Annotated in this window: 45 protein-coding genes, 4 pseudogenes and 1 riboswitch; of the genes and pseudogenes, 9 read left to right on the forward strand and 40 right to left on the reverse strand. The window is 36.1% G+C overall.

What is annotated here, in order from left to right:
• Window positions 1-389: 389 nt before the first annotated feature.
• The gene (locus EKM01_RS12910) at window positions 390-1,625 is read right to left on the reverse strand and encodes an ABC transporter permease (RefSeq protein ID WP_126768609.1); all 1,236 of its coding nucleotides are present in this window, start codon (window positions 1,623-1,625) and stop codon (window positions 390-392) included.
• A 78-nt stretch (window positions 1,626-1,703) separates the two neighbouring features.
• Here EKM01_RS12910 and EKM01_RS12915 point away from each other — a divergent pair, with 78 nt between their 5' ends.
• Window positions 1,704-2,939, forward strand: a complete 1,236-nt coding sequence (locus EKM01_RS12915; RefSeq protein WP_199734645.1) for an exo-beta-N-acetylmuramidase NamZ domain-containing protein — start codon at window positions 1,704-1,706, stop codon at window positions 2,937-2,939.
• A 74-nt stretch (window positions 2,940-3,013) separates the two neighbouring features.
• Here the strand turns inward: EKM01_RS12915 and EKM01_RS12920 are convergent, their stop codons facing one another.
• Window positions 3,014-3,508: a YkgJ family cysteine cluster protein gene (locus tag EKM01_RS12920; protein WP_126453140.1), complete on the reverse strand. Its 495-nt coding sequence runs from the start codon at window positions 3,506-3,508 to the stop codon at window positions 3,014-3,016.
• Between the two features lie 74 nt (window positions 3,509-3,582).
• On the opposite strand from EKM01_RS12920, the gene EKM01_RS12925 reads away from it, so the two are divergent.
• Window positions 3,583-4,290: a bifunctional 2-polyprenyl-6-hydroxyphenol methylase/3-demethylubiquinol 3-O-methyltransferase UbiG gene (locus EKM01_RS12925; protein WP_126457402.1), complete on the forward strand. Its 708-nt coding sequence runs from the start codon at window positions 3,583-3,585 to the stop codon at window positions 4,288-4,290.
• A 22-nt stretch (window positions 4,291-4,312) separates the two neighbouring features.
• Complete coding sequence (locus EKM01_RS12930; protein ID WP_126768610.1) at window positions 4,313-4,855, forward strand: YfiT family bacillithiol transferase; 543 nt, start codon at window positions 4,313-4,315, stop codon at window positions 4,853-4,855.
• Between the two features lie 185 nt (window positions 4,856-5,040).
• On the opposite strand, the gene EKM01_RS12935 is transcribed toward EKM01_RS12930, so the two are convergent.
• From EKM01_RS12935 to EKM01_RS12970, 7 genes are all read right to left on the reverse strand, one after another.
• Window positions 5,041-5,673, reverse strand: a complete 633-nt coding sequence (locus EKM01_RS12935) for a 7-carboxy-7-deazaguanine synthase QueE (RefSeq protein ID WP_126457404.1) — start codon at window positions 5,671-5,673, stop codon at window positions 5,041-5,043.
• Between the two features lie 210 nt (window positions 5,674-5,883).
• Entirely contained in the window at window positions 5,884-7,590 is a 1,707-nt protein-coding gene (locus EKM01_RS12940) for a tetratricopeptide repeat protein (protein ID WP_370274336.1), read from the reverse strand.
• Window positions 7,577-8,503: a PstS family phosphate ABC transporter substrate-binding protein gene (locus EKM01_RS12945; RefSeq protein WP_126457405.1), complete on the reverse strand. Its 927-nt coding sequence runs from the start codon at window positions 8,501-8,503 to the stop codon at window positions 7,577-7,579. Before EKM01_RS12945 ends, EKM01_RS12940 begins: the two co-directional genes overlap by 14 nt.
• A 230-nt stretch (window positions 8,504-8,733) precedes the next feature.
• Window positions 8,734-9,531, reverse strand: a complete 798-nt coding sequence (locus EKM01_RS12955; RefSeq protein ID WP_126457406.1) for an energy transducer TonB — start codon at window positions 9,529-9,531, stop codon at window positions 8,734-8,736.
• Between the two features lie 41 nt (window positions 9,532-9,572).
• Window positions 9,573-10,121 carry a biopolymer transporter ExbD gene (locus tag EKM01_RS12960; protein ID WP_126453123.1) on the reverse strand — a complete coding sequence of 183 codons (549 nt, stop codon included), beginning with the start codon at window positions 10,119-10,121 and terminating at the stop codon, window positions 9,573-9,575.
• A gap of 19 nt (window positions 10,122-10,140) precedes the next feature.
• Window positions 10,141-10,752: a biopolymer transporter ExbD gene (locus EKM01_RS12965; RefSeq protein WP_126457407.1), complete on the reverse strand. Its 612-nt coding sequence runs from the start codon at window positions 10,750-10,752 to the stop codon at window positions 10,141-10,143.
• Between the two features lie 47 nt (window positions 10,753-10,799).
• Window positions 10,800-11,621 (reverse strand): MotA/TolQ/ExbB proton channel family protein, encoded by an 822-nt coding sequence (locus EKM01_RS12970; protein ID WP_126453117.1) that lies wholly within the window; start codon window positions 11,619-11,621, stop codon window positions 10,800-10,802.
• A gap of 373 nt (window positions 11,622-11,994) precedes the next feature.
• Between EKM01_RS12970 and EKM01_RS12975 the strand changes: the two are divergent.
• The 3 genes and pseudogenes from EKM01_RS12975 to EKM01_RS12980 all read left to right on the forward strand — a co-directional run.
• Window positions 11,995-12,275 (forward strand): annotated as a pseudogene (locus EKM01_RS12975) (helicase HerA-like domain-containing protein); the annotation flags it as partial.
• 6 nt (window positions 12,276-12,281) lie between these two features.
• A pseudogene (locus EKM01_RS15015) lies at window positions 12,282-12,449 on the forward strand (cupin); the annotation flags it as partial.
• 42 nt (window positions 12,450-12,491) lie between these two features.
• Window positions 12,492-13,751 carry an NAD(P)/FAD-dependent oxidoreductase gene (locus EKM01_RS12980; RefSeq protein WP_126768611.1) on the forward strand — a complete coding sequence of 420 codons (1,260 nt, stop codon included), beginning with the start codon at window positions 12,492-12,494 and terminating at the stop codon, window positions 13,749-13,751.
• Window positions 13,752-13,783: 32 nt separating this feature from the next.
• On the opposite strand, the gene EKM01_RS12985 is transcribed toward EKM01_RS12980, so the two are convergent.
• The 4 genes from EKM01_RS12985 to kynU all read right to left on the reverse strand — a co-directional run bounded on the left by EKM01_RS12985 (window position 13,784) and on the right by kynU (window position 19,512).
• Window positions 13,784-15,121, reverse strand: coding sequence for an NAD(P)/FAD-dependent oxidoreductase (locus tag EKM01_RS12985; protein ID WP_126457409.1), 1,338 nt, complete (start codon window positions 15,119-15,121; stop codon window positions 13,784-13,786).
• Window positions 15,122-15,184: 63 nt separating this feature from the next.
• Window positions 15,185-17,575, reverse strand: coding sequence for a penicillin acylase family protein (locus EKM01_RS12990; RefSeq protein ID WP_126768612.1), 2,391 nt, complete (start codon window positions 17,573-17,575; stop codon window positions 15,185-15,187).
• 141 nt (window positions 17,576-17,716) lie between these two features.
• Window positions 17,717-18,124: a glycine zipper family protein gene (locus EKM01_RS12995; protein WP_126453100.1), complete on the reverse strand. Its 408-nt coding sequence runs from the start codon at window positions 18,122-18,124 to the stop codon at window positions 17,717-17,719.
• Window positions 18,125-18,225: 101 nt separating this feature from the next.
• Window positions 18,226-19,512 (reverse strand): kynureninase, encoded by a 1,287-nt coding sequence (gene kynU, locus EKM01_RS13000; RefSeq protein WP_126568695.1) that lies wholly within the window; start codon window positions 19,510-19,512, stop codon window positions 18,226-18,228.
• Between the two features lie 67 nt (window positions 19,513-19,579).
• On the opposite strand from kynU, the gene EKM01_RS13005 reads away from it, so the two are divergent.
• A complete protein-coding gene (locus EKM01_RS13005) occupies window positions 19,580-19,792 on the forward strand; it encodes a hypothetical protein (RefSeq protein ID WP_126457414.1) in 213 nt (70 codons plus the stop codon).
• Between the two features lie 451 nt (window positions 19,793-20,243).
• On the opposite strand, the gene EKM01_RS13010 is transcribed toward EKM01_RS13005, so the two are convergent.
• The 13 genes from EKM01_RS13010 to EKM01_RS13075 all read right to left on the reverse strand — a co-directional run bounded on the left by EKM01_RS13010 (window position 20,244) and on the right by EKM01_RS13075 (window position 33,489).
• Entirely contained in the window at window positions 20,244-21,533 is a 1,290-nt protein-coding gene (locus EKM01_RS13010; protein WP_158614870.1) for an IS4 family transposase, read from the reverse strand.
• A gap of 253 nt (window positions 21,534-21,786) precedes the next feature.
• Entirely contained in the window at window positions 21,787-22,836 is a 1,050-nt protein-coding gene (queA, locus tag EKM01_RS13015) for a tRNA preQ1(34) S-adenosylmethionine ribosyltransferase-isomerase QueA (RefSeq protein WP_126453091.1), read from the reverse strand.
• A gap of 199 nt (window positions 22,837-23,035) precedes the next feature.
• On the reverse strand, window positions 23,036-24,253 hold the full coding sequence (aroA, locus tag EKM01_RS13020; RefSeq protein WP_126555011.1) for a 3-phosphoshikimate 1-carboxyvinyltransferase: 1,218 nt from the start codon (window positions 24,251-24,253) through the stop codon (window positions 23,036-23,038).
• A 120-nt stretch (window positions 24,254-24,373) separates the two neighbouring features.
• Window positions 24,374-24,700 carry a nucleotide pyrophosphohydrolase gene (locus EKM01_RS13025; RefSeq protein ID WP_126453086.1) on the reverse strand — a complete coding sequence of 109 codons (327 nt, stop codon included), beginning with the start codon at window positions 24,698-24,700 and terminating at the stop codon, window positions 24,374-24,376.
• Window positions 24,697-25,686, reverse strand: coding sequence for a virulence RhuM family protein (locus tag EKM01_RS13030; RefSeq protein WP_126768613.1), 990 nt, complete (start codon window positions 25,684-25,686; stop codon window positions 24,697-24,699). The genes EKM01_RS13025 and EKM01_RS13030 overlap by 4 nt, the downstream gene beginning before the upstream one ends.
• 7 nt (window positions 25,687-25,693) lie before the next feature.
• Complete coding sequence (locus EKM01_RS13035; RefSeq protein ID WP_233589332.1) at window positions 25,694-25,858, reverse strand: type ISP restriction/modification enzyme; 165 nt, start codon at window positions 25,856-25,858, stop codon at window positions 25,694-25,696.
• A gap of 275 nt (window positions 25,859-26,133) precedes the next feature.
• Window positions 26,134-26,586 (reverse strand): D-aminoacyl-tRNA deacylase, encoded by a 453-nt coding sequence (gene dtd / locus EKM01_RS13045; RefSeq protein ID WP_126768614.1) that lies wholly within the window; start codon window positions 26,584-26,586, stop codon window positions 26,134-26,136.
• 45 nt (window positions 26,587-26,631) lie between these two features.
• Window positions 26,632-27,609 carry a ribosome small subunit-dependent GTPase A gene (rsgA, locus tag EKM01_RS13050; protein ID WP_126564338.1) on the reverse strand — a complete coding sequence of 326 codons (978 nt, stop codon included), beginning with the start codon at window positions 27,607-27,609 and terminating at the stop codon, window positions 26,632-26,634.
• Between the two features lie 201 nt (window positions 27,610-27,810).
• Complete coding sequence (locus EKM01_RS13055; protein WP_126457419.1) at window positions 27,811-28,893, reverse strand: bifunctional 3-deoxy-7-phosphoheptulonate synthase/chorismate mutase type II; 1,083 nt, start codon at window positions 28,891-28,893, stop codon at window positions 27,811-27,813.
• A gap of 59 nt (window positions 28,894-28,952) precedes the next feature.
• Window positions 28,953-29,810 (reverse strand): prephenate dehydrogenase, encoded by an 858-nt coding sequence (locus EKM01_RS13060; RefSeq protein ID WP_126768615.1) that lies wholly within the window; start codon window positions 29,808-29,810, stop codon window positions 28,953-28,955.
• Between the two features lie 3 nt (window positions 29,811-29,813).
• Window positions 29,814-30,959, reverse strand: coding sequence for a pyridoxal phosphate-dependent aminotransferase (locus tag EKM01_RS13065; RefSeq protein ID WP_126768616.1), 1,146 nt, complete (start codon window positions 30,957-30,959; stop codon window positions 29,814-29,816).
• A gap of 75 nt (window positions 30,960-31,034) precedes the next feature.
• Window positions 31,035-31,862 (reverse strand): prephenate dehydratase, encoded by an 828-nt coding sequence (locus tag EKM01_RS13070; protein WP_126555003.1) that lies wholly within the window; start codon window positions 31,860-31,862, stop codon window positions 31,035-31,037.
• A gap of 373 nt (window positions 31,863-32,235) precedes the next feature.
• Window positions 32,236-33,489 carry a dicarboxylate/amino acid:cation symporter gene (locus EKM01_RS13075; protein WP_126516157.1) on the reverse strand — a complete coding sequence of 418 codons (1,254 nt, stop codon included), beginning with the start codon at window positions 33,487-33,489 and terminating at the stop codon, window positions 32,236-32,238.
• A gap of 145 nt (window positions 33,490-33,634) precedes the next feature.
• Between EKM01_RS13075 and gldA the strand changes: the two genes are divergently transcribed.
• Window positions 33,635-34,534, forward strand: a complete 900-nt coding sequence (gldA, locus tag EKM01_RS13080) for a gliding motility-associated ABC transporter ATP-binding subunit GldA (protein ID WP_126768617.1) — start codon at window positions 33,635-33,637, stop codon at window positions 34,532-34,534.
• A gap of 261 nt (window positions 34,535-34,795) precedes the next feature.
• Here gldA and metF read toward each other — a convergent pair whose 3' ends face one another.
• Both metF and metH read right to left on the reverse strand, forming a co-directional pair.
• On the reverse strand, window positions 34,796-35,752 hold the full coding sequence (gene metF / locus EKM01_RS13085) for a methylenetetrahydrofolate reductase [NAD(P)H] (protein ID WP_126768618.1): 957 nt from the start codon (window positions 35,750-35,752) through the stop codon (window positions 34,796-34,798).
• A 110-nt stretch (window positions 35,753-35,862) separates the two neighbouring features.
• Window positions 35,863-38,544 (reverse strand): methionine synthase, encoded by a 2,682-nt coding sequence (metH, locus tag EKM01_RS13090; protein WP_126768619.1) that lies wholly within the window; start codon window positions 38,542-38,544, stop codon window positions 35,863-35,865.
• A 256-nt stretch (window positions 38,545-38,800) separates the two neighbouring features.
• Between metH and EKM01_RS14945 the strand changes: the two genes are divergently transcribed.
• Entirely contained in the window at window positions 38,801-38,926 is a 126-nt protein-coding gene (locus tag EKM01_RS14945; protein WP_255416337.1) for a hypothetical protein, read from the forward strand.
• Between the two features lie 319 nt (window positions 38,927-39,245).
• Here the strand turns inward: EKM01_RS14945 and EKM01_RS13095 are convergent, their stop codons facing one another.
• The 12 genes and pseudogenes from EKM01_RS13095 to EKM01_RS13150 form a co-directional block, all read right to left on the reverse strand.
• Window positions 39,246-40,247 (reverse strand): homocysteine S-methyltransferase family protein, encoded by a 1,002-nt coding sequence (locus EKM01_RS13095; RefSeq protein ID WP_126554994.1) that lies wholly within the window; start codon window positions 40,245-40,247, stop codon window positions 39,246-39,248.
• Between the two features lie 265 nt (window positions 40,248-40,512).
• Window positions 40,513-40,632, reverse strand: a riboswitch (SAM riboswitch).
• 92 nt (window positions 40,633-40,724) lie between these two features.
• Window positions 40,725-41,777: an NAD(P)/FAD-dependent oxidoreductase gene (locus tag EKM01_RS13100; RefSeq protein WP_091204228.1), complete on the reverse strand. Its 1,053-nt coding sequence runs from the start codon at window positions 41,775-41,777 to the stop codon at window positions 40,725-40,727.
• Between the two features lie 107 nt (window positions 41,778-41,884).
• Window positions 41,885-42,466 carry a bifunctional precorrin-2 dehydrogenase/sirohydrochlorin ferrochelatase gene (locus EKM01_RS13105; protein ID WP_126554992.1) on the reverse strand — a complete coding sequence of 194 codons (582 nt, stop codon included), beginning with the start codon at window positions 42,464-42,466 and terminating at the stop codon, window positions 41,885-41,887.
• Between the two features lie 74 nt (window positions 42,467-42,540).
• A complete protein-coding gene (cobA, locus tag EKM01_RS13110) occupies window positions 42,541-43,314 on the reverse strand; it encodes a uroporphyrinogen-III C-methyltransferase (protein WP_126768620.1) in 774 nt (257 codons plus the stop codon).
• A complete protein-coding gene (locus EKM01_RS13115; protein ID WP_126768621.1) occupies window positions 43,307-45,397 on the reverse strand; it encodes a HEPN domain-containing protein in 2,091 nt (696 codons plus the stop codon). Before EKM01_RS13115 ends, cobA begins: the two co-directional genes overlap by 8 nt.
• A gap of 186 nt (window positions 45,398-45,583) precedes the next feature.
• A complete protein-coding gene (locus EKM01_RS13120) occupies window positions 45,584-46,828 on the reverse strand; it encodes a sulfate adenylyltransferase subunit 1 (RefSeq protein WP_126743505.1) in 1,245 nt (414 codons plus the stop codon).
• A gap of 87 nt (window positions 46,829-46,915) precedes the next feature.
• Complete coding sequence (gene cysD / locus EKM01_RS13125) at window positions 46,916-47,815, reverse strand: sulfate adenylyltransferase subunit CysD (RefSeq protein ID WP_126453028.1); 900 nt, start codon at window positions 47,813-47,815, stop codon at window positions 46,916-46,918.
• 65 nt (window positions 47,816-47,880) lie between these two features.
• On the reverse strand, window positions 47,881-48,582 hold the full coding sequence (locus EKM01_RS13130; protein ID WP_126768622.1) for a phosphoadenylyl-sulfate reductase: 702 nt from the start codon (window positions 48,580-48,582) through the stop codon (window positions 47,881-47,883).
• 15 nt (window positions 48,583-48,597) lie between these two features.
• Window positions 48,598-49,503 carry a sulfite exporter TauE/SafE family protein gene (locus EKM01_RS13135; protein ID WP_231507414.1) on the reverse strand — a complete coding sequence of 302 codons (906 nt, stop codon included), beginning with the start codon at window positions 49,501-49,503 and terminating at the stop codon, window positions 48,598-48,600.
• Window positions 49,504-49,618: 115 nt separating this feature from the next.
• Complete coding sequence (locus EKM01_RS13140; RefSeq protein WP_126516147.1) at window positions 49,619-50,029, reverse strand: Rrf2 family transcriptional regulator; 411 nt, start codon at window positions 50,027-50,029, stop codon at window positions 49,619-49,621.
• Window positions 50,030-50,198: 169 nt separating this feature from the next.
• Window positions 50,199-50,300, reverse strand: a pseudogene (locus tag EKM01_RS13145) (PLP-dependent transferase); the annotation flags it as partial.
• Between the two features lie 276 nt (window positions 50,301-50,576).
• Window positions 50,577-50,678 (reverse strand): annotated as a pseudogene (locus tag EKM01_RS13150) (PLP-dependent transferase); the annotation flags it as partial.
• Window positions 50,679-50,965 lie beyond the last annotated feature (287 nt).

The raw sequence follows: 50,965 nt of genomic DNA on the forward strand, positions 1-50,965 counted from the left end.
TTGAAACCTATCCAAATCACGCTTTATTACACTTTTTATGCGCTTCCTTCTTTTTCATTTACTGAAAATTAACGCCACCATACACTATCCTAACAAAAAATCGCAACACAGTAAACGATTTTATACTATACCATATATAATGACTGAACAGCTCTTTGCTTTACTATAACTCATACAAGCTACAATTACTTGCGGCAAAACAACAAAATATTCTGGTTTCCAAATCTTCGCGTTAGGGATAGTAGTGGAAAGCCCGCAAGAAAGTGGAGTAAAACACAACTTTATGAGGACTTGTAGCGGATAGCCCGACCGTTTATAAAAAAGAGAGGCTACTATCGATATTGATAACAGCCTCTCTTTTTTATAAATGGGAACGCACTAATGATAATCTAATCGAAACGTATGGCTTTGACTGGAGAAATTTTAGTTATTATATAGGACGGAATTAATAATACAAAAAAACAAACGGTCACAGTAAGTAGGTTTAGCACTAGGATATATCCCCAATTTAAATAAACTGGTGCTTGGTTTACATAATAGTTTTCTGGATTCAACTGGATCACGCCAAATTGTTGCTGGAGTAACAATAGTGCTATTCCGATTAAGTTTCCCCAGAAAAGCCCTCTTACGATAAGATAGAAGGCATTATATAGAAATATTTTCCGGACGGACCAATTATTGGCTCCCAACGCTTTTAGGATTCCTATCATTTGGGTTCGTTCGAGAATTAATACTAATAGTGCAACCACCATGTTAATTGTGGCCACAAGAATCATGACAACTAATATAACGATGATATTAAAATCGAATAGCTGAAGCCATTCAAATATATAGCTGTATTTTTCTAGTATGGTTTTACTATCTAATGTAGAGGTTGTTTGTGCATAGACTTGTTCTCCGGTAGCTTCGATAGTATTAAAATCGTCAACAAAAACTTCGAAAGCACCAATTTGATCTGGAGTCCATTTATTGATACGCTGCATGTGACGAATATCTCCTATTATATAGGTTGCATCGAATTCCTGAAAACCGGAATTGAAGATTCCTGTAATTTTAAATCTCCGAATATTGGGCAACTGATTTTGATTTTCTTTGATGAAGAATGTATTGAACAGATCTCCTACTTTCAAATTCAACCTATTGGCAAGGAATTGAGACAATAACACTTCTTGATTCACATTTTTTGAATAATCAGGTAATTTGCCTGAAACCAGATACTCTTTTATATTATCCCATTTGTAATCATTCCCCACTCCCTTGAAAATAATTCCTTCGAAAGCGGTTTCGGTTCTAATAATTCCTGCTTTACTGGCAATGGCTTGAATATGCTCCACTTCAGGAACAGCAGTAAATTTTGGATAAAAATCTTGTTTTTTAGAAATTGGAACTACCGTGACTTCGGATTGATTGTTGTCATAATTGGAAATAACGATGTGTCCGTTGAAAGCCGCAACCTTCTCTCGAATTTTTTGTTGCAGTCCAATTCCTGTCGCTACCGAAATAATCATCATAATCATACCAATTGCAATTGCTGAAATAGCAATTTTTATAATTGGAGCAGATATGCTACTTTTATAATCTTTAGCAGTTATGAGTCTTTTGGCTATGAAATATTCTAAATTCAAAATTTATAGTTTGCAACAAAGATACATAAAGTTTTTTGCCACAGATTAAACAGATTTAAACAGATCAAAAATAGTACTATGAAATATTTTAGCTATACTTACCTCTTATTATTGACATTAGTTGTACAATCCTCTTGTGGAAGTTCTACAAAAAACAATCAGTATAGCAGCAGTATGGATAGCTTGCCAAAAATCCATTTCCAACCATTTTTTAGACCACATCAAATACCAATATTTAAAACGGGAGCCGATAATTACGAAAAATATATTTCTCTGTTAGAAAATAAAACAACAGGAATTGTAACCAATCAAACGGGAATTCTATCTGACAAAACCCATTTTGTTGATTTTTTACTTTCCAAAAATATCAATGTGCAAACTATTTTTGCTCCAGAACATGGTTTTCGTGGCACTGCTGATGCGGGAGAACATGTGGTTGATGGAAAAGATTCTAAAACCGGGCTGCCAATTATTTCTCTATACGGTGATAATAAAAAACCAAAACAAGAACACCTCGCTGGAATCGATATCATGATTTTCGACTTGCAAGATGTAGGCGCACGGTTTTATACTTACATCTCCTCGTTACATTACATCATGGAAGCTTGCGCTGAAAACAACATTCCGCTTTTAGTTCTTGACAGACCAAATCCGAATGGAAGTATAGTCGACGGTCCAATTCTTGAGCCAGAATTTACCAGTTTTGTAGGCATGCATCCAATTCCTTTGTTTCATGGAATGACAATTGGCGAATATGCACAAATGATTAATGGGAAGAAATGGCTGAAAAATGGCATTCAATGCAAATTGACCGTTATTCCGTGTATTAATTACAACCGAAAAATGAATTATAGTTTACCTGTAAAACCGTCACCGAATCTTCCAAATGATCAAGCCGTGAATCTTTATGCAAGTTTGTGTCTGTTTGAAGGCACAAATGTAAGTGTGGGTCGTGGAACTGAAAAACAATTTCAGATTTATGGTTCTCCGTATCTACCAAAAAGTGATTTTAGTTTTATACCCAAACCAAATTTTGGCGCACAAAATCCAGTTTACAATGGCGTGAAATGTTATGGGGAAGATTTATCAACACATACAAAGGTCAGTAAACTAGAATTAAAATGGTTGATTCAAGCCTATCAAAGCACAACGGAAAAATCGAAATTCTTCAATCCTTTTTTTACCAAACTTGCAGGAACTAAAAAACTGCAACAGCAAATAGAAAATGGAATTTCCGAAAATGAAATCAGAAAAAGCTGGCAGAAAGGACTTATCGAGTTTAAAGCAATGAGAATGAAATATTTGATATACTAATTCTCACCCCCCTTCCGATCCCGAAGTTTCGGGACGGGACTCTACAAAGCAGAGGGAGACAAAATAGAAAATTTTTAAAGCGGCATTTTCTTTTTCATTTCCTCTACAATATTAAACGCTGCCGGGCATATCGCTACGTTTTTCAGGGTTAAGTCTGTAATTTGCTGGAATTTTTTTCGATCCGTATGCGGGAATTCTCTACACGCTTTTGGACGTACGTCATATATCATGCACGCATTTTCATTGTCGAGAAAAGTACAGGGTACACTTTGCAAAACATAATCTCGGTCTTCATCGATTTGAAGGTATTGCTGGATAAACTGTTGTGGCTTTTGGCGTAGGTATTTTGAAACACGCTCAATGTCGGCATCCGTAAATAATGGTCCCGTAGTTTTACAACAATTAGCACACTTTAAACAATCCGTTTTCTTGAATTCAGCATCATGCAAATCTTGCATCACGTAATCCAAATTCTTTGGTGTCTTTTTTTTCAGCTTATCAAAATACTTTTTGTTTTCGATATGCTTATCTTTGGCTTCCTTAGGGAGATTGTTTAAAATATGTTTCAAATTTAAAGTTTAAAGTTGGAACCACAAAAGTAACAAACTTGAATCCTTTAACCTTAAACTTTAAACAAAAAAAGATGAAAGACCTTTTTGGCAAAGCCATACTTGATTTTCAAACCAATAATTCACCCGAAGATTTAATTACGGAAACTACAATATCTGAAGAAGATGAAATGAGCGTTGCCTACTTGTTTCGTTCTTATGATGAAATGCCCCAAATGGAACAAAAAGCGTTACAACTTGCCAAAGGTAAAATCCTGGATGTTGGCTGTGGCGCAGGAAGCCATAGTTTATCTTTGCAAAACGAACGCAATCTAGACGTAACCTCTATTGATATTTCAGCAAATGCTATTCAAGCGTGTACCCTTCGCGGACTTAAAAAAGCGAAAGTTCAAGATGTACTGACATTAGAAAATGAAAAGTACGACACCATACTCCTATTGATGAATGGTGCGGGAATGTGCGGTAAACTTAAAAACATCCCGAATTTCCTTTTAAAACTAAAATCATTATTGAATCCCGGCGGACAAATTCTGTTGGACAGTTCTGATATAATTTATATGTTTGATGACGATGAAGATGGCGGAAAGTGGATTCCTTCCCAAAAGGAATATTATGGAGAAATCGTTTTTAATATCTCCTACAAAGGCGAGAAAGAAAAACCATTTGACTGGATGTTCATTGATTACAACACTTTGCAAAATGCAGCTTTAGATAATGGACTAAAATGCGAGTTAATTCTTGAAGGCGAACATTTCGACTATTTAGCAAAACTTTCCATTTAGAAAACACATAAAGCTACTTAGTATGAGAAATTCAGCGGTGGAAAAATTACGTTATCCTATTGGGAAATTTATCAGACCCGAGATCTATTCAAGTGAATATCTCCATAATAAAATAAAAGAAATCGCAAGTTTTCCAGAACGATTGAAAAACGAAGTCATTCATTTGACAGAGGAACAACTCGAGACACCATACCGTCAGGATGGCTGGACGATTCGTCAAGTCATTCACCATTGCGCCGATAGTCACATGAATTGTTTCGTTAGAATTAAATGGACATTAACTGAAAATAAACCGCTAATAAAAGCGTATCACGAAGATTGTTGGGCAGAATTACATGATAATTTAACGATGCCCATTCAACCCACACTTTCATTTCTTGACGGATTGCATTTTCGTTTGGCATATATAATGAACAGTCTTTCTGAAGCAGATCTTGAAAAATCTTTTATACATCCCGAACATAATACCGTTATTCAATTGAAGGAAATAATTGGAACCTATGCTTGGCATGGAAACCACCACTTAGCGCATATTACCGAATTGAAAAAAGAAAAAGGTTGGTAGTATAAGGAGCTATTTCCAGCTATTCGCTATATCTTTTTTTCTCATTAAAAAAATGAGAAAAAAAGGATGTCGCTACTATCTGGGCTAGGAAATCTGCTAACAAGAAGTAAGCCTTCCGAAAATTAATCAGTATCTGTTTTAATTCAAAACCCCAAACAGCACTTGTTGTTTGAGGTTTTTAAGTATTAAGGAATATTCAAATATTTATGTGTTTGCAACGAAACACGCCATTTTGGGTTGTTCATTACATAATCAACAATTAACGGAGTCATTTCTTCTTTTTTACTCCATTCCGGTTGAAGAAATAAAATAGCATTCTCATTTACCTTATCAGCTTGCTCTTCGGCAAAAATAAAATCATGTTTATTGTAAATAATCACTTTTAATTCCTGTGCGTTATCATACACCGTTTGAGTTGGTAATTTGTTTTTCTTTGGCGACAAACAAATCCAATCCCAAGTTCCCGTAAGCGGATAAGCCCCAGAAGTTTCTATGTGCACTTTTCTATCACTATCTTTTAGCTTTTGTGTTAGCAAGCTCATGTCCCACATCAGTGGTTCCCCACCAGTAACCACAACAGTTTCTGAATATTTACTTGCATTGGCAACAATTTGATCAATACTAGTTGGCGGGTGTAGCGCCGCATTCCAGCTTTCTTTAACATCACACCAATGACAACCTACATCACATCCGCCAATTCTAATAAAGTACGCAGCTGTTCCGGTATGGTATCCTTCCCCTTGAATGGTGTAAAATTCTTCCATTAAAGGAAGCATTGCACCTTTATTAACTTCTAACTGTATTTCTTTTGATAACATTCTTTAATTTTAAAGTGCAAAGATAGTTAATTAGAAAAGGAGTCCATTTGCAAACACAGACTAAAATGATAAACTTTCAATAAGCCAAAAAAGGCGTGTATTAAACCGTTTTAAAATAATTAATCCAACTCTGAATACAACGATCCTAAAATAGGAGCACAAAAAAACCGATAGCCAAAGACTATCGGTTTTTGATATTGAGACAAATTTTTATTGTTTCAAAATTTTTATTGACTCTGTCGCATAATTATTAGCAGGGTCTAATGCTAATGTTTTTTTAAAATATTCAATAGCTTTAGGCTTGTCTGTATTAGCAAAACTGGCTGCCATATTATTGTAACATTCAATAAACTTAGTTTTTACTGCAGGTTTTGCTATTTCCTCAGCACCTAATTCCATTGTTTTTAAAAGATAATCTTCATAATTTTTCACCATCAAGTCATCTTTTTCAAGTAATCTATTGGTTCTTGCTTTATACAAGTATGCTTCTAAATAAGTAGGAGAAGCAACTAATACTTTATCAAAAGCAGCATCTGCTTTTGATAAAGCAATTGCATCTACTTTTTCGCCTTCCTTTTTGTTAATATTGGCATAGTAATTCGCTAGACCAAAATAGACGTTGTCATCCAGATAATTAGTAGACTCAGGAGAACTGGCTCCAGATTCAAATACAGCTGCAGCTTCTTTGTATAGTTTTTGAGAAAATAATTTTTTACCAATATCACTCAAATCTTGAACCGCTAATGGCTCCATTTCGATTGCTTTTTTAAGACCTTTCATTCCTGAATCAAAAGCAACGGAGTCTATAGCTAATCCATCTTCGCTAGTCCCTTTTTTTATTTTAGTCAAACCTAAATACAAATAATCTTTAGCGATTACTTTATTAGTTGGGGAAGCGATAAAACTTTCCAATGATTTCAATGCTAAATCAACATTTCCATTTTCATAAGCCGCATATCCTAAATAACGATAGATTCTTGGATTAACTTTGTCCAATTCGATCATTTTGTTAGCTTCCGCTTCCAGTGCAACATAATCCTCTATCAAGATTAGAAAATCAGCTCGACGCATTCTAGAGTTAATCGAGTAATCGGTTAAAGCCATATATTTATCGTAATAGCCAATTGCTTTTTTATAATTCACAGCCGCTTGAGAAGGTTTATTACGTGCAATTTTATAATAAGTCTCCGCTAATTCTCTATACACTGGTCCATAGTTAGGATTAATAGCAATAACCTCTTCATAAGCTTTTAAAGCTTCGTCATACGATTTTGCTCCTTTAAGCAAAACACCCAGTTGCATTTTTGCTCTTAGCAAAGAATTATCTGCTTGAAAAGCACTTCTATAAGCTACATAAGCTTCATTTTGTTTGCTATCACCATAGTAAGCATCACCAAGGGCAAGCTGTAACTGTGCATCATCTGCATTTTTTATGGCAGCGCGATTCAAAATAGCGATTGCATTTTTATAATCGGGCTTTTCAGCATTCATATAGGCTCTTGCTTGGTAAACGTACTCTGCAAAATCCTTTCTTTTCATGTCTTTGGTGGCCAATACAAATTTTGCTTGAGCTGCCGCAACATCATTGTTATCTAAATCCATTTGACCTAAGCCAATGTAATTCAAATTAGCTTCATCAGAAGCTGTTAATCCTTTTTGGAAATAAATTTTGGCGGAATCTTCTACATTTTGAGTAAGATATACATTCCCTAAAGTAAAAAAAGCAGCTCCATTAGATGGATTCTCCTTAATAATTGATTTTAAAATTGCCTTCGCACTTTCGAACTGTTCTGCATCGATCGCTTTTTTTGCTTGATCAATATCTTGCGCTTGACTTGCAAATGCCGATGCTAATAATGCAACACTAAACGTTTTTAATTTATTCATTTTCATTGTAGTTAATTTAATTTTTATCATTGTATATTTTTTTTCTAACCTGAATTAATCTACTCGGTGTTCGTACCGGCAGTAAACCAGATTTAAGTATTATCCGCTGTCCTCTTTCACCTGCTACAAAAGAGGCAAAACCCATTCCTAATCCAGAAGAACCCTGACAATTTATTATATACAAATCACGTGCCAAAGGATAGGTTCCCTCTGCAATATTATTTTGCGATGGCGGATAATATTGATTTCCAGTAGTACTTTTAACGCTAAGCACCTTAATTTTTTTTACAATATCTTTCATAATTCCAGAAGGTTGATAAAGCCAGTTTAGCCCCACTATTCCAATCATTCCTTCATTTTCAGACACATACTTTATTACCTCTTCATTGGTTTTAAAAGAAAAAATCCCCTTTTTCGGAAGTTCTGACACACCCGCTAATTCATTCATATAACGAACAGTACTGGAATTTGGATTATCAAAAACCAATCCCTTTATTGCCGTTTGAGACTTCCCTTGCAGAAAGGCTATAATGTCATTTAAAGCGACTAAGGTATCCTTAATTTTCTCATTTGCGATTAAAGCAATCCCATCAGTAGCGAAAGGAGTCACTTTTGGAATAATTTTTTTACCCTCAAAAATCTTATTTTCCTCAGCATTTAATTTTCTGGATAAAATGGCAATACTTAATGAATCATTTAGCAATGATCGGAGCACTTCTTTTTCAGATTTAGCATTCAACGTTATTTTTGCAGGATACACACTTTCAAAAACCGCTATCTGATCCTCAATCACAGGTTGTAATGTTTCATCAACTAGTATCGTTGTAGAACCTTTTAAAATAGTTTCTTTATTTTCCTTAGATCCTTCCGTTTTTTTACATGCAAAAAGAAATGCAAACAAAGAAAGAAAAATAAAATACGGAATTATAGCTGTTTTTTTCATGATCTAGTTGGTATTATTAATAAGTCGGATGAATCTAAAAAAAGAATATACAATAAGAAGCAAACCAAATGCTATTCTATATCCAGTATCCATTACTATGGGAAATTCTTTCATAAAGATAATAAATAAACCCAAAACCAGATAAACTAAAAAAAACATAATTCCTAAAACGAGAAGAAATCGCTCTTTGAGCGATTTCTTCTGAATATTAATACGTATGCTCTTTAACATTAATTTGCCGTTTGAATTGTAATTGGTAAAGAATACAGCACTCTGACTTTTTTACCGTTTTGTTCACCCGGAGTCCATCTAGGAGACTTTTTCAAAACACGAATCGCCTCTTTCCCTGTACCATAACCAATATCTCTAATTACTTTAATATCGGTTAAAGAACCATCTTTCTCTACTACGAAAGTAACATATACTTTACCATTCAACCCGTCTTCTTCAGGAGTTTGATAATTATTACCCACATACTTGTAAAATTTCTCTATCCCACCTGGAAAATCAGGTTTAACCTCAATCCCAGCAGTGTTGTAAATTTGGTTATCTACTTCTTCTACTACCGCGGCAGTACCTGTACCTACAGGCTCTACAGTCAATACTGCATCTGGATCACCTTTTATGGTCACTGCACCTAATTTTTTGTCTTTAATTTCAACAATTTTGGGTGGTTCTTCTGTAACTTCTTCCGCTTTTGCTACAACAGGTTTCACAAATTTAACCTGATCCACTTTTGGAGGTGGAGGTGGTGGTGGCGGGATGTTTTCTTTAGGCTTTTCTTGCTTTGGCGGCAACTTTACTGCTGTAATTTTAATATCTCTATTTTCCTCTACATCAGATGTATCCGGAAGCAGACTAGCAATAAGAGGGGCACTAACGGCCAAACTAAAAAGAATACTTCCAACAATAAGCGCTCTCACTGAGGTCTTATTATTTTCTTTTCTTAGTTCATACGCTCCATAACTTTTATTTCGCCCTTCAAAAACGATATCCAGCCATTGGTTTTTAAATATATCTAATTTCATTTTTCTTAATTATTAGGTTATTAGGCTATTAGATTAAAATCTTATTTACCTTCTAACAATTTTGTTTCCTCAGGTGAAAAATCATTTACAATTGCATAAGTTGGAACGCCAACAATTGCCATTTCATCAAGTATATCAACTAAGTTACGATAATTAGATTTCTTACTTGGCTTGATGATCACAATAACTCCTTTGTCTTTGTTTCCAGTATGCTCCACTACTGATTTTTTTCTAGCCAATAATTCTTTACGAATTCCGTTTTTTCCATAGGCAATATCTTTTGGACCTGCAATTGGCGTAGCCAATAAACCCATGTAATATACCACCTTATTGTTCTCACCAAGCATAATTGTTAAAGTACGATTTTCATCTACTTTAATATCCTTATTTATTTTAGGATCGTCTTCTTTATCTGGCAACCCCAAATCCATTGATTGGGGTTTTGACAACGTAGTAGTCAGCATGAAAAATGTGATCAATAAGAATGCCAAATCCACCATAGCAGTTAAATCTACTTTTGAATTTTGTTTTTTACTTCTTACTTTACCACCTTTTCCGCCTCCACCGTCGCCGGTATTTAATTCAGCCATTGTAGTGTATGTTTTTTAATTAAAAATCTTCTCCTCTTAAACCAGTAACTAAATTAAAGCTATTGATTTTTTGATCTTGTAAAATATCCATCACCTTTTTAATTGCCTGATATTCTTCTTTTGCATCCCCTTTTATGGCTATTTGCAATTCTTTATCAGCAATTTCAATATTGGCAATACGAGCATTTTGTATCCAATCCGCTAATTGATTATCAAGTGAATCTTTTGGAATACCTGGTTGGTTTGCTTTTCCTCTGTCTGCAGCTTTCATCTCTATGATTTGCTTCAAACTTTGAATTGGCACACCAAAACCATCCATCAGTGCAAATTTATCAGCATCATCAGCTGAGAATTCAACACCATATTTTTGACCCATTAATTCTAACGTTTTTTTACGAACTTCTCTTCCTTTTAGATCAAAGAATACTTTTCCTTTTCCAATAGTAATTGTAGCCAAATCTGTCTCAGGCAATTTTGTCTGAACTGTAGAAGAAGGCGTGTCTACCGGCAATGCTTCTGGTACTTTAGCTGTAGCGGTCAAGATAAAGAACGTAAGCAAAAGAAACGCAACATCACACATCGCAGTCATGTCAATTGACGTTGACTTTTTTGACATTTTTAGTTTAGCCATTATCTTTTTTATATTTTATTTTGACGCACATGACGTCAAAAAAATTATTATTGTTTTAAGCTTCCTCTAAATCTTCTGTAAGTATTTACAATTGTAGTACCTGCTTCATCAATAGAATAGGTTAAATCATCAATTTTAGAAGTAAAGAAGTTATACGAAACGATTGCTAATACTGAAGTCGAAATTCCAGTTGCAGTGTTGATAAGTGCTTCAGAAATACCATTTGCAAGAGCCGCTTGATCAGGAGTACCTGCACTAGCTAATGCTCCAAACGCTTTAATCATCCCTGTTACCGTACCTAATAATCCTGCAAGAGTTCCTAAAGAAACCAAAGATGAAATAATAGTCATATTTTTCTCTAACATTGGCATTTCTAATGAAGTAGCCTCTTCGATTTCCTTGTGAATTGTTTCAGCAGCTTCTTCGCTATTGAATCCTTCTTTTTTAACATCTTGGTATTTGATCAAAGCTGATTTTATTGCATTTGCAACAGATCCTTTTTGTTTATCACACAAAGCGATAGCTCCATCAATATTCCCTTCTTTAATATCATCTTGTACTTTTTTCATAAACTGATCTAAGTTTCCTGATCCAGCTGCTTTTGAAATCACAAAATATCTTTCAAAAGAAAAAACAACAGTCATCAACAATAAACCCATCAAAACTGGTACAATTGGACCTCCTTTGTATACCATTGCCAAATAATTACCCGGTATTGGGTGTCCTGTATTTACTCCGCCTTCAAAATTGGCACCATCTCCCATTATAAAATTCCAAATCAACCATCCTACAAATACACATGCCACAATAATGATTCCTGAAATCATTCCTCCTCCGTTTGAACTCTTTTCTTTTTTAACGTTTGCCATTTTTTTTAATTTTAATAGTTTTAAATAATTTATTTTAGTTATAATAAACTTGTAGTGGAGCAAATTTATATTTTTAGTTCAAATAAAAAAACTTTTTTTAATTTTATTGTCATTAATTTTATTTCAAACAAACATTTAGCAATTTACTCATTGCATATATATCAAAATCTATAAGGAAATCATTCGTTTTACAAAAAAAAAAATACATTTTTAAGAAATATTAACATAAATTTTCAATAACCGTTTAAAAGCAGTCAAAAATATATTTTTTTATTATTAAGAGGCAAAAAGCAGGAAAACTGCATTATACCCCATAATTTCCTATTTTAGGATACTAATAGCAGCTTACAAATCCTTTTAATTCAAACTTATCATGACCAGAAAAGAAGATTTTATACAAGACATAACGCGTGGGTACCTTTCAAAAGGAGAGAGTATGACTTTGGAGGAGTACTATTAGGCGGAGAAGCTCTAGCAAATGCACCCATAAAAATTCCCTTAAAAACCTTAAACCGTCATGGGTTAATTGCCGGAGCTACTGGAACGGGGAAAACCAAAACGATCCAAGTTCTTTCATAACAACTATCCTCTTTTGGGATTCCTGTTTTAATGATGGACATAAAAGGCGATTTTAGTGGTATTGCTAAAGAAGGGAAATAAAAACAATTTATAATTGAAGGCGAGACCGTGGTTCTTACAGCAGGACAGTCCATAAAAATAGAGAAGAATACCCGTGTGCACTATTCCGATCCTTTTAATGAAGTCTGTGAATATTTAGCTATTTGCAAACCTTCATTTTCTTTAGAAAAAGTTAATAGAGCAGACTAACCCTTATATAATTTGTATCTTCATACTTTCAATAAAAAAAGTATGAAAGTTCAAAAAAAAATTATAATAGTTGGCGCTGGCTTTGCTGGATTGCGTTTGGCTCAAGATTTAGAAAATACAGATTTTGATGTTTTACTGATTGACAAAAACAACTACCATCAATTTCAACCCTTGATGTACCAGGTAGCCACAGCAAGGCTTGAACCTGCCAGTATCTCATTTCCGTTACGAAAAGTATTTCAGCATTCGAAAAATGTCCGCATTCGAATAGCTGATGTACTTCGTATTGATCCGGAGCACAAAATAGTACAAACCTCTATTGCTGATTTTGAGTACGACCATTTGATAATTGCCTTTGGATGCACGACTAATTATTTTGGAAATGCTGAAATAGAAAAATTTGCATTTCCCATGAAATCGGTACCGGAAGCGATCCAACTTCGCAACCAAATTCTACAAACTTTTGAAGATGCCTTAATTGCTTCACCAGAAGAGCTACAATCGCTAATGAACTTTGTGATTGTTGGCGGAGGCCCTACCGGAGTAGAACTTGCAGGAGCTTTGGCAGAAATGAAAAAAAATATTTTGCCAAAAGATTATCCGGACAAAGATTTTTCGAAACTCACCATTTATATTCTTGAAGGATCTCCGAACGTATTGAACCCAATGAGTGAAGATTCCCAAAAAACGTCTCGTAAATATCTGAAGGAACTAGGTGTCATTGTAAAAACGGATACTATTGTAAGCCATTACAACGGTAAGACCGTAAGCCTGCAAAACGGAGACACGATTGCATCCAGAAATGTGATCTGGGCAGCAGGAATTACAGGAAACACCCTGGAAGGCATTCCCAAAGAAAGTATTACCAGAGGAAATCGCTATCTTGTTGACCGATTTAATAAAATAGAAAATCTCGAAGACGTGTATGCCCTTGGTGATATTTCATTCATGGCTACTCCTAAATATCCCAATGGTCATCCGCAAGTAGCCAGTGTTGCTATAGAACAAGGAAAAGTATTAGCCACAAACTTCAAACTAAGTCTAAAAAACAAACCTCAAATCGAATACGAGTATCATGATAAGGGTTCTATGGCTACAGTAGGGAAACGAAAAGCGGTGGTCGATTTGCCAAAATTTAGTTTCCAAGGAAGATTGGCTTGGTTTACCTGGATGTTTATCCACCTTATGTTGATTTTGAGCGTCAAAAACAAACTTTCTATTTTTATCAATTGGACGTTCAGCTATTTCAATAATGACAGCACCTTACGAGTCCTACTGAAACCGGCAACAAAAGATAAATAACACCAAAAAGGACTCTGAATAGAGTCCTTTTTTTATTTTAATAATTCTAAAATGGTCTTTTCAACTACTTCTGAATCCCAGATTTCTTTGATATTTTCCATTTTTAAAATTTCTTCCATAATTGCATTTTGATAATCACCTATAGCCAACGCTTCTGTATAAGGCCGATCACTAAATGTTACACGACTGTATAGCGGAATCCATTTTTCAGGGTGCTTGTCTGAAAATGATTTTTCAATTTTCTTTTGCAAAAGGAAATTTTCATCTGCAGTCTTAGAGCTCATTTCTAAAAAATTTCGATAGGAAAGCTCTGCAATAGCATCGGCATTTTGTTTACGGGATTTTTGATATTCGGAAAAAATAGATTTCCAATCATCTCCGTACTTTTCAATCATTTCATACAGCACTGAAATATCTTCAAAACCGGCATTCATTCCTTGTCCGTAAAAAGGCACAATGGCATGACTCGCATCCCCAATCAAGGCAACCTTATCCTCATACGTCCAAGGAAAACACTTCATGGTTACTAATGTACTGGTTGGGTTCCGGAAAAAATCTTCTGCTAATTTTGGAATAACATCAACCGTATCCGGTAAATTTTTTTCAAAAAAAGCTTCTACTGACTTCCTGTCCTTTAAGGAATCAAAGGAATTTTCTCCTTCAAAGGGCATAAATAAAGTACAGGTAAAGCTTCCGTCTAAATTGGGCAAGGCAATCAACATATATTCTCCTCGTGGCCAGATATGAAACGAATTTTTATCCAATTTATGTGATCCATCCCCGTTTGCCGGAATATTTAATTCTTTATATCCAATAGGTAGAAATTCTTGCGAATAATCGAACATACTCTGGCGCTGCATGCGGTGACGAATTCTTGAAAAAGCACCATCAGCGCCAAAAACCATATCGTATTTTTTATCTTCCCATGCGCCTCTTTCGGTTTCGCCTATATGAAGCGTGGCATTTTCTAGAGTTACATCCCAAATTTTGTGCTCAAAAAAGAACTCTGCTCCTGCGGCTTCCGCCAAATCGATCATTTTTCGGTTTAAAATTCCTCTCGAAATTGAATCAATGGATTCGCCTTCCTGACCATAATTTTGAAAATTAAGCTTATCCACTAAATGAATTGCCCGTTTTTTCATGGGGATTGCGATCGCTCGAACAGCATCACCTACTCCAACTCCATCTAAGGCTTTCCAGCCGCGATTAGACATCGCTAAGTTGATAGAACGTCCTGAAAATTGTATCTTCCTGATATCTGGACTTCTATCGTAAATATGAACAGTATGACCTGCTTTACGAAGGTAAATAGCTAGTAAAGATCCGACTAGTCCAGAGCCTACAACTGCTATTTTTCGGGGAGTTTGCATTAATTTTTTATAAAAAGTTAGGCAAAATTACTGATTTAATGTTTTAATAACTTTAAAAAACAATCATTTTTTATAGGGAATAAACACCAATTTTGTAGAAGTCCTAACAATCTCCTTTTCGTTCAGTTTCATTCTTCTGAATTTTCCTGAATTATACAATTCCGCCTGATCGTTATAATGTGCACTGAATGGATTTCCGGATTGTCCCGTTGGCAAAATGGCCCAGCTATTTTCAATGTCTGAGAAATCAATAATTCTTCGTGTTGAAGGCCCGCCTTTTACTTGATACTGACCCGTTTCGGTATAATCAAAAAACAAATTATTAATCACTTCCGTTGAACCTGAAACTTCAAATGGACCAACATTAAATATAGTTCTTAAAGCTGCGATTTTACCCAACGGATGCTGATGTTCCAGAGTATGTACTTTGTTCCAGGTCCAAGCTGATACGGAATTGCCCAATTGTTTTTCTAAAGCAGCAATCGATTCCTTGAACGATAGCGACACGATTTCTCGCCTTGTTTCCGAATGGTTTTTTGTATTGATATTATCCCACCACAGTGAGTTTTTGTTTTCAAGTTGTCTGGCGATCATTTGCTTCATGATATGCGTGCCTAAAAACTGCTTGAAATTAGCAGCTCCCAGTTCGTCCTCAAAAGTATTTTTTAAATAATTAAAAATCCATTTATTATAGATTGTGGGTGCTACATCATCCAGATTATTAGAACCTTTCCATTTTTTCAAAACAGCAAAGGCTTCTTTTTCATTATTTGAAAGCGTAGTGTAATCCAGATTCGAAATTAAACGTGCTACAACGTCAGGCGCAACTGGTGATGTATTATCAAAAATCATGCTGCCCACAGTTGCCTTATTCCATTTTGTTTTTTTATTCAATAATTGCGTGATTCGTTTGGCTCTGTCTTCAGGAAGGTAATAGCCCGGATACAAAAATCCGTCTATTGCCTCTGGTTGATTATTGGCTGAATACACGTAATTCCATTTTGGATTCACCGCTGAAGGATTTTTGGAGAAATCCAAATATTCCTTGATATCGTCTTTCCCGCTCGCCCCATCCAAAATAAAATTCGGATTCACGCCTTCATTATGCTTGTATAATTTTCCTGTTGCCCACCATGCAATATTTCCTTTGGAGTCACCATACATAACATTCAGTCCCGGTGCGGCTATCAGAGCCACTCCTTTTAGAAAATCTTCCTTGCTTTCAGCGTGCGAAAGCCTATACACTGCGTCCAGAATTCGTATGGGTTGTTGGGTATAAATCCAAGACATTGCCACTGGTTTGTCCTTATCCAGCCCTACAATTAAGTCATTCATGATAGGCCCGTGACGACTCACTTTTACATTCAAAACCACATCAGTAGAATCTTTTATTTTTATAATTTTTCGGCGAATTTCATAATTCCTATACCCCGTTGGCGTTTTGTAAGCGGTCGCATTTCCAGGACTATTTTCTTCTTGGTACAAATCAATATCATCATTTTCAAACATGGTTAATCCGTACGCATAGTTACGGTTATGTCCCAATAATGGGAATGGAGTACCTGCTAAATAGCAACCGTACAATTCAAAATCCGGAGTTACTAAGTGCGCTTCATACCAAGTTCCGGGTTGCGAAAACCCAATATGTGGATCATTGGCAAAAATCACTTTTCCTTTTTTAGTTTTCTTTGGAGAAAGAACCCAGCTGTTGCTTCCTATAAAGGGTGGGATAGGGGATTGGTCTAAAAGTGAGGCTACTGATTTTGAAATAGCAGCATATTCCTGTGGCTTATGTTTTGCATTTTTTATTTTTGTGGTATTAAATGAACCGTCAATGCCAAAATCCTTGAGATAGTCCATTCCGTACTTGTTCCGAATATCCGTCAACAAAGGATCTGACTTATGGGCCATAGCAAAACTAAAAGACATGTATCCAAAAATATTGTAGACGTCTTTTATGGTAAACTTTTCTTTTTTGACACCAACTAAACTGAATTCTATTGGCGTAGTTCCCTCTGCCATATATTGGTTTATCCCCTCTAGATAGTCCATTGTCAATAGATAACTGGAACTTTTCTTATCTAAAGCTGCGATTGCTTTTGCGGAAGCTTCTTCGATTCCTAATCCGGCAAAAAACAGATCACTTTTCAATGCAACTGGTCCGAAAATTTCTGACAATCGTCCCGGAGCAATACGCCGCATCAATTCCATTTGCCACAATCGTTCTTGCGCATGTACGTAACCCAACACAACCATAGCGTCCCTTGAACTTGCCGCATAAATATGAGGCACTCCAAATTCATCAAAATAAACTGTGGTTTCCTTTCCAATATTTTTAAGTTTTAGTTCCCCTTCATAGGTTGGCTTTAAATAAAACCCATAAATCAGCACAACTATTGCTGAAAGAAACAATAAAGAAAGTAAAACCAGAAGGACTTTTTTAAGTGTTTGCATCTTTACATAAATTGGCAACAAATATATAAGATTTAGAAGTCAATTAGCAATACTTCGGTAGATTCACTAATAAACAGGTATTTATTAGTGAATCTACCGAAGTATTGACTTAAACACTCCAAGCTATATTGAAAAATCTATTTACTGTTTTTTACTATCTAAAATAGCGCCTGTACCTGCCCCTACTCCCGCACCGGCTAAACCACCTATTATAGCACCTTGTCCTTTTTTCTTACTGATGATTGCCCCTGTGGCGGCACCAACGCCGGCACCAATTACGGCTCCTTTTGCAGCACCACTCCAACCTTTATTTTTTGTAGTAGTCCCCGCTGTTTGTTGATCCACAACAACTACTTCTTTTTGAGTTTCTACTTTAGCTTCCTGGATTTTAACCATTTCTACCTGCATGGAGTCGATCACTCTTTGTTTTTCGATTTCAACTTTCATGGAGTCTACAGTAGCCTGTTTGGCTTTTTGAATGTCCATTTTTCCTTGATTTTGACAAGAAACAATACTTGCAGCTATTAGTATAAAATATAATGCTTTCATAATTTTAATTTTCATAATTAGTACGAATACAAAGAAAGGCTTAACCCTGTTAATTACGTTTATAAAATTAAAACTATTTTTTGTGTTATTTAATGCCCGTTTTAAGACTGAATTCCTGCTTTCAAAATTTGCCCAAATTGATATATATCCTCAAAAGAAGTATACAGAGGCACTGGCGCTAAGCGGATAACATTAGGTTCACGCCAATCCGTGATTACCCCATTTTGCATTAAATAATCAAACAAACTGCGGCCTTCCCCATGAAGCAATACGGACAATTGTGACGCTCTTTCTGTGGGATTTGACGGTGTTATAATTTCGAAACTACTATCCACTTCTTTGTCTATTTCGTGCAGAATGAATTCTAAATAAGAAGTGATCGCATCTCTTTTTTGGATCAAAGCATCCATCCCAATTTCATCAAACATGTCTACAGATGCTAAATAAGGCGCCAGAGAAAGTATTGGAAGATTACTAATTTGCCAGCCATCAGCGCCTTGAATAGGATCAAAGGTTTGTTCCATCTTAAAACGACGTTCTTTATTATGTCCCCACCATCCGGCAAATCTGGGTAACGCTGCATTGTTGTGGTGCTTTTTATGAATAAAACATCCAGAAGCATTTCCTGGCCCTGAATTCATGTATTTATAACTGCACCAAGCGGCAAAATCCGCATTCCAATCGTGCAATTCCAGCTTAATATTTCCTGCGGCGTGCGCTAAATCCCAGCCTACGTAGGCTCCCACTTTATGACCTGCAGCGGTAATAGTTTTCATATCAAATACCTGTCCTGTGTAATAATTGACTCCCCCAATTAAGACCAAAGCTAACTCATCACCTACTTCCCCAATTTTTGCCAACACATCTTCTAAGCGAATGTTGTGTTCGCCATCGCGACGCTTAATCTCAACAATTGCATCCTCGAGTTGTATCCCCAGGTTTTGGGAGTGAAAATCGACCTGACTTTGAAACATATATTGATCCGAAGGAAATGCTTTTTCTTCGCAAATAATTTTATATCTGGTTTGTGTAGGTTGGTAAAAGGAAACCATCAGTAAATGAAGATTTACCGTTAATGTATTCATCACGGTAACTTCGCTTGGTAAAGCACCAACAATTTTACTCAACGGATCTGCGAATCGTTCGTGGTAATCCCACCATGGTTTTTCACTGTAAAAATGTCCTTCAACAGCTAGATTTGCCCAATCATTCATGACTTCATCTACATACGCTTTGGTGCGTTTCGGCTGCAATCCTAAAGAATTTCCAGTAAAATAAATTACTTTTTTTCCTTGTACCTTCGGGAAAATAAATTCGTCTTGGTATTTGTGTAAAGGATCTTGTAAATCGAGGTGTTTTGCAAATTCAAGGGTGTTTTCGAAAATCATGATTTGTATTTTGTTTTGTAAAAGTAGTGAAAAAGCACCACTTTGAAAAAGGCCAACGTCGCATTGGATGAGGACAGAGAGAAAAGAAAAAAACTATTTATCCGGCAAAAGAGTTATTGCCTATGAAATGATATTCTCTGCGGGAAATTTCAATAAAGATTTTGAAACTACTTATAACAAAAACGGAACTACGAGACAGCAAATTTTTACTGGATTCACGTTAACTCAAAGTGTGAGTATCCAATCTAAGGAAGTAAACAAAATTGAAAAATTATCGTGACAATCCCGTGAATTGATTAATTCTGACGTGGAATATTAGTACATCAAACTGGCCGAACTAAAAATAAATGATTGCTCAGGCAACTAAAGATGCAAGTATACGAGCCACGAGTATTGCTGAGAATGCAGACTCTGACTTACGAAATCTAAAAAAAAGCAGGTATCGGTGTTTTCAAATTACAATTTAAGGCTTCAGAATATATATTAAGTCGAGCGCAGTCAAAACTCAACGCGGTATCTCGACTGCGCTCGACTTGACAAAAAAATAGCTGTAACAAATTTATTCAGACACAAAATTGAGATGCCGTTTTAAATTTCTTTTTACACAAAAAGTCCTCACATATTCCAAACGTTTTGTGTGAGGGATGGAAGCGGCATCCTTTATTTTCTTTCTTTAAGAAAATAAAGATACAGCGTACAGCGCGACCCCAATGTCATTAAGTTAAGGAATTTTATATTGCATCTTTTTGATTTTTAAGCACTAAAGGTCGAATTCGATTTCTATACTTGCCTACTTCCCGTTTATTATTCCTGCTTAACCGAATTGGAATTGTGTTTTGAAGAAACAGATTTTCTAATTCCTTGAATACTTCTTCCAAAGAAGCTTCTTTAAAAAGTAAATCTAGAATTCTGTTTTTCAAAAAACCATAAGATAAATTCGTGTTTATTTTATAATCTAGTTTCGTAGTTCTATTCTTTATGCTTAATTCTTCTTCTAAATCATTTACAATTACCGATTGCAAATTGCTAATAAATATTGCACAAAAAAAATCTTGTTGAATACTCATTAAAGAATAACCTGTAAAATATTCTACTTTCAATTTGTTTTTTAGCTCATCGTAAAACGTCTCAATTCCCCATCTTAAAAAGTATAATTCTTTGAATATACTTGTTGGATAAATTTGACTATCTAGCAATGATGTCATCAAAATTTCTATTTCTCCATTGGGTAAATCAACTCTGACTAAACGTACTTTTAAACCCGTGGTTTTGTCATAGTCTTTTCCTGCAAAAACGTGTTTTTCTTGCGGAAAAATATCAACAATTAAAGTTCTTTTTTTACTTACTATAAACGAACTTACTATCTTACTGTGTTTTTTTTGTACCCTTATTAAATAATCAATTCCAGCCTTAATATGTTCGTATTTAAAATCATAAGAAGGATATCCTCTATCATAAACAATCAAATCCTTCTGCCTCCAATGTGTTTTATGTTTTAAAGCTAACTCTCGTTCTCCAATTTTTATATTTTCTAAAACTGAATTCAGAACCAGCTTATTTAATACATCATATAATACGGACGACATCCCTTGAACTATTGATGTATTGGTCTGGTTTTTTGATTCGCCAAAAACCGATTTTAATTCTTGTGTAATAGGCAAAGTTATCTTTGAACCATCAACAGCTAAAATTCTAAAACCATTAAATAACTTAATATTACGATTACTTTTTATGTAATAATTATCTGTGATAATTGATGATAAATAATTAAAAACCTCTGGTTTTATTTTTTTTCTCTTTTGAACAAAGGCACTAGAGGTGAAATTTTGAACTTTCTGACAATCTAATTTTGAGTTGAGATGTTGTAGAAAATTATCAATTTCAATTACCATACTTTTCTTTAATAAATTCAGCATAAAAAGCAATACCCGGCCAAAAGGCTGCTTACGATTTCTGGTAAAATCTTGTTCCTTCATCCTATAATCTAATATTATTTCTTTGCTAAAAATTACTTCTCTCAATTGTTTAATGATTAAGATTGAGATCTTCGACATATGTTAAACTGTTATATTACAGCTTAAATATAAGAAATATACTATAAAAAACCTAATTTTAAATACAATAAATAGCTGTAAATCAAAACAATAAAACCTTAACTTAATGACATTGAGCGCGACCCTTGGGGCACACTCTTATAAAACTGTGCTCGGAATAAACCAAAAAATCTCGCCATTGCTGACGAGATCTTGTTATTTAGACTGAAATGAATTCAGATTAGATGATCATCATTGCATCACCGTAAGAATAGAATTTGTATTCTTTTTCGATTGCTTCTGCGTATGCTTTTTTCATTAAATCGTGGCCACAAAAAGCGGAAACCATCATTAATAAAGTTGATTTTGGCGTGTGAAAATTAGTAATCATACAGGTGGGAATCGTAAATTCATGAGGTGGAAACACAAATTTATTTGTCCATCCGTCAAAAGGATTCAGTGTATTATGTGACGAAACTGAACTTTCTACGGCACGCATAGATGTTGTTCCTACGGTACAGATTCTTTTTTTATGAACTTTTGCGTTATTTACAATATCACATGCTTCTTGAGTGATTTTTAATTCCTCGGAATCCATTTTGTGTTTTGATAAATCCTCAACCTCAACCGGATTAAAAGTTCCCAAACCTACGTGAAGGGTTACTTCGGCAAATTTGATTCCTTTGATTTCCAGTTTTTTCATTAAATGTTTAGAGAAATGCAATCCTGCAGTTGGCGCTGCAACAGATCCTTCTTCTTTGGCATAAATAGTTTGGTAACGTTCCGCATCTTCCGGAGTTACGTCTCTAGAAATGTATTTTGGGATTGGAGTTTCTCCAAGTTCCGTTAATTTATTTCTGAATTCTTCATAAGAACCGTCGTAAAGAAAACGCAATGTTCTTCCACGAGACGTAGTATTATCTATCACCTCAGCGACTAATGAATCATCATCTCCAAAATACAATTTGTTACCAATTCTGATTTTTCGGGCCGGATCTACTAAAACGTCCCAAAGTCTTTGCTCTGCATTTAATTCTCTAAGTAAAAAAACTTCGATTCTTGCGCCTGTTTTTTCCTTGTTACCATACAAACGTGCCGGAAAAACTTTAGTATTATTGAGAATTAAAACATCGCCTTCGTCAAAATAATCAATAACATCTTTGAACATTTTATGCTCTATAGTCCCTTTCTTACGATCTATAACCATTAGACGTGCTTCGTCTCTGTTTTCAGCTGGATATTCAGCAAGAAGTTCTTTTGGCAAATCGAATTGAAAATGTGATAGTTTCATCTTAAAAAGTTATAAGTTATGAATTATGAGTTATGTCCTTCGTCTGCGCTCAGGATGACAATCTTAATTCGAGTGTGCAAATATACGATTGTGAGATAGGCGTTGTCAAGTGTTTTGCAATTTATTTTTCCTCACACCAGCCCTCTCCAAAGGAGAGGGAAAAGGGAAACATCTTTTCGCCCAATGAATTGAGGGTTTTTTACGAAATTTCGAAACCTAAACTTTTTAAATCTTCCCAAAAATCCGGATATGATTTTGAAACGACTTCGGCATTTTCGATGATTATGGGTACTTTCAACGCTAATGGTGCAAATGCCATTGCCATTCTGTGGTCGTTGTAGGTTGCAATTTTAATGTTGTGATTGATTTCACTTGAAGCCAAAAGCGTCAAGCTATCATTGGTAACGGATATGCTCGCTCCGAGTTTTGTTAGCTCAATTCGTAGTGCTTCCAGTCGGTCTGTTTCTTTAATTTTCAAGGTATGTAAGCCTGTTAGATGGCAACCAATTCCTAATCCAAGGCAGGTAACTACGATCGTTTGGGCAATATCCGGCGTATTATTTAGTTCAAGATTTAGAGTTTGAGGAATAAAATTCCCTTGTTTGGTAAGCGTCATTTTATTTCCTTCAAAATGCGTTTCAACTCCCATTAGCTTATAGATTTCTACCAAAGCCGAATCGCCTTGTAAACTGGTTTCTGTATAACTGGTCAATGAAACAGTAGCATTTTCAGCCAAAGCAACCAAACTAAAAAAGTAGGAAGCCGAACTCCAATCGGATTCAACAGTCATTACTTTTGATGCTACTGCTTGTTTTGGATAAATAGTAATTACATTCCCTTCAAAACTGGTTTTAATGTCCAAATCATTCAACAAAGCCAGGGTCATTTTGATATAAGGAACTGAAGTGATTTCACCAACCAAAGTGATTTCAATACCGTTTTCCAGTTTTGGCGCCACTAATAATAAGGCCGATATGTATTGACTGCTCACATTGGCAGGAATGTTCACTTTAGAAGCTGTTATTTTTTGTCCTTTGATACGAATGGGCGGATATCCTGGTTCTTTCTCGTACGTTATTTTCGCACCTAATTGTTCCAAGGCTTCCACCAAAACTTTTATAGGGCGCTCCGTCATTCTTTGAGAACCAGTCAAAACTACTTCGCGGCTTTCGTTCACAGCAAAATAAGCGGTCAGGAAACGCATGGCTGTTCCTGCATGATGAATATCAACTATTTCCTCGTTTCCTAGCAATGCTTTTTGCATGACTTCACTATCATCAGAGTTCGAAGTATTGGCCAAAGTAATGTTTGGGAATAAGGCCTGTAACAATAACAAGCGGTTTGTTTCGCTTTTTGAGCCAGTAACTGCAATTTGAGCTTGTAAATTGGATTGGGAAGTTTGTAACAGTAAATTCATTTTTGTAATTATGGGTTGTGAGTTATGAGATATGAATTATACTTTCATTTTTAACTCAAATAATTTTTGAGTCGCAATTTACCACTCCGCATTTATAATTCATAATTTATACTTCACAAATTATTTGAGTTTTTCATTGTTTTTGTGACGGTCTTTGTCTCGAATGGATTTTAGATCCATTTTTTTATCAAAAGCGGCTTGTAAATCAATTCCGGTTTGGTTGGCTAAACACAATACCACAAAAACTACATCGGCTAATTCCTCGCCAAGGTCTTTGTCTTTATCGCTTTCTTTTTCGGATTGTTCGCCGTAACGACGGGCGATGATTCGGGCCACTTCCCCTACTTCTTCGGTAAGCTGCGCCATATTGGTCAATTCGTTAAAGTAGCGAACTCCGTGTTCTTTGATCCAAGTGTCAACGTCTAGTTGGGAATTTTTTAGGTTCATGGGTTTAGTTTTTTTATTTCTTTATCAAAATCAGAAATTATTTTTTGTGTTTTATTAAATACTTCATAAGCAGCGATTGCTTTTTTATCAGCTTGTATTTTAGAAATTTTCCCTTTACCATCCAAAACCTTATAATCATTAAAGTTTAGAAATTTATTCACACTTGTTGCCAATTGACTCATCGTAAAAGTATTCTCCCGCTCTATCAATCCTTCTATGTAATCAAAGTAACCCGTTACGGTGCGCTCCAATTGTTTAATTTCTTTTTCTTGTAAATAATTTTTGGCAACTACCACATCCGATTTCAAAACCCTTCCACTTGGACTATTTTTCCAAGTCGTTAATCCCATATTTTCCTTTTTGGCGTCGGCAGTTTTGGCTATTATTTCGGCAGCAGTATTACCGGTTATAGCAAAATGAAATTTATTTTGAACTGTGGCATAGAAATTTTTTGTGATATCGGCATTGCTGTCATAGTCAATACTGCACTCCGCAAAAATATCCGTTACTTGCTGGTAAATTCTTCTTTCATTTGCGCGAATCGAACGAACTCTTTGCAGTAATTCTTTAAAATAATCTTTTCCAAAAATAGCCTGACCTTGTTTTAAACGATTGTCGTCAAGAACAAACCCTTTTATAATATATTCTTTTAAAGTCTGGGTTGCCCAAATCCTGAATTGTGTAGCTTTGGTAGAGTTTACTCTGTAACCAACAGAAATTATGGCATCAAGGTTGTAAAATTTAGTTGGATAAATTTTGCCATCCTCGGCAGTATGTTCCAAAATGGAACTAACTGAATTTTCTTCTAGTTCACCAGAATCAAAAATATTGCCTAAATGCTTCGTTATTGCTGGTCTTTGAACTCCAAACAACTCTGCAATTGCTTTTTGCGAAAGCCATACCGATTCGTTTTGCAGTAAAACATCAACACGTATTTCTCCGCTTGGTGCGGTGTATAAAATAAATTTTTTTACGTTTTCTTCCATAACTATTCTATGCTATTGTATCAATTACTTTCATTAATCTATCCGTTTCACTTAGTGCTACAATGATTTTTTGATAATGGGCAATATCGTCAAATTCCAGTTTGCGTTCCTTACGGTCTTTGAGCCATTTTTGAGCGGGTTGATAACCACCAATGTAAAAATTCCAAGCCACTTCGGGAACGTTGTCGAAATATTGGGTTCATTGGTTGCGGCAACATCCGGAACAATACTTTCGATAAGTTGCTTCAAATCGCCACGATAGGTGTGTTCTGTTGCATTACCTCTTTTGTAGGCGGAATTTATATTTTGAATGTATTGTTCTAAAGTCATCTCAGTAGTATTTGAACAAATGTAAAGAATTGGAACCTAAAAAAACACCTTCAGTGAGGTGTTTCTTATAACAATTTCCGGTATTTACTTTTTATGTTTGGAGAGCTGTACGGAAACCTACTCTCTATTTTTACTGTCAATTACTATCGTTACAGGACCATCATTCAGTAAAAGTACTTTCATATCTGCACCAAAAACGCCAGTTTGTACTTTTTTACCCAATTCTTTCTCCAACTGAAGCACAAAATTCTCGTATAATGGAATAGCTATTTCTGGTTTTGAAGCTTTGATATAGGAAGGACGATTGCCTTTTTTAGTAGCGGCGTGCAGCGTAAATTGACTTACCACAATAACATCGCCATCTGTATCCTTGACAGATAGATTCATAACGTCATTTTCATCCCCAAAAACACGGATATTGACTGTTTTTGAAGCTAACCAATTGATATCATCTTGATTGTCTAAATCTTCAATCCCAACCAAAACCAACAATCCTTTCTGGATATCGGCTACGACTTTATTATCGATGGTTACGGAGGCTTGGGAAACTCTTTGGAGGACGATTTTCATTATTTTATATTCTATGTAAAATAGACGCGATAAATCGCATCTCTACTATTCCCTAGTTTTGTCACTGATTATTCGATCCTCATTATGAATATCCGTACGGTAATTTTCATCGTCACCTTCGAGAATTTTAAGGTAACTTCTATAACGGGACCAAGCGATTTCATCTTTTTCTAAAGCCCCTTTAATAGCGCAATGCGGCTCATCTTTATGCAAGCAATTATTGAATTTACATTGCTCTTTCAACTTAAAAAATTCAGGAAAATAACCACTGATTTCTGCTGCATCCATGTCTACAATTCCAAAACCTTTGATCCCGGGAGTATCGATGATTCTGGCATCAAAAGACAAATCATACATTTCGGCAAAAGTCGTCGTGTGTTGCCCTTGCTTGCTTGCTTCAGAAATTGTCTTTGTTTTTAAATGTAAAGAAGGCTCCATCGCATTTACCAAAGTCGATTTCCCAACTCCGGAATGTCCAGAGAACATGCTCACTTTCCCAATCATCATTTCTTTCAATTCCTCTATTCCTTTCATTTCAGTCGAAGAAACGCGCAAACATTTATATCCAATTTCCTGATACACATGCTGCATGTACAATTGTTCATCCAGCGTGGCATCGTCTAGCGTATCTATTTTATTAAAAACCAGTATAGTTTCAATTCCATACGCTTCGGCAGTAACCAGAAAACGGTCAATAAAGTTAAAAGTCGTTGGCGGATTATTGATGGTTACCAGCAAGAAAACCCTGTCAATATTAGACGCAATAATATGCATCTGATGGGATAAATTCACTGATTTCCGAACGATATAATTCTTTCTGTCATGAATGTTATGAATGGTTCCCGTAACAGTATCGGATGATTCTTCTAGTTCATAATCCACAATATCGCCTACAGCAATAGGATTGGTGCTTTTGATTCCTTTAATTCGGAATTTCCCTTTCATACGGCATTCAATAAAATCCCCTTGTTCGGATTTTACGGTGTACCAACTTCCTGTAGATTTGTAAACGAGTCCTGTCATAAAGGATTATTTGATTGAAGATTAACTATTTTAGATTTCTGATTTAAAATCTAAGACTTTGCAAAGATAATTCTTTGTTTTAGGTTTAAAGTTTAAAAGTTTAAAGTTTTTCACTTTGAGCAACTTTACATACAATTAAAAATAGAAAATCCCCACAACTTTTGACAAAAGCTGCAGGGATTTATATTTAAAAAATACGGACTAAGCGTTTAGTACTTTTTCTTGGTGACCAATACTTTCCTGGTGAATCGCTTTGAACATTTTTAGTACAAACTCTTCTGTCAACCCTTTCTTCTCGCCTTCCAAAATCATTTTTCCTAAAATTTCGTTCCAACGATTGTTTTGCAATACAGCAACGTTAGCGTCTTTTTTCACTTGACCAATTTCGTCAGCCACTTTCATTCTTTTGCCTAACAATTCCAATAAATTCGAATCCAAAACATCAATATTCGCTCTCAATTTTGTCATTTTATTAGCAAACTCGTCCGTATCACCACTTACTTTTCTCACTTTCAAATCTTTGAAAATCTGTTTCAAAGCATCTGGTGTCACTTGTTGCGCTGCATCACTCCATGCATTATCCGGATCAGTATGCGTCTCGATAATCATACCGTCGTAATTCAGATCTAATGCTTCTTGAGTCACTTCAAGAATCATCTCACGGTTTCCTGTAATATGGGAGGGATCAATGATCAAAGGCAAATCAGGGAATTTATTTTGCAATTCAATAGCTATCTGCCATTCAGGAATGTTTCTGTATTTCGTTTTTTCATACGTAGAAAAACCTCTGTGAATAACGCCTAAATTCTTAATTCCTGCCGCATGCAAACGTTCCACACCACCCAGCCACAAAGCCATATCTGGATTTACCGGATTCTTGACCAATACAATTTTATCGGTTCCTTTTAATGTGTCAGCAATTTCTTGCACCGCAAACGGATTTGCAGTTGTACGGGCTCCAACCCATAATACATCAATATCATGCTCTAAAGCCAATTTACAATGCGCTGCAGTCGCTACTTCGGTTCCCATAAGCAAGCCGGTTTCTGCCTTTGCTTTTTGCAGCCATTTAAGTCCTATTGCTCCTACTCCTTCAAATCCTCCCGGACGCGTTCTTGGTTTCCAAATTCCTGCTCTAAAAACACTTACGTCAGAGTCTTTCAATTCATGTGCAATTTTCAATACTTGCTCTTCTGTTTCAGCACTACAAGGTCCTGCGATCACAAATGGATGAGTCAAATTGAATTCATTCAACCAATTTCTCATTTCTTTCTTGTTTTCCATCTTTTCTAATTTTAGTTTTTGTGTTGTTCTTTTTACTGTAACCAGTGACTAATCACTGATCACTTTTTTACATTAATACCGTTTAATATTTCCTTTATTTTGTTGACACTTTGCATTTCATTGTAAATCGCATCGTAATCTTCTTTTTCTAATAATTCTTTAAATTTTGACAAATTCGAAATGTACTCCTCTAATGTTTTCACAACCTGCTTCCTGTTCTGTTTAAAAATTGGTGTCCACATTGCCGGTGAACTCTTGGCCAAACGAACCGTACTTTCAAAACCAGAACCCGCCATATCAAAAATATCCTGCTCGTCTTTCTCTTTGTCAATTACCGTTTTTCCAAGCATAAATGCACTGATATGGGATAAATGCGACACATAAGCAATGTGTTTGTCATGTGATTTTGGATCCATATACCGAATCCGCATTCCCATTGCCTTAAACAAATCCAACGCTTTTTCCTGCAATTTAAACGTTGTTTTTTCGACCTCACAAATGATATTCGTTTTCCCTTGAAACAATCCTTTTATCGCTGCCGATGGTCCTGAAAACTCCGTTCCTGCAATAGGATGCGTTGCAATAAAATTCCTTCTCTTAGGATGATTAGCAACCGCTTCACAAATAGGCGTTTTTGTCGAACCTACTTCAAAAACAATCGTATTTTCACCAATAACATCCAGTACTTTTGGTAAAACACTTAATGCAACGTCAACCGGAACAGAAACGATTACAAAATCTGCATCAACTAAATCATCAAATGTCGCACCAGCATCAACAACTCCCAAAGTTATTGCTTCCTGCAAATGATTTTCATCAGTATCGATTCCATAAATTTTGGCTTCCGGATGCAGTGCTTTAATGTCCAATACCATTGAACCGCCTATCAATCCTATTCCTATTACGTGTATATTCATGTATTAAAATCTATCAATTGCTTCCTGTACTTTTTCTTCTTTTACACACAATGCAAATCGGATGTAACCTTCTCCATTAGAACCAAAAATGGTTCCCGGCGTAATAAAAATAGATTTGTCATATAAAATTTCATCTATGAATTTCTCCGCCGATATGATTCCGTCCGGCAATTTTGCCCAAACAAATAATCCAACTCCTTCTTTATAAACTTTACAGCCTAATTTCTCAGCCAGTTGTTCGGTAAGAATTCTGCGTTTTCTATAAATCGCATTCATCGAATCAAACCATGTTTTGTCACTTTTTAAAGCTTCAATTGCTCCTTTTTGAATCCCGTAAAACATACCGCTATCCATGTTGCTTTTCACTTTCAAAACGGCATCAATGCAAGCTGCATTTCCCAGAAGCATTCCCACTCTCCAGCCCGCCATGTTAAAAGTCTTACTCAAAGAATTCAATTCTAAAACCACGTCTTTTGCACCTGCTACTTGCAACAAACTCATCGGATTGTCGTTCAAAACAAAACTATACGGATTGTCGTTGACTAATAAAATGTTATGCTTTTTGGCAAAAGTCACTAATTTTTCAAACAATGCCAGACTTCCTCTGGCTCCAGTTGGCATGTGCGGATACCCAATCCACATGATTTTCACTTTCGACAAATCCAATTTTTCCAAAGCTTCAAAATCCGGCTCCCAGTTATTGTTTTCTTTTAAGTCATAATAAACCGGAACTGCTCCCACTAAATTTGTCACCGAAGTATAGGTTGGATATCCTGGATTTGGGATCAGTACCTGATCGCCTTCATTCAAAAAAGCCAGTGAAATATGCATAATTCCCTCTTTGGAACCCATCAAAGGCAAAATTTCGTTAGCCGGATTCAACGCAACTCCGTAATTGTTTTTGTAAAAATCAGCCATACCTTGCCGCAACTCTGGCAACCCCTGATAACTTTGGTATTGATGTGCATTCTCCTCTTGCATTGCCAGAACCACTGCATCAATTACCGCCTGTGACGGCTGTAAATCCGGACTTCCAATTCCCATATTGATAATGGGTTTCCCTTCAGAAGCCAGTTGCCTTACTTCTCTCAACTTTGAGGAGAAATAGTATTCTTCAATTATTTCGAGACGTTTCGCTATAGTAATCATTCTTCTATTTTAAATTTCTTGTAAATCGATCTTAATCTAATTCCCACTTCGGGGGTTGGGTTGGGGTTAAGGGCTTTATAATTTTGTGTTTTTATATTCGCCTAACACTTTGAAATATTCTGCCATAATGATCAATAGCGACTTTGCTTTCGCATAATCTTCGTATTTTTCAAAAGTGACATCGACAAAAAACGAATATTTCCAAGGCGTTTCTATTTTTGGTAACGATTGTATTTTTGTTAAATTCAATTTGCAATCGCTCATCACATTCAAAACTGCCGCTAAACTTCCCCGTTTGTGATCCAATTCAAATTTGATGGACGCTCTGTTAATTTCGTTTTCCGGAACAAATGAATTCTCCTTTTTGATAATCACAAAACGTGTCATATTATTTTTAATCGTTTGAATCTCCGGAGCCAAAATTTCTAAATCATACATTCTCGACGCCGTAATACTGGCAATTGCAGCAATCCCTTTCAACTGATTTCCCTGAATTCTACGTGCCGTTTCGGCAGTATCTTTATCTTCGACTAATTTTATATTTGGATATTTTTTAAGGAATTCCATACATTGCAAAATGGCCATAGGATGCGAATGTACTTCCAAAATATCTTCTATTTTCTGCCCTTTTAAGGCCATTAAATTTTGATGAATTATTAAATAATGCTCCCCAATAATGTGTAAATTATTCTTGTCAATCAATGCGTAATTCGGAATAATTGGGCCCGCAATAGAATTTTCTATAGCCATAACTGCCTGATCTGATTTACCGGAGAGCAGGTTATCCACTAACTCTTCAAAGGACAAACATTCATCTAAAGCAACCGCCTGATGAAAATATTCTTGCGCCACCTGATGGTGAAAAGAACCCGTTATGCCTTGTATTCCAATTATTTCATTCATTTTACACCTTTTTAAGCAAAAAAAAATCCCGATTTACATCGGGATTGTATATTTATAGTATCAATTTAATTTTATAATCAAATAACCATACAACAATCCCTTTCGACCTTCCAGAAGAAATAATAAGAGTTGCTAAAATAAAATCGGTTATTCAACATGCTGTTGTTTTTTGTATTAATTACTCTGCGAATGTATACATAATTTCCAGCTATCCAAAAAAAAAGGCTGATTTTATTGAACAAAAAAAGAATTCGCTAAAAAACTGGTTATTAATTATGTAATAATTAAAAAAAGGTCTTTAAAACACCAATAAGTCGTTGCTATTTTACTGTTTTTAAAACTATACCATTGAAACCGGCTAAAAAAAGTGGTTTTATACAACTACTTTTTCAGCAAGCCATTTTTTTCCTTCCGAAATTCGGGCAACCATCATCGCCGACACTAAATCACCATTCGCATTTAGCAATGTCGCCATTGGATCTACTAAAGTCCCCACAATCATTGCAGCTGGAAGAGCTTGTTCCATTGGGAAACCATAAACGGTAATCGCCAAAATTTCTCCTATATAACCTCCATTAGGAATTCCGCCTTCAACTACCGAAACAATTACTGTAATTCCTAACGCCACTAATAAGGTATTTGGATCCGTTAAATCTTTTCCGAACATGGCGAAAATTACCGCAATTTTCACAATAGATGACATACTGGATCCGTCTTTATGCAAAGGCGCACCCAGTGGAATAACTACATTTCTGATGTGAGCCGGAATATTCATTTTTTCGGCACCTTCCAGATTGGCAGGAATAGTGGCAATGCTGCTGCAAGTTCCCAATGCGGTTAAGGAAGGCGTAATATTATTTTTCCAAAATACTTTAAATCCTAATTTCCCTCCAGCGATAAAAGCGTACAAACTAAAAAACACAATAAAGTAGAAAGCACAAACCGCATAATAAAGCCCCAAAGGTTTTGCATAAGCTCCAAATAATTGCGGTCCAAAAATTCCAACCTGATACGCGAAATAAGCCCCCAAACCTATTGGAGCCGTTTTCATGATGATGTGTAACAATTGTTTCATCACTTCATTGCCTGAATTCAAAAACCTGCTGAAATCTTTTCCTTTTTCTCCGGAACGCAGGGCGGCAAACCCTATTAGAAAGGAAAAAATGATTAAGGCCAACATGCTTTTTCGAGAAAGCAGTTCATAAAAATCCCCCGCTGTAAGCAATTGGGTAATTTGTGAACCTGTATTTGTACTTTGTATACTTTCTAACGGTATTTTTGAAATAATGATGTCTTGATGAATGGGAAATAACAGGACACCAACCAGCATCAAAATGGCAGAAATTAATACGGTGCTTAAAAACACTCCCATAACAATTACAAATAATCTTCCCAGTTTCTCTGATTTTTCTAAATTGGCAATCGAAGATGCAATCGTAAAAAACACCAAAGGGATAATGGCGGTAAACAATAAATTCAGAAATATATCTCCCAATGGTTTAATCACTTCTACTTCCTTTCCAAAAACTAAACCCAATATACTTCCTGCCAAAATTCCGCCAAGCAGCAATAAAATACTTTTGTAGTTTTTCAAGAAACTCCCTGATTGTGTGTTTTTCAAATTCATGTTCATATAGTTTATGGTAAATATATAAATCTAAAAGAGAATATCCTCTTGCTCAATAAACTTTGACGAAGGTCTTTTATTTATTGAGTTACAAAAACAATAAATCAATACTTTTTCTGTTTACTTTTGCAACAAATAAAATTCCATGTCAATAGAAGTAAATAACATATCCAAAAGTTACGGTACTCAAAAAGCCTTAGACAACATTACATTTTCTGTCAAAAAAGGAGAAATAGTTGGTTTCTTAGGTCCAAATGGAGCCGGAAAATCAACTTTGATGAAAATATTGACCACTTACATCAATGCTGATGAAGGATCCGCAATAGTAAACGGAAATGATGTAAACACCAACCAAAAGGCAGTACAACTTTCAATTGGTTATTTACCGGAACACAATCCGCTGTATTTGGATTTGTATGTACGCGAATATTTAGCCTTTAACGCTGATGTGTATAAAGTAGCTAAATCCCGTATCGACGAAGTAATTCAACTTACTGGTTTAACTACCGAAAGTCATAAAAAAATAGGCCAATTGTCTAAAGGATATCGGCAACGTATGGGCCTTGCCAATGCGTTATTGCACAATCCCGATGTTTTGATTTTGGATGAACCAACCACTGGTTTAGATCCAAACCAATTAATCGAAATTCGTAATGTGATTAAAAATGTGGGAAAAGACAAAACTGTTTTCCTTTCGACGCACATTATGCAGGAAGTAGAAGCGATTTGTGACCGTGTTATTATCATCAATAATGGAAAAATTGTTGCCGATAAAAAACTGGACAACTTAATTTCTGAAGATAAGGAACAAGTGATTGAAGTAGAATTTGACTATAAAATCGAAGAACAAGCCATTGCTAAAATCGAAAATCTTGTTTCTTATAAAAATACGCACGACATGATTTGGGAGTTGACTTTCAAAGCGGATAAAGACATGCGTCCGGCAGTTTTTGATTTTGCCAATGCCAATGGTTTGAAAACATTGCAGCTCAACCAAAAGAATAAAAACTTGGAGGCCGTGTTTAGGGAGATTACGAAAAAATAGTAATCAGTGTTCAGTCGCAGTTTGCAGATGAAAAATACTAGCCATTTATAATACTTATACCGTTTGATTTGTCATTCCGACGAAGGAGGAATCCCATGCGGTGAGATTCCTCCTTCGTCGGAATGACAAAATTATGAGAATTTGGAATGAATAACGACATTTATAACCGTTAAATCCCTAGCCCAGATAGCAGTAAAAATCCTTTTCTTGTCTCGTTTTTTTAGACAAGAAAAGATTGTAACGAATAGCTGGAAATAGCTCCTAAAAAACCTTACTCGCTATTTGTCGAATATTTTCTGATTTTCCCATAGAATAATAGTGCAACACGGGAACACCGGCTGCTTTCAACTCCAATGATTGTTGGATAGCCCATTCGATTCCTACTTGTCTGATATCTGCGTTGTTTTTGCACTGATCAACCGCATGAATTAAATCTTCCGGCAGATCGATTCTGAAAATTTGAGGTAATACTTGCAGGTGTCTTTGCACTGCGATTGGTTTGATTCCCGGAATAATAGGAACGGTGATCCCCATTTCTCTGGCTTTCACAACAAATTCGAAGTATTTAGCATTATCAAAAAACATTTGCGTCACCACATAATCCGCACCGGCATCTACTTTTTCTTTGAGTCTTTTCAAATCTGAAATTAAAGACGGCGATTCTAAATGTTTCTCCGGATACCCTGCAACTCCAATGCAAAAATTGGCTTTATCATCAACATCCATGAGGTCATGCAAGTACTTCCCGCAATTTAATTGGTTAATTTGTTTGACCAAATCAACTGCAAAATCATTTCCTCCTAATTTAGGAACAAAAGACTGCTCGTCTTTCATGGCATCGCCACGCAAAGCCATCACATTATCAATTCCCAGATAATGACAATCAACTAATAAATATTCTGTTTCTTCTTTAGTAAAACCACCACAAAGCACATGAGGAATGGTATCTACATTATATTTATGCTTGATCGAAGCACAAATCCCAAGTGTTCCCGGACGCATTCTGGTTAGTTTTTTTTCCAATAAACCATTTCCTTTATCCATATAGATAAATTCTTCGCGAGAGGTGGTTACGTCTATGAATGGCGGTTTGAACTCCATCAACGGATCAATATTATTGTATAATTCCTGAATACTTTTGCCTTTTTGAGGCGGAATAATTTCAAAGGAGAATAACGTTTCTCCTTTGGCTGATTCTATATGTTGTGTTACTTTCATGATCCTCCCCCGACCCCTCCAAAGGAGGGGAGAACTCGGGTAATTTTAATTGAACAATATTTTTTTCTTCCTTTTCGGCTCCTCCCTTTCGGGGAGGCTGGGTGGGGATTTTAATCTGCTATATTCGGGCTTAACCATCTCGTGGCTACTTCAGTTGAAACGCTTCTTCGTTTCGCGTAATCAATGACTTGGTCTTCTTTTATTTTTCCAAGTCCAAAATACTTACTTTGCGGATTTCCAAAATAATACCCAGAAACCGATGAAGCGGGCCACATTGCCATACTTTCGGTCAAGGTCACTCCAATTTCTTCTGCAACATTTAGTAATTTCCAAATCGTAGGTTTTTCTAAATGGTCGGGACACGCCGGATATCCTGGAGCCGGACGAATTCCTTTGTAATCTTCTGCGATCATAGCCTCAGTACTTATATTTTCATCAGATGAATAGCCCCAAATTTCTTTACGGATTTTTTCGTGCAAATATTCAGCAAATGCTTCCGCAAAACGATCCGCCAATGCTTTTACCATAATCGAATTGTAATCGTCTAAATCTCTTTCGAATTCAGCCGCCCACTCATCAACACCAAAACCGGTCGTGACACAAAATGCGCCCATATAATCCGTTTTTCCGCTATCTTTCGGGGCTATAAAATCAGACAATGCGATGTTTGGAGCACCTTTTGTTTTTTGTGATTGCTGACGCAACGTCAAAAATTTCTCTAACACTTTTCCGTTTTCATCACTTAACTCAATGTCATCATCGTTCACTTGATTGGCAGGGAAAATTCCATAAATTCCTTTGGCTGTCAGTTTCTTTTCTTTCAAAATAACTTCCAACATTTCATTGGCATCCGCAAAAACGGAAGTAGCTTGTTCCCCAACAACAGTATCCGTTAAAATCGCTGGATATTTTCCGAACAACTCCCATGTTCTAAAAAACGGCGTCCAGTCAATGTACGGAACCAACACATCTAAATCGACTTCGATAGTTTGTTCGCCTATGATTTTTGGCTTTACAGGAGTAAAATTCTCCCAATCCAACTGCAATTTATTCTTGCGCGCTTGCTCAATAGTTAAGAAATTCTTGTCGCGTGAACGATTCAAAAACGTCTCTCTAAAGGCATCATACTCCGCTCTAATGTCGCTTGCATATATTTTTTTATCCTTGTTCAATAAACTTCCCGCCACCGTTACGGCTCTCGAAGCATCATTCACATGAATAACCGTTTCTCTGTATTGTGGTGCAATTTTCACGGCTGTATGTGCTCGCGAAGTTGTTGCCCCACCAATCATTATTGGAATTTTAAGTCCTCTTTTGTCTAATTCTTTAGCAAGAAAAACCATTTCGTCCAGTGACGGCGTGATCAATCCGCTCAATCCAATAATATCTACATTATGCTCAATGGCCGCTGCGATAATTTTTTCGGGAGGCACCATTACGCCTAAATCTACAATCTCATAATTATTACACGCCAGCACCACGCTTACAATGTTTTTACCAATATCGTGTACATCGCCTTTTACGGTTGCCATCAGGATTTTTCCATTCCCTTGTTTGTCTCCGGCTTGTTTGCTGGCTTCAATAAACGGCAACAAATAAGCCACTGCTTTTTTCATTACCCGAGCCGATTTTACCACTTGCGGCAAAAACATTTTACCCGAACCAAATAAATCCCCAACCACATTCATTCCTGTCATTAAGTTAATTTCAATAACTTCAATTGGTTTTTTTGCTGCCAGTCGAGCTTCTTCAATATCCAAAAGAATAAATTCATCCACTCCCTTCACTAAGGAATGTGTCAATCGTTCCTGAATCGTTCCAGAGCGCCATTCCTGAATCGCTTTTTCATTGCTCTTTACATCTCCTTTTACATTTTCGGCAAAATCCAGTAATCGCTCTGTGGCATCCTCTCGCCTGTTCAGAATTACGTCTTCAACGCGTTCTAAAAGATCTTTTGGAATTTCGTCATAAATAGACAACATTTCAGGATTCACGATTCCCATCGTCATTCCATGTTGGATGGCGTGGTACAAGAACACGGAGTGCATCGCCTCCCGAACTGTATCATTTCCTCTAAAAGAGAACGAAACATTACTTACACCTCCACTAATGTGTGCGTGAGGTAAATTTTCTCTAACCCATTTGGTTCCTCTAAAGAAATCCAAAGCATTCAAGCGGTGTTCTTCCATTCCTGTCGCTACTGGAAATATATTCAAATCGAAAATAATATCCTGCGGAGGAAAACCAACTTTATCTACCAATATATCATATGAACGTTGGCATATTTCTACCCGGCGCTCGTAATTATCTGCTTGTCCAGTTTCATCAAAAGCCATAATAATTGCCGCAGCACCGTAACGCTTAATCAATTTAGCGTGATGAATAAATTGTTCTTCGCCTTCTTTCAAGGAAATCGAATTTACCACACTTTTTCCTTGCACCACTTTTAGTCCAGCCTCAATGATATCCCATTTCGAGCTATCAATCATGATTGGAACTCTGGAAATATCCGGTTCAGCAGCAATCAAATTCAGGAATTTCGTCATGGCATATTCGCCATCAAGCATTCCTTCATCCATATTTATATCGATGATTTGCGCGCCACCTTCCACTTGCTCTTTGGCAATACTGAGTGCTTCCTCGTATTTTTCTTCCTTGATTAATCGAAGGAACTTTCTAGAACCGGTAACATTCGTTCGTTCACCAATATTTACAAATACGCTGTTAGGCGTAATGATTAAAGGCTCTAATCCTGATAATACCAAGTTTCTTCTAGTTTCTGCTTGTGCCATTTTTTATCTTTATTTGTCCTGCACGGTTTTAGAAACGGTACAAGTTTATGCTTTTGTTGTTTATTTCTACTTTTTTTTAACGTGTAGTTCGTTTTGTTTCTTATTATTTTGGGCGTGACCACAAGGGTCGGGCTATTCGTTACAAGTCCTCGACTAATTCCGTCCCGATAGCTATCGGGACTTCATTTGTCTGTGGGCTTTTCACTGCTATCCCTCACGCGGATATTGGTACTAAATCATCTATTATCAACAGAATATGCTCGTAATCCTAATTTTTATTTCATTCAACGGAATAAATTCCGTTGCTACAAAATATATCGTTCCTACGGAACTCGTACTTCGCTATCGCGAGCGTCCCGCTCGTGCCTATTCTAAATTATAATTCTATATTTCAAAATCTATTTATCCTGCCTTTGTTAATGGGCACGAGCTAGAAGCTCGCGCTAGCGGGGGAACCTAGCCACCCAGTTTGTCATTCCGACGAAGGAGGAATCTCATCAAACTATATCCGTAATGTGATTCCTCCTTCGTCCGAATGACAAAATCACACTTTATGTTTTTATTCTCTTTGTGGGCACGGATTACAAATCCGCGCTATCTAGTGTTATCAGTTCCGGCGCTGGCACTAACTTGGATTCAACTAAAAAAATCCATTTTCAAACATCACTACACAGTTTAAAAAAACCATGCAGGAAATTTAATTACATCGTTGCTGTTGAAACTCTAGGTTTATACTCCTTTGCGATATCAGCAATCAACTTAATGTGTTCTGGGGTTGTTCCGCAACAGCCACCTATGATATTTACTAAATTATCGTCTAAATATTCTTTGATAAAGGCTTGCATCTGTTCTGGCGTTTCATCGTACTCTCCAAAAGCGTTGGGTAATCCTGCATTAGGATGTGCCGAAACATTGAACGAAGTATTATGCGCTAAGGTTTGGAGATACGGTTTAAGCAAATCGGCACCCAAGGCGCAATTGAATCCTACACTCAACAACGGAATGTGTGAAACCGAAACTAAGAAAGCTTCCACGGTTTGACCTGAAAGTGTTCTTCCTGATGCATCGGTAATTGTCCCGGAAACCATGATTGGAATATCAATATTACGTTCGTCTTTGACTTCTTCAATAGCGAAAAGAGCCGCTTTGGCGTTTAACGTATCGAAAATAGTTTCCACCAACAGTAAATCACTTCCTCCGTCTATCAATGCTTCTACTTGTTGTTTGTAAGCAATGCGCAAATCATCAAAAGTTACCGCTCTGTAACCTGGATCATTTACATCTGGTGACATACTCGCTGTTCTGTTTGTTGGTCCAACTGAACCGGCTACAAAACGAGGTTTATCTGGATTTTTGGCTGTAAATTCATCGGCTACTTCACGGGCAATTCGTGCCGATTCGTAGTTAAGTTCGTAAACAATATCTTCGAGATGGTAATCTGCCATTCCGATGGTGGTTCCAGAAAAAGTATTGGTTTCAACGATATCTGCTCCTGCTTCAAAATAGGCGGCGTGTACCGCACGAATCGCTTGTGGTTGCGTAAGTGACAATAAATCATTGTTCCCTTTTAAGGAATGTGGAAAATCTTTGAAACGTTCTCCTCGAAAGTCTTCTTCAGAGAAATTGTAGCGTTGCAACATGGTTCCCATAGCTCCATCGAGTATGAGTATGTTTTTTTTAATGGCTTCTTGAATGCTTGACATATCTTGTTATTTCTTGTAAATCACGATCCATTTCGGGATTTACACTTTTGATTATTAATTACAAAAGTTCACTATATGAACTCTTTAGCCCCGATTGAAGCGATATCCTATTTTTCTGGCGTTCAGAAAAAAAGATATAGCGGAAAGCGGGAACAGTATTGGCAAAAAAACACCAATTGTTCGCTCCTGATACCGAAATTAATTCAGAAGGCTAAAAATATATGTTGTCAAGAAAAGGTTTGAGAAATACTGAGTGAGTATTCGTGTGTTATCTATCTTAAATACTGAAACTGGTTCTGTATAAAGTAGAATGTAGCACCTTCTTTAAAGATAAAGGGTTGCTAAGGTTTCATTGGGTCTTTCCCTCCGCCTTTCGTGATAACTTTCAATAAATATAGGAACAGTGCAAAGTAAAGACATAGCGCCTATACTTGCAAGTATTAGCGCTATATTTTTTAACTAGTTTGTATTAAGTTGTTAAACTATGGCTTTAACCACGGCTTTTGGAGCTTCTTTACGAGTTCCGTCAAATCCGTCAACACCAGAAACTGTAGTATATTTCAGCACATATTTCTTACCCGGATTGATTATTTGGTAGGCTGCCTGACACATCATAGTTGCTTCGTGGAATCCACAAAGAATCAATTTCAGTTTTCCTGGATAAGTGTTTACGTCACCAATGGCAAAAATTCCGGGAATATTCGTTTGATAATCCAAAGCATTATTTACTTTTATGGCATTTTTTTCAATGTCTAATCCCCAGTCTCCGATAGGACCTAACTTTGGAGTTAATCCAAAAAGCGGAATAAAATAATCTGTAGGAATGGTTCTGTGGGCACCATTTTCTTCAATATCAATTGATTCTAAATGTTCGGCTCCATTTAAACCAACTACTTCTGCCGGCGTGATCATTTTTATTTTTCCGGAATCTTTTAACTCCTGCACTTTTTCGACCGAATCCAAGGCTCCTCTGAATTCATTTCTACGGTGAATTAAAGTCACTTCGGAAGCAATATTCGACAAGAAAATACTCCAATCTAAAGCGGAATCACCACCTCCTGCAATTACTACTCTTTTGTCTCTGAATTTTTCCGGATTTTTAATGAAATACTTGATTCCTTTATCTTCGTAAAATTCGATGTCTTCAATCAATGGTTTTCTGGGTTCAAAACTTCCTAATCCACCAGCAATTGCTACAACTGGTGCATGGAATTTTTTTCCTTTATTTGAGGTGACAATAAAACTTCCGTCTTCTTGTTTTTCAATAGTTTCTGCACGCTCGCCAAGGGTGAATCCTGGCTCGAACTGCTTGATTTGTTCCATTAAATTATCCACTAAATCCCCCGCTAATACTTCTGGAAACCCTGGAATATCATAGATTGGTTTTTTAGGATATAATTCTGAAAGCTGTCCGCCCGCTTGTGGCAAAGCATCCAGAATATGGCATTTTAATTTCAATAATCCTGCTTCAAAAACGGCAAATAAACCAGTTGGTCCGGCTCCTATTATAAGTATGTCTGTTTTAATCATTTTTTTATTCTTTATGTAATGTAATTATAATAAACTATTTAGTACAAATTAACGATTGATTTTTACAACTTTAAATGATAAATATCATTCGTTAATTTGCAATGCTTTTATTCTTTGTTTTTTAATGCTTCTGTGATTTCGTTCATTTTTTGTACTTTTTCTTCGAAATTCCCTTTAAGCGTTTTGCGATATTCATTGAGGTTTTCGACCATTTTATTGATGTCATCCGGAATTATTTCTTCGAAAAACTCCCGTAATCTTTTGGCAGTTGTCGGTGATTTACCGTTGGTTGAAATGGCTATTTTCACATTTCCTTTGGTTACGATTCCGCCCAAATAATAATCACATAAATCCGGTGTATCGGCAATGTTGCAAATCAAATGTCTTTTTCGACACAAGTCGAATACCCGTTTATTTACTTTCAAATCATCGGTGCAGGCAATTACCATGTGGCGTTTGCGAAGCATCCAGCGATTGAACTTTTTATAGGTCAATATTACCGAAGGATGTTTTGCTGCCAGGCCTTCCAATTCTGGAAGAAACCTTGGCGCCACCACTTCAACATTGGCATTTGGACTGGATTTCAACATGAAAGATAACTTTTCTAAACCCACATTTCCTCCACCTACAATAAGTACATTGAGGTTGTGTAGTTTTAAAAAAACAGGATATAGTTCGTTTCTTTCCATTACTATCTTATTTTCCTCTCCCAACCCTCTCCGAAGGAGAGGGAGCCTGAGCTTGAATAATTTATACTTATTTTTTATGCAATGTTACTTAAAATGAATTCTTCGTAAAATCCTTTTAACTTGATACTTTCTTTGACCACTTCTCCAATAACAATTATAGCTGGTGAACTTAACTTTTTCTCCGCCACAACTCCTTGGATAGTGTTAATCGTTCCAACTCCAATTTTTTCCTGTGGAGTAGTTCCGTTTTGAATAATTGCAACAGGAGTTTCTCCTTTGGATTCCTTCTGGAATAATGACACAATTTGTGATAGTTTACTCATTCCCATCAAAATCACAACTGTTGCTGATGATTGCGCTGCGAGAGCTACATCATTCGACAAATTCCTGTTGGAAGTAGTGCCTGTGATTACCCAAAAACTTTCTGAAACACCTCTTTTTGTCAAAGAAATTCCTTGATAAGCCGGAACTGCAATCGAAGATGAAATTCCGGGGACTACAAATGTAGGGATTCCAAAACTTTCTGCAAATTCAATTTCTTCGCTTCCACGACCAAAAATAAATGGATCTCCACCCTTCAACCGAACGACATTTCCATAGGTAAGCGCATTATCAACAATCAACTGATTGATTTGGTCTTGCGAATATTCATGACAGCCTTTTCGTTTCCCTACAAATATTTTTATGGCATCTTTGGGTGCATGAATCATTATTTCCTCATTGGCTAGTGCATCATACAAAACCACATTCGCTTCTGCCAGCGCCTTTACTCCTTTCAGAGTAAGCAAATCCGGATCGCCAGGACCAGCGCCTACTAAAGTTACTTTGGGTTGTATTGTATTATGCATCAGCTAAATCTTTGGCTCTGTATTTCTCTATTGTATCAAAAAACGCAACTCCTTGTTGGATGTATTTTTGTGCAAATTCGGCAGAAGGCTCATTCGCTTTGATTTGATAAACCAAATCTTTAAAGCTTGAATCCAATTCTATTTTTTTGCTTTCGATAAAAACAGTATCAAATAAATCGATAATTCCAGCGTGGTGATTTGTTTTTTGGTTTTCTGCCAATAATATTGCTTTGGCACCGTTTACAAAACCTGCGTAGGCCAAGTAAATCGCATCTGCCCATTTTTCTTCTTCGAAAGCTTCTTGTGCAAAAGTCATTTTATCTTTGGCTTCTAATATTAAAGTAGCCACTAAATCAATTACTACACCTGCACATTCTCCTACTCCAACTGCTTTTACGTAGTTATCAGCATTTCCCCAATCTACAAAATCAGCCTCGGTAAGGTTTGTTATATCCGCTAATGGTTTCAAGAATTCATAGAAATATTTCTCTCCTTTGGCGTCGTAATAATTCAAGAACGATTGTCCGTTTCCGTTTGCTTCAAAATCATTTAAGATATAACGCAACGCATCGGGTCCTCTTCTGCTTGGAATTTTGATTACTTTATCCGAAAATCTTCCGTTTCCGTTTCCTAAATTCCCGCCACCTAATAATACCTGAAGTGCTGGAGCCACCAGTTTCCCTGCATTGATTGACATTCCTTGGAAACCAATTTCGGACATATTGTGTTGTCCACAAGCATTCATACAACCGCTAATTTTTATTGCGATTTGCTGATTGTTGCTGTATTGTGGGTATTCTGTTTTTAATACTCTTTCTAATTCATCCGCAATACCAGTGCTACTTGCAATACCTAAATTACACGTATCCGTTCCCGGACAAGCCGTGATATCTCCGATAGTATCATATCCTAAAGCAACAAAATCTAATTTGGCTAATTCTTGATAAAAGAACGCTAGATTTTCTTCTTTAATATTACGTAAAACGATGTTTTGTCGTAATGAAAAACGCAATTCATTAGCACCATAATTTTTAATCAAATCGGCTAACAATCTTGCTTTGTCCGTATAAAAATCTCCTAAAAGTACTTTGATACCAATAGCTACATATCCTGCTTGTTTTTGTGCAATCACATTTGATTTTTTCCAAGCTTCAAAAGCTTCAACATCCTCAATTATTACTGATGGTACAGCTAATAAAGGTTCTGAAATTGGTCCTTCAAAAGCGGTAGTGTCGATTTCGTAAGAATGAAAAGGTAATGCTTTTTTCTCTTCGTCAACCAAACGCAAAAACTCATCACGACCTAGGTCTTTGATTAAAAATTTCATACGCGCTTTCAAACGTTTTGCTCTTTCTCCGTAACGGTCAAAAACTCTGATTATACCTTCGGTAGTTGGAATAATTTGGTTCACCGGTACAAATTCTGAAAGCAATTCAGCGTGACTTGGTTGAGAACCTAAACCTCCGGCAAACATTATTTTGAACCCTTTTTCGCCATTTACAATTTTTGGAATAAATCCTAAATCGTGCAAATAACTCAAAGCAGTATCTTTATCAGAAGAGGAGAATGATATTTTGAACTTACGTCCCATTTCTTGACAAATTGGGTTACGCAATAAATATTGAAACAAACCATGCGCATAAGGCGACACGTCAAAAGGTTCGTCAACATCTACACCCGCTAATTCGCTTCCAGTAATATTACGCACGGTATTTCCACAAGCTTCTCTCAAAGTGATATCGTCTTTGGCTAACTCAGACCAAAGCTCCGGTGTTCTGTCTAAACTCACATAGTGAATTTGAATATCCTGACGGGTTGTAATGTGTAAACGTCCTGTAGAATATTTATCGGACACTTCCGTAATACGCTTCAATTGCTCGCTAGTCACTTTTCCGTATGGCAATTTAATACGAATCATTTGCACGCCTTCTTGGCGTTGACCGTAAATACCACGTGCCAAACGAAGACTGCGAAAACGCTCATCGTCAATTTGTCCACTTCGGAAGGAATGAATTTTTTTCTCTAAATCGATAATCTCTTTTTGGACAATCGGATCTTCTATTTCTGTTCTAAAACTTTGCATCTTTAGTTATGTTTATCCCCTCCCCAACCCCCCCCGAAGGGGAGGGAGTCGAAACTGGAAATATTATTACATTTTCTTTTAACTCAATTATTATTATATTCTTATCGTAAAAGGCAAACGCCTTAACTACCGGCATACTTTTATCTAGGATGTCTCCCTCCCCTTCGGGGAGGGCTGGGGTGGGGGCTATTTTATAAACCCAACTCCTGCTGTTGTGTTGGTTGCAGCATCTATTAAGATGAAAGCTCCGTTAGATTTATTATCAGTATAAGCATCAAAATAAATGGCTTTGCTCAATTTGATAGTTACTTCTCCAATTTCATTTATAGCTAATTGAGTCGCTGGTGTTGTTCCAGAATAATCGGTTGCGATTACGTTTTTTACATTATCAATTTTTGCCAAAACTCTATTGCTGTTGTGTTGTACATAATATTTTGCGCCTGCCACTAATTTTTTACTGTCCATCCAACAAACAGTTGTTGTAATGTCTTTTTCAATTTTAGGAAGTTCATTCGATTTTACAATCATATCCCCTCTGGTTACATTGATATCATTTTCCAGTTCCAAAGTGATAGAAGAACCAGCCGTAGCTTCATCAAATTGTTTATCAAAAAAGTGAATATTCGTTACTGTAGATTCAGTTAAAGAAGGAAGCACCGTTACTGCATCTCCTACTTTAATAGTGTTACCGTATAATTTTCCGGCATATCCTCTAAAGTCGTGATACTCTTCCGTTTTTGGTCGGATTACTGTTTGAACAGGAAAACGTGCGATCCCGTTTTCGTAGATATCATTTGGTTCCAATGATTCCAAATGTTCCAAAACCGTCTGTCCAGTATACCAAGGCATGTTCTCCGATTTATCGGCAACATTACCACCATTGATTGCACTTAGCGGAATGTAACTTACATTTTGTTCTTTGAAAGCACTTTTTGCATTTAATGCCTGAAAGTCTGCTTTGATTTTGTTGTATACTTCTTCTGAATAATCAACTAAATCCATTTTGTTTACCGCAACAATCACATCTTTTACTCTCAATAAATTATTGATAAAAAAGTGACGGTAGGTTTGCTCAATAACTCCTTTACGCGCATCAATCAAAATGATTGAAACTTGTGAAGTTGAAGCTCCGGTAACCATGTTTCGTGTATATTCAACGTGACCCGGAGTATCGGCAATAATGTAACTTTTTTTGGCTGTCGAAAAATAAATATGCGCCACATCAATCGTAATTCCTTGTTCTCTTTCAGCAACCAAACCATCGGTAGCCAATGAGAAATCTAAGTAATCGTATCCTTTTTGCTTACTGCTTTTTTCTATTGCTTCAATCTTATCTGTAGTCAACGATTTTGTATCGTACAATAATCTCCCGATTAATGTACTTTTTCCGTCATCTACACTTCCTGCTGTTGCTATTTTTAAAACTTCCATTTTATATTGAGTTTAAATTTTAAAGTATAAAACCTTTAAAACTCTTGTTTTTTTTATACTTGCTTACTAATTTTAAAAAATCAAATTCTAAAAATAACCTTGTTGTTTTCTTTTTTCCATTGCAGCTTCAGAACGTTTATCATCAATTCTGGCTCCTCTTTCAGAAATAGTTGAAGATCTAATTTCACCCACCACTTCCTGAATCGTTGCTGCATAAGAATCAACAGCTGCGGTACAACTCATATCTCCAACGGTTCTAAAACGAACAATTCTTTCTTCAATTTGCTCATCTTCTTCTTGGTAAACAAAAGGAGAATGAGACCAAATCATACCGTCTCTCAAGAATACCTTACGCTTGTGTGAAAAGTAAATCGATGGAATTTCGATTTGCTCTTGTTCGATATAACTCCAAACATCTAGCTCTGTCCAATTCGAAATTGGAAAAACACGAACGTTTTGACCGTTTTCAATTTTTCCGTTTAAAATATCAAATAATTCAGGACGCTGATTTTTTTCGTCCCATTGACCAAAATCATCACGAACCGAAAAAATACGTTCCTTCGCTCTCGCTTTTTCTTCATCTCTACGCGCACCACCGATGCAAGCATCAAATTTGAATTCTTCGATAGCATCCAAAAGTGTAGTCGTTTGCAAACTGTTTCTACTGGAGTACTTACCTGTTTCTTCTACAACTTTCCCTTCGTCAATAGCATCTTGCACATTACGAACGATTAATTCTAATCCCAATTCAGCAACTAATTTATCTCTAAAAGCAATAGTTTCAGGAAAGTTATGTCCCGTATCTACGTGCAACAATGGAAAAGGGATTTTCGCTGGAAAAAATGCTTTTTGAGCTAAACGTACCAAAGTAATCGAATCTTTTCCACCAGAGAAAAGCAATACCGGTTTGTCAAATTGAGAAATTACTTCTCTAAATATGTATATCGCTTCGCTTTCTAAAGCATTTGTTTTTAATATGGTACTCATTATATTTTTATTTATTCAAGGATTGAAAAATTCAAAAATTGAAAGATTGTTGTATTAATTTTTAATTATTTTTGGTGCAACCCACATTCTTTATGACTCGATTCCCATGACCATCTCCCTGCTCTGATATCTTCCCCTTCGGCTATGGCTCTCGTACATGGAGCACATCCTATACTTACAAACCCTTGTTTGTGTAATACATTTTGTGGCACATTATTTTTTTCTAAATAGGCTTCTACTTCTATCAAAGTCCATTTTAACAATGGATTGAATTTTATAATGTCGAACTTTTCATCGTATTCAAAAAGGTCTAAGTCATTTCTATTTTCGGATTGTTCCGCACGTAGACCAGTAATCCAGATGTCATTCCCTTTTAATCCTTTAGTCAACGGTGCCACTTTTCGAATAAAACAACACTCTTTTCTATTCTCCACCGATTCATAGAAGCTGTTTGGACCTTTATGATTTAACAACTCTTCCACCGCAATTGCTTCCGGAAAATAGGTTTTAATGTCAATTTTATATTTTCTTAAAGTTTTATGAAAAACATCATACGTTTCCTGAAATAATCGTCCTGTATCCAATGTAAAAATGGTAATTGGCAAATCATTTTTCGCAATTAAAGCCGTAATCACCTGATCTTCCTGACCAAAAGAAGTAGAAAAAACTACGTTATCCTTATATTCGTTGGCTAAAAAACTAAGCGTTTCCTCTATGGAAAAATCTTTGGTTTTATGCAATAAAGCTTTTACTGTATCTGTGCTCATAATTCCGTTTATCTTTTACAACAATTTTGACAAGGTTCTTAAACTCAAAATAATAATTAAAATACCTACCAAAATCATCATGGGTTTCCTTTTGATTTTATTAACTAATAAAGCAGCAATTGGCGCAGCAATAACGCCTCCTAAAATTAAACCTATAATAACCTGCCATCCTTGGATTCCTCCAAAAATCATAAATGTAATACCACTAGCGAAAGAAACCGCAAATTCGGCTGCATTCACAGAACCAATTGTATATCTAGGATTTCTACCGCGTCCTAATAATGTAGAAGTTACAATTGGCCCCCAGCCTCCACCTCCAACGGAATCCATGAATCCCCCAAAAGAAGCCAAAATATTCAATCGTTTCGTTTTCTTTTTAATAATATTTTTTTGCATTGCCTTTCTGATAATTATAACCGCCAAAGCGATCATATACACGGCAATAAAAGGCTTTATTGCATCCCCATCAATTACATCCGATAACAAATAAGCTCCGGTAATCGAACCCAAAATTCCGGGTATCAACAAATGCCGCACTAGTTTTTTATTGATATTCCCAAAACGATGATGAGAAATTGCAGAAGCTCCGGTGGTAAACATTTCAGCAACGTGAACACCTGTACTGCTGATTGCTGGCGGGATTCCATATGCCAATAAAAAAGAGGTAGAGGTTGCTCCGTAGCCCATTCCTAAAGTTCCATCGACTAGTTGTGCAAAAACGCCAATACAAAAAAAGATTAAAAACTCCTGATCGAACCCTCCCACAAAACCATTCCAAGAAAATTCAGCATGATGGTTGTACACCAATGTAGAAATTAATCCAACTAATAAAACAACCGGAATAACAACCCACAAGCGTTCTTTAAATGTAATTTGGGATTTTATCATCCCTTTATTTTCTTCTACTACTTCTTTATTCATGCTTGCAAGGTAAAATAAATTTTATTTATTATCTATTACCCTATCGGCATTGTAGATTAAAGCGCAAAAATAGTACTTTTTGTTTAACTACAACACTAATTTTTAAGTTTATTTTTTAAAAGGCGATATCCGCTAGGGTATTGTTTTCCAATATCATCAGGGTATTGTCTCGCACTTCGGTCATTAATTTCCGAACGGCGCAAGTGGTTTCATCGGCACAGTCTTCACAAGGCTCATAAAAATTATGGCTGGCACATGGAAGTAATGCAATAGGTCCCTCTAGAATACGATACACATGGGCCATATTTATTTCCTTAGGATCTTTTATCAAATAATAGCCTCCGCCTTTTCCTTTTTTGGCTCCTAAAAAACCAGAATGACGCAGTAATAATAAAATACTTTCTAAAAACTTGATCGAGATAGTCTCGCTCTTGGCTATCTCCGCTATTTGCACCGGAAAATTGTTTTTTTGGCGTGCCAAAAAAGTAAGTGCTTTTATTCCGTATTTAGTTTTTTTTGAAAGCATTTTAAAAAAATATAATTGAAGATTAATTATTTTTGATTGTAGATTTCAAAGCTGTCTGAAATCAACATTCTTTTTATATTGAAACAACAAAAATATACTTTTTGATTTAAGAATAGTGAATGGAGATTGATGATTTTTAATTTGTAGTAAATCTACAATCAAAAAATCCTTACAACAATGCCTGCTCTAAATCAGCAATCACATCTTTTACGGTTTCCAATCCTACTGAAACACGAACTAAACCATCGGTAATACTCACTGCTAAACGTTCTTAAATAAACCACATTGACCACGGTTTAAACCCTGGACTATTGTATGGCTTCAATCGTCATGACCTTTACGAAAATCCATCGGTAATACTCACTGCTAAACGTTCTTAAATAAATCACATTGACCACGGTTTAAACCGTGGACTATTGTATGGCTTCAATCGTCATGAACTTTACGAAAATCCATCGGTAATATTAACCGACAAACGTTCTTAAATAAACCACATTGACCACGGTTTAAACCTTGAACTATTGTATGGCTTCAATCGTCATGACCTTTACAACAATGCCTGCTCCAAATCAGCAATCACATCTTTTACGGTTTCCAATCCTACTGAAACACGCACTAAACCATCGGTAATACTAACCGACAAACGTTCTTAAATAAACCACATTGACCACGGTTTAAACCTTGAACTATTGTATGGCTTCAATCGTCATGAACTTTACGAAAATCCATCGGTAATACTCACTGCTAAACGTTCTTAAATAAATCACATTGACCACGGTTTAAACCGTGGACTATTGTATGGCTTCAATCGTCATGAACTTTACGAAAATCCATCGGTAATACTAACCAACAAACGTTCTTAAATAAACCACATTGACCACGGTTTAAACCTTGAACTATTGTATGGCTTCAATCGTCATGAACTTTACGAAAATC

Source organism: Flavobacterium sp. RSP46 (assembly GCF_003984825.1).
Taxonomy (GTDB): Bacteria; Bacteroidota; Bacteroidia; order Flavobacteriales; family Flavobacteriaceae; genus Flavobacterium.

Bases quoted from the DNA above. Each gene is read 5' to 3' on its own strand.
- EKM01_RS12915 (WP_199734645.1), top strand. From the start codon at position 1,704: ATGAAATATTTTAGCTATACTTACCTCTTATTATTGACATTAGTTGTA.
- EKM01_RS12925 (WP_126457402.1), top strand. From the start codon at position 3,583: ATGAAAGACCTTTTTGGCAAAGCCATACTTGATTTTCAAACCAATAAT.
- EKM01_RS12930 (WP_126768610.1), top strand. From the start codon at position 4,313: ATGAGAAATTCAGCGGTGGAAAAATTACGTTATCCTATTGGGAAATTT.
- EKM01_RS12935 (WP_126457404.1), bottom strand. From the start codon at position 5,673: ATGTTATCAAAAGAAATACAGTTAGAAGTTAATAAAGGTGCAATGCTT.
- EKM01_RS12940 (WP_370274336.1), bottom strand. From the start codon at position 7,590: ATGATAAAAATTAAATTAACTACAATGAAAATGAATAAATTAAAAACG.
- EKM01_RS12945 (WP_126457405.1), bottom strand. From the start codon at position 8,503: ATGAAAAAAACAGCTATAATTCCGTATTTTATTTTTCTTTCTTTGTTT.
- EKM01_RS12955 (WP_126457406.1), bottom strand. From the start codon at position 9,531: ATGAAATTAGATATATTTAAAAACCAATGGCTGGATATCGTTTTTGAA.
- EKM01_RS12960 (WP_126453123.1), bottom strand. From the start codon at position 10,121: ATGGCTGAATTAAATACCGGCGACGGTGGAGGCGGAAAAGGTGGTAAA.
- EKM01_RS12965 (WP_126457407.1), bottom strand. From the start codon at position 10,752: ATGGCTAAACTAAAAATGTCAAAAAAGTCAACGTCAATTGACATGACT.
- EKM01_RS12970 (WP_126453117.1), bottom strand. From the start codon at position 11,621: ATGGCAAACGTTAAAAAAGAAAAGAGTTCAAACGGAGGAGGAATGATT.
- EKM01_RS12980 (WP_126768611.1), top strand. From the start codon at position 12,492: ATGAAAGTTCAAAAAAAAATTATAATAGTTGGCGCTGGCTTTGCTGGA.
- EKM01_RS12985 (WP_126457409.1), bottom strand. From the start codon at position 15,121: ATGCAAACTCCCCGAAAAATAGCAGTTGTAGGCTCTGGACTAGTCGGA.
- EKM01_RS12990 (WP_126768612.1), bottom strand. From the start codon at position 17,575: ATGCAAACACTTAAAAAAGTCCTTCTGGTTTTACTTTCTTTATTGTTT.
- EKM01_RS12995 (WP_126453100.1), bottom strand. From the start codon at position 18,124: ATGAAAGCATTATATTTTATACTAATAGCTGCAAGTATTGTTTCTTGT.
- kynU (WP_126568695.1), bottom strand. From the start codon at position 19,512: ATGATTTTCGAAAACACCCTTGAATTTGCAAAACACCTCGATTTACAA.
- EKM01_RS13005 (WP_126457414.1), top strand. From the start codon at position 19,580: ATGAGGACAGAGAGAAAAGAAAAAAACTATTTATCCGGCAAAAGAGTT.
- queA (WP_126453091.1), bottom strand. From the start codon at position 22,836: ATGAAACTATCACATTTTCAATTCGATTTGCCAAAAGAACTTCTTGCT.
- aroA (WP_126555011.1), bottom strand. From the start codon at position 24,253: ATGAATTTACTGTTACAAACTTCCCAATCCAATTTACAAGCTCAAATT.
- EKM01_RS13025 (WP_126453086.1), bottom strand. From the start codon at position 24,700: ATGAACCTAAAAAATTCCCAACTAGACGTTGACACTTGGATCAAAGAA.
- EKM01_RS13030 (WP_126768613.1), bottom strand. From the start codon at position 25,686: ATGGAAGAAAACGTAAAAAAATTTATTTTATACACCGCACCAAGCGGA.
- dtd (WP_126768614.1), bottom strand. From the start codon at position 26,586: ATGAAAATCGTCCTCCAAAGAGTTTCCCAAGCCTCCGTAACCATCGAT.
- rsgA (WP_126564338.1), bottom strand. From the start codon at position 27,609: ATGACAGGACTCGTTTACAAATCTACAGGAAGTTGGTACACCGTAAAA.
- EKM01_RS13055 (WP_126457419.1), bottom strand. From the start codon at position 28,893: ATGGAAAACAAGAAAGAAATGAGAAATTGGTTGAATGAATTCAATTTG.
- EKM01_RS13060 (WP_126768615.1), bottom strand. From the start codon at position 29,810: ATGAATATACACGTAATAGGAATAGGATTGATAGGCGGTTCAATGGTA.
- EKM01_RS13065 (WP_126768616.1), bottom strand. From the start codon at position 30,959: ATGATTACTATAGCGAAACGTCTCGAAATAATTGAAGAATACTATTTC.
- EKM01_RS13070 (WP_126555003.1), bottom strand. From the start codon at position 31,862: ATGAATGAAATAATTGGAATACAAGGCATAACGGGTTCTTTTCACCAT.
- EKM01_RS13075 (WP_126516157.1), bottom strand. From the start codon at position 33,489: ATGAATTTGAAAAACACACAATCAGGGAGTTTCTTGAAAAACTACAAA.
- gldA (WP_126768617.1), top strand. From the start codon at position 33,635: ATGTCAATAGAAGTAAATAACATATCCAAAAGTTACGGTACTCAAAAA.
- metF (WP_126768618.1), bottom strand. From the start codon at position 35,752: ATGAAAGTAACACAACATATAGAATCAGCCAAAGGAGAAACGTTATTC.
- metH (WP_126768619.1), bottom strand. From the start codon at position 38,544: ATGGCACAAGCAGAAACTAGAAGAAACTTGGTATTATCAGGATTAGAG.
- EKM01_RS14945 (WP_255416337.1), top strand. From the start codon at position 38,801: ATGCTCGTAATCCTAATTTTTATTTCATTCAACGGAATAAATTCCGTT.
- EKM01_RS13095 (WP_126554994.1), bottom strand. From the start codon at position 40,247: ATGTCAAGCATTCAAGAAGCCATTAAAAAAAACATACTCATACTCGAT.
- EKM01_RS13100 (WP_091204228.1), bottom strand. From the start codon at position 41,777: ATGATTAAAACAGACATACTTATAATAGGAGCCGGACCAACTGGTTTA.
- EKM01_RS13105 (WP_126554992.1), bottom strand. From the start codon at position 42,466: ATGGAAAGAAACGAACTATATCCTGTTTTTTTAAAACTACACAACCTC.
- cobA (WP_126768620.1), bottom strand. From the start codon at position 43,314: ATGCATAATACAATACAACCCAAAGTAACTTTAGTAGGCGCTGGTCCT.
- EKM01_RS13115 (WP_126768621.1), bottom strand. From the start codon at position 45,397: ATGCAAAGTTTTAGAACAGAAATAGAAGATCCGATTGTCCAAAAAGAG.
- EKM01_RS13120 (WP_126743505.1), bottom strand. From the start codon at position 46,828: ATGGAAGTTTTAAAAATAGCAACAGCAGGAAGTGTAGATGACGGAAAA.
- cysD (WP_126453028.1), bottom strand. From the start codon at position 47,815: ATGAGTACCATATTAAAAACAAATGCTTTAGAAAGCGAAGCGATATAC.
- EKM01_RS13130 (WP_126768622.1), bottom strand. From the start codon at position 48,582: ATGAGCACAGATACAGTAAAAGCTTTATTGCATAAAACCAAAGATTTT.
- EKM01_RS13135 (WP_231507414.1), bottom strand. From the start codon at position 49,503: ATGAATAAAGAAGTAGTAGAAGAAAATAAAGGGATGATAAAATCCCAA.
- EKM01_RS13140 (WP_126516147.1), bottom strand. From the start codon at position 50,029: ATGCTTTCAAAAAAAACTAAATACGGAATAAAAGCACTTACTTTTTTG.